Annotated in this window: 41 protein-coding genes; 32 read left to right on the top strand and 9 right to left on the bottom strand. The window is 53.1% G+C overall.

The genetic code is table 11. From position 1 onward, the window contains the following. Nucleotides 1-69 precede the first annotated feature (69 nt). From HMPREF3201_RS08875 to tatA, 3 genes are all read right to left on the bottom strand, one after another. Complete coding sequence (locus HMPREF3201_RS08875) at nucleotides 70-840, bottom strand: alpha/beta hydrolase (RefSeq protein ID WP_062412715.1); 771 nt, start codon at nucleotides 838-840, stop codon at nucleotides 70-72. Between the two features lie 102 nt (nucleotides 841-942). Further along, nucleotides 943-1,647 (bottom strand): twin-arginine translocase subunit TatC, encoded by a 705-nt coding sequence (gene tatC / locus HMPREF3201_RS08870; RefSeq protein ID WP_062412714.1) that lies wholly within the window; start codon nucleotides 1,645-1,647, stop codon nucleotides 943-945. Continuing rightward, on the bottom strand, nucleotides 1,637-1,852 hold the full coding sequence (gene tatA / locus HMPREF3201_RS08865; protein ID WP_044503511.1) for a twin-arginine translocase TatA/TatE family subunit: 216 nt from the start codon (nucleotides 1,850-1,852) through the stop codon (nucleotides 1,637-1,639). The genes tatC and tatA overlap by 11 nt, the downstream gene beginning before the upstream one ends. A 186-nt stretch (nucleotides 1,853-2,038) precedes the next feature. On the opposite strand from tatA, the gene HMPREF3201_RS08860 reads away from it, so the two are divergent. The 5 genes from HMPREF3201_RS08860 (at nucleotide 2,039) to HMPREF3201_RS08840 (ending at nucleotide 8,137) form a co-directional block, all read left to right on the top strand. Beyond that, nucleotides 2,039-3,196, top strand: coding sequence for a twin-arginine translocation signal domain-containing protein (locus HMPREF3201_RS08860; RefSeq protein ID WP_062412713.1), 1,158 nt, complete (start codon nucleotides 2,039-2,041; stop codon nucleotides 3,194-3,196). 98 nt (nucleotides 3,197-3,294) lie between these two features. Further along, the gene (gene brnQ, locus HMPREF3201_RS08855) at nucleotides 3,295-4,626 is read left to right on the top strand and encodes a branched-chain amino acid transport system II carrier protein (RefSeq protein ID WP_062412712.1); all 1,332 of its coding nucleotides are present in this window, start codon (nucleotides 3,295-3,297) and stop codon (nucleotides 4,624-4,626) included. A 355-nt stretch (nucleotides 4,627-4,981) separates the two neighbouring features. Continuing rightward, on the top strand, nucleotides 4,982-5,773 hold the full coding sequence (locus tag HMPREF3201_RS08850; protein ID WP_227163163.1) for a ZIP family metal transporter: 792 nt from the start codon (nucleotides 4,982-4,984) through the stop codon (nucleotides 5,771-5,773). 29 nt (nucleotides 5,774-5,802) lie between these two features. Beyond that, the gene (locus HMPREF3201_RS08845) at nucleotides 5,803-6,873 is read left to right on the top strand and encodes a CdaR family transcriptional regulator (RefSeq protein ID WP_062412711.1); all 1,071 of its coding nucleotides are present in this window, start codon (nucleotides 5,803-5,805) and stop codon (nucleotides 6,871-6,873) included. A 118-nt stretch (nucleotides 6,874-6,991) separates the two neighbouring features. Continuing rightward, on the top strand, nucleotides 6,992-8,137 hold the full coding sequence (locus HMPREF3201_RS08840) for a glycerate kinase family protein (RefSeq protein WP_062412710.1): 1,146 nt from the start codon (nucleotides 6,992-6,994) through the stop codon (nucleotides 8,135-8,137). A 5-nt stretch (nucleotides 8,138-8,142) separates the two neighbouring features. On the opposite strand, the gene rnhA is transcribed toward HMPREF3201_RS08840, so the two are convergent. After that, a complete protein-coding gene (gene rnhA / locus HMPREF3201_RS08835) occupies nucleotides 8,143-8,820 on the bottom strand; it encodes a ribonuclease HI (protein ID WP_062412709.1) in 678 nt (225 codons plus the stop codon). A gap of 148 nt (nucleotides 8,821-8,968) precedes the next feature. Between rnhA and HMPREF3201_RS08830 the strand changes: the two genes are divergently transcribed. The 3 genes from HMPREF3201_RS08830 to HMPREF3201_RS08820 all read left to right on the top strand — a co-directional run bounded on the left by HMPREF3201_RS08830 (nucleotide 8,969) and on the right by HMPREF3201_RS08820 (nucleotide 11,983). Then, nucleotides 8,969-9,793 (top strand): 4Fe-4S binding protein, encoded by an 825-nt coding sequence (locus HMPREF3201_RS08830; RefSeq protein ID WP_062412708.1) that lies wholly within the window; start codon nucleotides 8,969-8,971, stop codon nucleotides 9,791-9,793. 71 nt (nucleotides 9,794-9,864) lie between these two features. Further along, nucleotides 9,865-10,896 (top strand): alpha-hydroxy-acid oxidizing protein, encoded by a 1,032-nt coding sequence (locus HMPREF3201_RS08825; protein ID WP_062412707.1) that lies wholly within the window; start codon nucleotides 9,865-9,867, stop codon nucleotides 10,894-10,896. A gap of 85 nt (nucleotides 10,897-10,981) precedes the next feature. Beyond that, nucleotides 10,982-11,983: a VirK/YbjX family protein gene (locus HMPREF3201_RS08820; protein WP_062412706.1), complete on the top strand. Its 1,002-nt coding sequence runs from the start codon at nucleotides 10,982-10,984 to the stop codon at nucleotides 11,981-11,983. 248 nt (nucleotides 11,984-12,231) lie between these two features. Here the strand turns inward: HMPREF3201_RS08820 and HMPREF3201_RS08815 are convergent, their stop codons facing one another. Together HMPREF3201_RS08815 and HMPREF3201_RS08810 are read right to left on the bottom strand one after the other, a co-directional pair. Next, on the bottom strand, nucleotides 12,232-13,875 hold the full coding sequence (locus HMPREF3201_RS08815; protein WP_062412705.1) for an ABC transporter ATP-binding protein: 1,644 nt from the start codon (nucleotides 13,873-13,875) through the stop codon (nucleotides 12,232-12,234). Further along, nucleotides 13,868-15,616: an ABC transporter ATP-binding protein gene (locus HMPREF3201_RS08810; protein WP_227166399.1), complete on the bottom strand. Its 1,749-nt coding sequence runs from the start codon at nucleotides 15,614-15,616 to the stop codon at nucleotides 13,868-13,870. The genes HMPREF3201_RS08815 and HMPREF3201_RS08810 overlap by 8 nt, the downstream gene beginning before the upstream one ends. Nucleotides 15,617-15,810: 194 nt before the next feature. Here HMPREF3201_RS08810 and HMPREF3201_RS08805 point away from each other — a divergent pair, with 194 nt between their 5' ends. The 20 genes from HMPREF3201_RS08805 to mutM all read left to right on the top strand — a co-directional run bounded on the left by HMPREF3201_RS08805 (nucleotide 15,811) and on the right by mutM (nucleotide 39,937). Continuing rightward, a complete protein-coding gene (locus tag HMPREF3201_RS08805) occupies nucleotides 15,811-16,266 on the top strand; it encodes a CtsR family transcriptional regulator (protein ID WP_062412703.1) in 456 nt (151 codons plus the stop codon). Between the two features lie 22 nt (nucleotides 16,267-16,288). Next, complete coding sequence (locus tag HMPREF3201_RS08800) at nucleotides 16,289-16,804, top strand: UvrB/UvrC motif-containing protein (protein WP_062412702.1); 516 nt, start codon at nucleotides 16,289-16,291, stop codon at nucleotides 16,802-16,804. 3 nt (nucleotides 16,805-16,807) lie between these two features. Further along, nucleotides 16,808-17,872, top strand: a complete 1,065-nt coding sequence (locus HMPREF3201_RS08795; protein ID WP_062412701.1) for an ATP--guanido phosphotransferase — start codon at nucleotides 16,808-16,810, stop codon at nucleotides 17,870-17,872. Nucleotides 17,873-17,878: 6 nt separating this feature from the next. Then, a complete protein-coding gene (locus tag HMPREF3201_RS08790; RefSeq protein WP_062412700.1) occupies nucleotides 17,879-20,311 on the top strand; it encodes an ATP-dependent Clp protease ATP-binding subunit in 2,433 nt (810 codons plus the stop codon). Between the two features lie 84 nt (nucleotides 20,312-20,395). Further along, nucleotides 20,396-21,775 carry a DNA repair protein RadA gene (gene radA / locus HMPREF3201_RS08785; protein WP_062412699.1) on the top strand — a complete coding sequence of 460 codons (1,380 nt, stop codon included), beginning with the start codon at nucleotides 20,396-20,398 and terminating at the stop codon, nucleotides 21,773-21,775. 104 nt (nucleotides 21,776-21,879) lie between these two features. Continuing rightward, nucleotides 21,880-22,278, top strand: coding sequence for a (deoxy)nucleoside triphosphate pyrophosphohydrolase (locus HMPREF3201_RS08780; protein ID WP_072272074.1), 399 nt, complete (start codon nucleotides 21,880-21,882; stop codon nucleotides 22,276-22,278). Nucleotides 22,279-22,287: 9 nt separating this feature from the next. Further along, the gene (locus HMPREF3201_RS08775) at nucleotides 22,288-25,164 is read left to right on the top strand and encodes a DEAD/DEAH box helicase (protein WP_062412698.1); all 2,877 of its coding nucleotides are present in this window, start codon (nucleotides 22,288-22,290) and stop codon (nucleotides 25,162-25,164) included. 210 nt (nucleotides 25,165-25,374) lie between these two features. Beyond that, nucleotides 25,375-26,550, top strand: a complete 1,176-nt coding sequence (locus tag HMPREF3201_RS08770; protein ID WP_062412697.1) for a PIN/TRAM domain-containing protein — start codon at nucleotides 25,375-25,377, stop codon at nucleotides 26,548-26,550. Between the two features lie 9 nt (nucleotides 26,551-26,559). Further along, nucleotides 26,560-27,729, top strand: coding sequence for a 2-C-methyl-D-erythritol 4-phosphate cytidylyltransferase (gene ispD / locus HMPREF3201_RS08765; protein ID WP_062412696.1), 1,170 nt, complete (start codon nucleotides 26,560-26,562; stop codon nucleotides 27,727-27,729). 24 nt (nucleotides 27,730-27,753) lie between these two features. Continuing rightward, nucleotides 27,754-29,211: a glutamate--tRNA ligase gene (gltX, locus tag HMPREF3201_RS08760; RefSeq protein ID WP_062412695.1), complete on the top strand. Its 1,458-nt coding sequence runs from the start codon at nucleotides 27,754-27,756 to the stop codon at nucleotides 29,209-29,211. A gap of 350 nt (nucleotides 29,212-29,561) precedes the next feature. Beyond that, complete coding sequence (gene cysS, locus HMPREF3201_RS08755; protein ID WP_062412694.1) at nucleotides 29,562-31,007, top strand: cysteine--tRNA ligase; 1,446 nt, start codon at nucleotides 29,562-29,564, stop codon at nucleotides 31,005-31,007. After that, on the top strand, nucleotides 31,004-31,489 hold the full coding sequence (locus HMPREF3201_RS08750; protein WP_062412718.1) for a Mini-ribonuclease 3: 486 nt from the start codon (nucleotides 31,004-31,006) through the stop codon (nucleotides 31,487-31,489). The genes cysS and HMPREF3201_RS08750 overlap by 4 nt, the downstream gene beginning before the upstream one ends. Next, entirely contained in the window at nucleotides 31,486-32,238 is a 753-nt protein-coding gene (rlmB, locus tag HMPREF3201_RS08745; protein WP_062412693.1) for a 23S rRNA (guanosine(2251)-2'-O)-methyltransferase RlmB, read from the top strand. The genes HMPREF3201_RS08750 and rlmB overlap by 4 nt, the downstream gene beginning before the upstream one ends. A 14-nt stretch (nucleotides 32,239-32,252) precedes the next feature. Then, nucleotides 32,253-32,963: an RNA polymerase sporulation sigma factor SigH gene (sigH, locus tag HMPREF3201_RS08740; RefSeq protein ID WP_062412692.1), complete on the top strand. Its 711-nt coding sequence runs from the start codon at nucleotides 32,253-32,255 to the stop codon at nucleotides 32,961-32,963. Between the two features lie 44 nt (nucleotides 32,964-33,007). Next, the gene (gene secG / locus HMPREF3201_RS08735) at nucleotides 33,008-33,244 is read left to right on the top strand and encodes a preprotein translocase subunit SecG (protein ID WP_044503532.1); all 237 of its coding nucleotides are present in this window, start codon (nucleotides 33,008-33,010) and stop codon (nucleotides 33,242-33,244) included. Between the two features lie 69 nt (nucleotides 33,245-33,313). Continuing rightward, nucleotides 33,314-35,659: a ribonuclease R gene (gene rnr, locus HMPREF3201_RS08730; RefSeq protein ID WP_062412691.1), complete on the top strand. Its 2,346-nt coding sequence runs from the start codon at nucleotides 33,314-33,316 to the stop codon at nucleotides 35,657-35,659. Between the two features lie 11 nt (nucleotides 35,660-35,670). After that, the gene (smpB, locus tag HMPREF3201_RS08725) at nucleotides 35,671-36,144 is read left to right on the top strand and encodes an SsrA-binding protein SmpB (protein WP_062412690.1); all 474 of its coding nucleotides are present in this window, start codon (nucleotides 35,671-35,673) and stop codon (nucleotides 36,142-36,144) included. Nucleotides 36,145-36,160: 16 nt separating this feature from the next. Next, on the top strand, nucleotides 36,161-36,490 hold the full coding sequence (locus HMPREF3201_RS08720; protein WP_062412689.1) for a hypothetical protein: 330 nt from the start codon (nucleotides 36,161-36,163) through the stop codon (nucleotides 36,488-36,490). Between the two features lie 31 nt (nucleotides 36,491-36,521). Then, a complete protein-coding gene (gene polA / locus HMPREF3201_RS08715) occupies nucleotides 36,522-39,104 on the top strand; it encodes a DNA polymerase I (RefSeq protein ID WP_062412688.1) in 2,583 nt (860 codons plus the stop codon). An 8-nt stretch (nucleotides 39,105-39,112) separates the two neighbouring features. Continuing rightward, nucleotides 39,113-39,937 carry a bifunctional DNA-formamidopyrimidine glycosylase/DNA-(apurinic or apyrimidinic site) lyase gene (gene mutM / locus HMPREF3201_RS08710; RefSeq protein WP_062412687.1) on the top strand — a complete coding sequence of 275 codons (825 nt, stop codon included), beginning with the start codon at nucleotides 39,113-39,115 and terminating at the stop codon, nucleotides 39,935-39,937. A 236-nt stretch (nucleotides 39,938-40,173) separates the two neighbouring features. Here the strand turns inward: mutM and HMPREF3201_RS08705 are convergent, their stop codons facing one another. Then, a complete protein-coding gene (locus HMPREF3201_RS08705) occupies nucleotides 40,174-40,446 on the bottom strand; it encodes a hypothetical protein (RefSeq protein ID WP_062412686.1) in 273 nt (90 codons plus the stop codon). A 166-nt stretch (nucleotides 40,447-40,612) separates the two neighbouring features. Here HMPREF3201_RS08705 and HMPREF3201_RS08700 point away from each other — a divergent pair, with 166 nt between their 5' ends. Both HMPREF3201_RS08700 and HMPREF3201_RS08695 read left to right on the top strand, forming a co-directional pair. Continuing rightward, complete coding sequence (locus HMPREF3201_RS08700) at nucleotides 40,613-42,202, top strand: hypothetical protein (protein ID WP_062412685.1); 1,590 nt, start codon at nucleotides 40,613-40,615, stop codon at nucleotides 42,200-42,202. Between the two features lie 313 nt (nucleotides 42,203-42,515). Next, nucleotides 42,516-43,349: an alpha/beta hydrolase gene (locus HMPREF3201_RS08695; protein WP_062412684.1), complete on the top strand. Its 834-nt coding sequence runs from the start codon at nucleotides 42,516-42,518 to the stop codon at nucleotides 43,347-43,349. Nucleotides 43,350-43,527: 178 nt separating this feature from the next. Here HMPREF3201_RS08695 and HMPREF3201_RS08690 read toward each other — a convergent pair whose 3' ends face one another. Further along, on the bottom strand, nucleotides 43,528-45,204 hold the full coding sequence (locus HMPREF3201_RS08690) for a glycosyltransferase family 39 protein (protein WP_062412683.1): 1,677 nt from the start codon (nucleotides 45,202-45,204) through the stop codon (nucleotides 43,528-43,530). 93 nt (nucleotides 45,205-45,297) lie between these two features. Beyond that, nucleotides 45,298-46,182, bottom strand: a complete 885-nt coding sequence (locus HMPREF3201_RS08685) for a LysR family transcriptional regulator (protein ID WP_197408286.1) — start codon at nucleotides 46,180-46,182, stop codon at nucleotides 45,298-45,300. Nucleotides 46,183-46,398: 216 nt separating this feature from the next. On the opposite strand from HMPREF3201_RS08685, the gene HMPREF3201_RS08680 reads away from it, so the two are divergent. After that, nucleotides 46,399-47,244, top strand: a complete 846-nt coding sequence (locus HMPREF3201_RS08680) for an SDR family oxidoreductase (protein WP_062412681.1) — start codon at nucleotides 46,399-46,401, stop codon at nucleotides 47,242-47,244. 74 nt (nucleotides 47,245-47,318) lie between these two features. Next, nucleotides 47,319-48,296, top strand: a 978-nt coding sequence (locus HMPREF3201_RS08675) for an iron-containing alcohol dehydrogenase (RefSeq protein WP_062412680.1), incomplete at its 3' end; no start/stop codon positions are given.

The following is a 48,296-nucleotide window of genomic DNA, read 5'->3' as shown; positions in this document are numbered from 1 at the left end:
TCGAGTGTCTACTTGACGGGTAGCAGTTCAGACGGTCGTGACAGGGATTTTTTGATGCCGAAGGGCGAATCAGGATTCGGGTCGGAAGAATTCGATGATCTTATGGATGGCCAGGGCCATGTGATTGGGGTTCTGGAAGGGGTGATTGGCATCTTCGACGGGATAGAATTCGATGACGTTGTTTTCGGCAAATTGTCTGGATAAGGCGATGGGGATCATTTCATCCTTCGTGCCGTGAATGATGAGGATGTCGTCGGCGACGTCGAAGTATTCGTGGTCATTGACGTCAAAACTCTTTAGATCGTCCATGAAGGTCTGGTCGATTTTCATTTTCCGTTCGAAGCCGACCTGGATTTCCTTGCCTTTCTTGAGTTTGGCATAGCCTTCTTCGGCGATGTGGTTGCTCATGCTGTCATACATGTTGACGCCGGGGCTGCGCAGGGCGATCTTTTGGAAGGGATTTCCGACTTCGAGGATGTAGCGCAGGGTGATATAGGCGCCGAAGCTGGTGGAATAATTATAAAGGGCTTTGGCTCCTAACGTGTCTTTGGCGTAGTCTGTGACCAACGTCAGATAGGTCATGCATTCGGGAATGGCCAGCTTTTTACGAGCATCTTCGCCGTGGCAGGGCCAGTCGAAGGCGATGACGGCGAAATCTTTGTACTTTGAAGTCAGCTGTTCGGCAAAGTGGGCTGTGCCGGCCGTGTCTTTGCTGCTGCCGAAACCGTGGGTGACGATGGCTACGTGGTCGAAATGGCGCTCGTTTTTATGGCTGTCATGAACGAAGAACCGGCAGCGGACGCTGTAGCCTTCTTCGTTGATATCAAAATGTTTTTCCATAGGGATGCCTCTTTTATAGGGATTCGTCGGTAAGACGTTCGCTCTTAGTATACCATAAAAAAAGACTGCCGCGTAAGGGCAGTCCGGAGTGTTGCCTTGGTGTCAGCTGCGCAGGCCGTATTTGATGATGATCCGGCTTATTTCTAAGAGGACGATCATCGGCATGGCCAAGAGGCACTGGGATAAGATGTCCGTCGTCGGCGTGATGACCGCTGCAGCGATGAAGGACAGGAGAATGATGTACTTTCGCTTTTGGGCCAGCATGCTCGATGTGATGAGGCCGAGTTTTGCCAGGACGATGAGCACCAGGGGCAGGTTGAAGATGAGGCCGAAGGGCAGGACCAGCATGAAGACAAAATTCAGGTAACTTTCCATAGAGAGCAGGGGCTGGACGGAATCGGACGAAAAGTTGAGGAAAAACTGAAGTCCCCGAGGGAGGACGATGAACCACGAGAAGGCGATGCCCGACAGGAAGAGGGTCAGCGACGTCGGTACCAGGAAGAAGAGCAGCCGCTTTTCGTGGGTCGTAAAGGCGGGAACCAAAAAGGCCCAGAATTCGTAAAAAAGAACCGGCGCGGTGATGATGGCGCCGGCAGTTAACATGACTTTGAAATAGATGAAAAAGGCTTCGGCCGGTTTCATAAAATAGAGCTTTCCTGCCGGCGCTGACAGAAAGGCCATGATTTCATCGAGCCAAAAGTTGCTGAGAATCATGCCGACGGCCAGCATGGCGATGGAAATGATGAGGCGGCGGCGCAGTTCCGACAGATGCCCCGTAAGGGGCATGACGGCTTCTTTACTTTCCATGATTTTCAGTCGATGCCGGCGATACGGCTTCGGACACGGTTTCTTTGATGTCTTCTTTGGCAGCTGCCGGTTCGTGGACGGCTTCTTTGAATTCTTTCAGGCTCTTGCCCAGGGCATTGCCGATACTGGGCAGTTTACCCGGTCCGAAGATGACCAGACCGATGACTAAAATGAGGACTAATTCAGGAACACCTAAACCAAACATGAGAAAAACCTCCTTGCTTTTTTTATCAGTATAGGTAAAAAATGTGGGCTTTGGGTAAAGAAAGAATCGCTTTTTTGTAAAATTATCCCATCTTGTTTATTTTTTCTTTATCTTTTCTCAGCATATACATTTTTTATACAAAATTGACTTATACTGTCACTAGTTTTTACTTTAGGAGGGATTACCATGGAACAACATAATTTTTCACGACGGACATTTTTGAAGATGGCTGCAGGTACGGCGATTGGTGCGGCCTTATTCTCGATGCCTGACCTTTCTGCTGCCAAAGAGAGCGGAAGCCACCTTTCCAAACAAGACTTGACGCCCGTATCTTTTGGCCAGCTGCCGAAAGACGCCGAAGTCTGTGCCAAAGCATCCAAATTAGTTTCCCGTAATTATTCGTACATCTTGGAACAGGCTCGTCAACTGAAAGACGGCTGGCTGCGCGATACGGTCACGACCATGATCCAGCATCCGACGCCGATGTTCATGCAGCAGTACACGTCGGCCTCGGCCATCAGCATGCTCTATTCGAAGCTGTCGGCGGCTGGTCTCATCGACACCGGCAAGATCGACGTCCAGCACTTGCTGCCGCCTTTCACGGGCAAGGTACAGCCTTTCATGACGGCTCCCGGCAGCGGCTACGGCAGCCACCATCCCTATCCGGGAGGACTGGCTACCCACGTCAGCGCCAACGTTCATATTACGGAAAGCATCGTCAATACCTATGAAGAAGTGTTCTGCTACAGCGTCAATTCCGACATCGCGCTGGCCGGTCAGCTCCTTCACGATATCATGAAGCCCTTCGTCTTCCAGTGGCAGCCCGACGGCTCATCCTTAAAGGAATACACCATTGCCGGCCAGGGCGCCCATCACGTCTTGTCCATCGCTGAATCGATGTACCGCAGCCTGCCGGCCGAAGAAATCGTCGCTCAGGCCTGTGCCCACGGCGCTCCCAGCGATGCCAAAGGCGAAGCCGACGTCGTATCGTGGATCAAAGCCGCCGCCATCGTCGCTCAAAAAGACCCCATTGCCTACGGCGTCCTCAATAAGATGGGCGACGGTCTTCCGGCACCGCATCGTCAGGAAGGCTACATCGTCCACCTCGGCGACCACGACTGGGTCCTCAGCTCTCCGGCCGCTCAGAAAACATCACCCCTCTTAAAGAAAATTGCCGTTCAGCAATACGGCATGAGCGACAGCGACAGCAACGGCGCAGCCTTCAATTACTTTAAAAACTATGCGGAAGCACAGTTGTCCTGCATGTACCTCAACATGCTTCAGTCCCAGCCTAATGGGGAACAGCTCGTGGCGCAGGCTGTGGGCAATGTAATCCTGAAATAACAAGCGTCTTATGATGCATACTTTATAATTGACAGCGCCAGCTTTAAACTTTAAAATAGACGGAGGTAATGTCTACTCAGAAAGGAGTTATCCCGTTTATGTTCAAAAATGGAGCACAAGTTGGATTGTTATTATTCGGTATGTTCTTTGGTGCCGGGAACCTTATTTTCCCGCCGTCCTTAGGCTTTCAGGCCGGTCAGGCTTTTACGCCGGCCATCCTCGGTTTTCTCTTATCCGGCATCGGCATGCCCGTCGTCGCCGTCATCATGGGGACCTTTAATCCCGGAGGATTCCGAGCCGAAATGAATCGTAAGATTTCGCCCTTATTTTCGCTCATCATCTTGACCCTCATGTATTTGGCCATTGGACCGTTGATGGCCATTCCCAGAACGGCAGCGACGTCTTTTTCCATCGGCATCCTGCCCATTACCGGTGACGGCATGATACCTCTGGCTATCTTTACAGCCCTCTATTTTGCCTGCGGCTGGTGGCTGTCCATTACACCGTCGAAGCTCCTCGACCGCGTCGGCAAGGTCTTGACGCCAATCTTTGTGGTCATGATCATTCTGATCATCATCGTCGGCATGATTGCCTATACGACGCCGTCGGAAGCGGCTCCCATGGGGAAATTCGCCGCTTCGGCCTTCGGCAACGGCTTTATCGAAGGCTACAACACCGTCGATACCCTGGCTTCCTTTGCCTTCTGCATCATCGCCATCGGGGCCTTGAAGCGGATCGAATTCACGTCGAAAAAGGAACACATCGCCAGTGTCTGGATGGCAGGGGCCGCTGTGGCCGTCCTCATGGGCTGCTTATACCTGGGTCTGGCCTTATTGGGCAATCATTTTCCCATTCCCCAGTCGGTCTATTCCGACCCCAGTGTCAACCTCGGCGCTTACGTCCTGTCTCAGACGTCGTTCCAGATCTTCGGTACCGTCGGCATGGCCTTTTTGGCCGTCATGGTCACCTTGACCTGCTTTACGACGACGGTCGGCCTCATCGCCGCCGTTTCGACCTTCTTTGCCGAAGAATTTACGGTCCTGTCCTATAAGCAGTACGTCACCCTCATCTGCGTCGTCAGCTTCCTGTTAGCCAACTTGGGACTGAACCAGATCATTCAGGTCACCCTGCCGCTGCTGTTGTTCGTCTATCCCATTGCCATCGTCGTCGTCATGCTGACTATCCTCAATAAATTCGTCAGCCTGTCGAAACTCGGCATGCGCTGCACGGCGGCGGCTGCCGGCATGGTATCGGCCATCGACATCGCCTACCAGTTCTTTGGCGTCCAGGCGGCGGGCACGTTGATCCAGGGACTTCCCTTAGGGGACAGCGGCTTAGGCTGGCTGGTACCGGCTTTGGTCTGCATGGCCCTGTCGTTGGTCCTTCCCGGCAAGATTACCGGGGACAGTGCCTTAGCCAGTGAAGAGTAACTTAAATCCAAGCTTTCGAATAAAACCATGGCTTCCCACGAGGGATATTAGGCCTATGAGACGAAGTGTTCAAGCCCCTTGTCCATAGCGATTTGCATCCTTGGTGAAACTTGGGTTTTTACAACGTAATACAATCGATGTCAGGAAAGACTATCCGTTATGGTGACACCCGTTACCATGACGATAGTCTTTTTTGCCGTAATCAGGGAGGTCGTCTCTTCGTCGGGGGAGGCGAAGTCAGAAACGCGGAAAATTGAGGATTAATCCCATTTTCAAGACCTTTAAGGTCATTGACAGGAGGGCTTCGGATGGGTAAAATGAAAGGAAAAATATAGGAAATGAAAGGGGTTTTACTATGGACAGTACGATGAACAGTGCCATTCTTGGCATTTTGATTCCCTTTGCCGGGACATCCTTAGGGGCGGCCTGTGTCTATGCCATGAGGGGGGAATTGAACCATCAGGTTCAGCGTGGGTTGACGGGCTTTGCTTCAGGCGTCATGATTGCCGCCTCGATTTGGAGCCTCCTCATTCCGGCTATGGAAGAATCGGCCCATTTAGGGAAGTTTGGCTTCGTCCCGGCCGTCGTCGGCTTTTGGCTGGGCATCTTCCTGCTCCTGGCGTTGGACCGTCTCGTCCCGCATCTTCATATGTACAGCGAACAGGCCGAAGGCCCGCACAGTCATCTGCAGCGGACGACGATGCTGGTCTTGGCCGTAACCTTGCACAACATTCCGGAAGGGATGGCTGTCGGCGTCGTCTACGCCGGCCTTTTGGCCGACCAGACCGGCATCAGTGCTGCCGGGGCTTTGGCCTTGTCCTTAGGGATTGCCCTTCAGAATATGCCGGAAGGGGCCATTATTTCCATGCCCTTGAAGTCGGCTGGTATGGGGACCCATAAGGCCTTTATCGGCGGTGTCCTGTCAGGGATTGTCGAACCCATCGGGGCTGTCGTCACCGTTGCCTTGACGGCCTTTATCCTGCCCGTGCTGCCGTATCTCCTCAGTTTAGCTGCCGGTGCCATGTGCTACGTCGTCGTCGAAGAACTGATTCCGGAAATGTCGGCCGGCGAACACTCGGATATCGGCGTCTTGTCCTTTGCCTTGGGCTTTACGGTCATGATGGCCATGGACGTTGCCCTGTCCTGATCAATCGTATCGGAAGAAGGTGAGAGGCCTTGAAAGTCCGTATTACCGATGAATTAGCCCAACAAATCGTCGATTCGGCCAAGGCCGTCATCGGCTGGAATATCAATTTTATCGATCGTCATGGCCGCATCATGGCCAGTACCGATGAGAAACGGATCGGTACCTATCACAAAGTCGGGGCCACGGCGGCCAGGCTGCGTCAGGTTCAGACCGTCCATGAGAACCGACCGGAAGACGGCGTCAGTAAGGGCGTCAACTACCCGATCATCATGGATCAGCAGGTCCTCGGCGTCATCGGCATTACAGGCGAACCGGATGTGGTCAGTCAGTACGGGTTTCTATTGACCAAAATCTGCGAGGTCTTCCTCAAAGAATACGGCCTCAATGAAGAGGCCTTCAGCGAACAGGAGTACCGCAGCCGTCAGGTCATGGCCCTCATTTACCATGACCGGGATACGATGCAGCAGATGGCCGACGAACGGCCGGAACTGACGGAACATCTTTACGTCGCTGCCGTCTTTCGTGGGTACGATGGGGACGGACGGGCCGACGCTTTTCGCAAGACCATGACCGCGGCCTGCGGAGACCTCGGTATCTCCCTGTTTACCTATATCTATCCCGACAGCTTCGTACTCATCATACCTCGCGGCGCCTATCCTCAGTGGGATAAGCAGCTGTCCCGGTGGAAGGGGCAGTTTTATCCGTCGGTCCGCGTCGGGATCGGGACCGAAGAACCGTTTCACCGTGTCTATGAATCGTATCGCTTTGCCAAACTGGCCCTTCAGGCCGCTGCCGACCGAGACGTCTTCAGCGTCCATGCCGACGACATGAAACTGACCTTTCTGCTGCAGAGTCTGAGCGCTCCGCTGCGGCGCCGGTATCGGCAGGATGTCTGTAAGGACCTTACGGAGCGTGACATTCACCTTCTACAGGTCTATTACCGGCAAAACCTTTCCATTCAGAAGACGGCCGACATCCTCTCGATCCATAAGAATACCCTTCAGTACCGGCTGAAAAAAATCGCCGAGACGACGGGCCTTGACCCGCGGTCCTTCGACGATGCCGTAACCCTTTATATTGCCACGCTGCCATGGTTCTAAGAACTAAAAATGGCAGCGTTTCTTGTTATGTATACCATAGAAATAAAAAAGCTCCTTTGCTACACTAGAGTCACAATGAATATGTATATAACTCATAGCGCATAAAGGAGTGGACGATATGAAAATTGTCATTGCCATCGATTCATTAAAAAACAGCCTGACGTCTGTCGAAGCAGGAAGAGCCGTCGAAGCCGGCGTTCGCAAAGCCTATGGCAGCCAGCCCGTACAGATCGTCGTCAAACCCTTGGCCGACGGCGGGGAAGGGACCGTCGAAGCCCTGGTCGAAGGGATGAATGGGAAGCTTTGCCATGCCGTCGTAAAAGGACCGCTTGGAGAACCCGTTTCCTGTTCCTACGGCTATCTCCCCGATACGGCGACGGCGGTTATTGAAATGGCCGGAGCGGCCGGCTTGGGATTGGTGCCGGAAGATCGGCGCAACCCCCTCTACACGACGACTTACGGTGTCGGCCAGGTCATGGCCAAAGCCATCGAAGGGGGCATCCGCCACTTCATCATCGGCCTCGGCGGCAGCGCTACCAGCGACTGCGGCGTCGGCATGCTTCAAGCCTTGGGCTACGTCTTTCGCGATGCAGAAGGGCACGTCGTCGGGACCGGCGGCCTTGCCGTAGGCGACATCGCCTCTGTCGACGACAGTCAGGTCCTGCCGGCTTTGAAGGAATGCACCTTTGACGTCGCCTGTGACGTCACCAATCCCTTATACGGCACCTTAGGGGCTGCCGCCGTCTTTGGGCCTCAGAAAGGGGCGTCGCCGGCCGACGTCAAACGCCTTGACGACGCCAGTCGTTCCTTTGCGGCTGTCACTAAGGCTTATAAGGGCCAAGACTACAGCCAGGCTTCCGGTGCCGGAGCGGCCGGCGGCCTGGGCTTTGCCTTCCTGGCTTATCTCCAAGGGCGCCTTCGTTCGGGTATCCAAATCGTTCTCGATTCCATTAAATTGGCCGACGTCGTAGCCGATGCCGATTACGTCATCACCGGAGAAGGCCGCCTCGATGCCCAGACGGCCATGGGCAAGGCACCCATTGGCGTCGCCAAGCTTGCCAAACAGTATGGGGCCAAGGTCATCGCCCTGGCCGGCTGCACGACAGAAGATGCCGGGGAATGCAACCGTCAGGGCATCGATGCCTTCTTTTCCATCGTCGACAAGGCCATGCCCTTACAGGAAGCCATGGACCGCGATACGGCGATTGGCAACATGACCCGTACGGCCCAGCAGGTCTTTAACCTCATCCGTGCCGTAAGCTAAGGCGATCAGCGATACTTTGATGCTTCGGCTTTCGCCAATTGGTCACAGCGTTCGTTTAAGGCGACGCCGACGTGCCCTTTGACCCAGTGGAAGGTGACCGTGTGGGATCCGTAGAGCTTATCGAGCTCTATCCACTGCTCTTGGTTTAAGACGGGCTGGCCGTCGGCCTTCTTCCAGCCGCGGCGCTTCCAGTTGGTCATCCACTTGGTGATGCCGTTTTTCAGGTACTGACTGTCGGTATACAAGGCGACCTTGGTACCTTCCGGGGCAAAGCGCAGGGCCATGATGGCCGCCTGGAGCTCCATGCGATTATTAGTCGTCGACGGATGGCCGTCGGATAGTTCCGTGATCTCGCCGGTGGCGACGTTGCGGGCTACGGCAGCCCAACCGCCGGGGCCGTCAGGGTTGCGCAGGCACGAGCCGTCGGTGTAGATCACAAAATCCTGATCTTCATCGGCAGGAAGCGCTGCTTCGGCTGCCATCGGTTTTCGAGTTCGCGTTTTTGGCGTCGGCCGGCCAGGGGTACTTTCTATACCGCTGAGCCATTTCATGGCTTCCGTGGCATCGGTGAAGCTTTTATAGCGGGCTCCCGGGAAGGCGTCGACTTGTTTTTTACAGTCTGCCCAAGAAGTAAAGAGCCCCGTTTGGCGGCCTTTTCGTACCGCATATATTTTCTTTTGCATAAGACACCTCATTCTTTCGTCGTCAATCACGGATTTGATTGTACCACAAAAAATAAAAAGAAAACAGGCGCAGTCAGTGACTTTAGCGCCTGTTTTTTATATAATGAAGGTATACAACTTATCGTTCCTCGTGTTGGGAGGGATTTATTTGAACATTCAGCAAGTCTATGCCGTTTATTTCAGCCCTACCGGTCATACGAAAAATCTCGTCTGCCGCCTGGCTGCGGACCTTGCCAAAGCGCTTCAGGTACCGCTTAAGACGGTATCCTTCGACTTACCGGCTGAGCGGGAAGGGGAGAATCGCTTTTCCGCAAGCGACCTGGTCGTCGTCGGCGGACCGACCTATGCCGGAAAGCTTCCCAATAAAATCATGCCGACCTACCGGGAGGCCTTATTCGGAGCGGGGACGCCGGCCGTCGCCTTGGTGACTTACGGCAACCGTTCTTTCGACAACGCCTTGGCCGAACTCAGCGCCATTCTGGAAGCAAAGGATTTTAACCTCGTCGCTGCCGGGGCCTTCGTCGCCAATCACGCCTTTTCTAACATCTTGGCCGCCGGCCGTCCCGATGAAGCGGACCTGGCCGACGTGGAGGGCCTTTCCCGACAGGTCGTACAAGCCCTTCAAGGGGAAGACTGTCCTACGGGACCTTTGGCCGTCGACGGCGACGCCGAAGCGCCCTATTACATTCCCCAAGGGGAAGACGGAAAGCCGGCCAAATTCTTGAAGGCCGTCCCCAAGACGGATATGGAAAAATGTACGTCCTGCGGCCTCTGTGCCCAAAAGTGTCCCATGGGTTCCATCGATTTCGATCAGCCGTCGGTCGTGACCGGCATCTGCATCAAGTGCCAGCGCTGCGTCACCGACTGTCCCTATGGGGCTAAGTATTTTGACGATCCGGCATTTTTATCTCACGTCCGGATGCTGGAAGCGCATTATACGGATCGGGCTCCTAATAAAATCTTTACCCGTTAAGCTGCCGATTTATTTTGCTTATCATTATTTAAAGTTTTTATATATTTTATAAATTTAAGGAGGTTTTTTCTATGGATTTACAAGAAGCTCGCGAACTGGCTCGCAAAAAGATGAAAGGCTGTTACGTCTGTCCCGAATGCGACGGCAAGGCTTGTAAGGGTATGATTCCCGGCTTTGGCGGCCTGCGGACGGCAAAATCTTTCCTGCGCAACGTAGAAGCCCTGGCCGAATATGGTTTGGTCATGCGCAGCATGGACAGTGAACTGGATCCCAATCCGGCGGTCACGATTTTCGGCAAAGAAATCAGCATGCCGGTCCTCGTCGCTCCTGTCGGTGGCGTCATCCTCAATTCCAAGGTCCCCGGCGATCCGGCTACGGTAGAAATGGACTATAACGAATCCGTTACGAAGGGCGCCTTCGATGCCGGAACCCTGTGCTTTACCGGTGATGGCGGCATGGAATACATGTTTGAATCGGGCATCGTCGCTTCGAAAAAGCGGGAAGAAACGGTCATTCCGACGATCAAACCGCGCAGCAACGACCAGATCATTGAAAAGATTAAAATCGCTGAACAGGCTCATGCTTTTGCCGTTGCCAGTGATATCGATGCGGCAACCCTGATCAATATGCATATCTTTGGCCAGCCCGTCGGACCTAAGAGCGCCAGTGACATTGCAGAACTCGTCAAAGCGACGTCCCTGCCCTTTATCGTAAAAGGCATCATGTCTCCGGAAGAAGCCATTGCCTGTGCCGATGCCGGTGCTAAAGGCATCGTCGTCAGCAACCACGGCGGCCGCATCCTCGACGGTATGGTCGGCACGGCCGACGTCCTGCCGGAAATCGCCAAAGCCGTAAAAGGTCGGCTGACGATCTTCGTTGACGGCGGTGTCCGTCACGGTGAAGACGTCCTCAAGATGCTGGCCCTCGGTGCCGATGCCGTCCTCATTGGCCGTCCCATCGCCATCGCCGCTATCGGCGGCCAGGCTGAAGCCGTCAAGCTCTTGTTAGACGCCTTGAAACGGGAACTCATGGATGCCATGATGATTACCGGCGTCCACGATTTGTCCAACGTATCGCCGGATATCTTAAGACGGTTAAAATAAGGTATTCCCACAGCTAAATAATTGACAGCCCGCTGGCCTGCCCGTATAATGGTCCTATTGGATTGTACTTGATAGGAGGAATTTCATGCACAGTATTTCCCATTTTTGGCACTTGTCGCGAATCATATACGGACCTCGGAACTTTCAAGAGAACAAGCGGGCTGTCGTTTTTTTTGCCAGAGCCGTCTCCAATCGGGCCTTGTTTGAAGAACTGTACGATTTCTTTGACCATTATGAACCGATGCAGGGCTTTTTTGAGCAGCACGACCCGGACTTCCAGGAAGTCATGACCCGCGTCTTCTTGTTCAAGAATTCGACCATGCGCCAACGACTCGACGCCTTGAAGCATCATTTCACGATTTTGCGGACTTTCTTTTCCGATGACGTCATCCGCGAAATCTATTGGGGAAAGGGCTATACGCTCTGGACGTCTGACGACCCGTCCATGCCGCTTGAAGTGCGGCTCATCTTTGATACGGGCCAGCGAAAAGAAGGGTTCCTGTCGCTCTACCTCTATCATGAAGGCCAGATGACCTACCATTTCAACTTCCGCTTCGATTACAACAGCGACGGCACGCCATCCATGTATATCGGTACCATCCAGGGCTCGAAGCACGGCTTGGAAACGACCAAGATCCTGACCAAGAAGCTCTTTGGCTACCGGCCTAAGAACTTCATCCTCTATTTGATGCGTATCTTCGTCCAGACCCTGGGCATTCGCGATATGTACGTCATCACTGACGACGGTTTCTATACCAACAGCCATCTCCTGCGCGGCAACCGTTCTAAGAAGACCAATTTCAATGACTTCTGGATCGGCGAAGGGGCTGTACCCGATAAAGGCGAACAATGGTATTTCCGCCTGCCCATCGAAGAAAAGCGCCGCAAGTACGACGACATCAAGTCCCAGAAGCGAAACCTCTTCCGCAAGCGCTATCTCCTCATGGATGCTATCGTCCCGCCTTACATCGAAGCCATTCGCAAGCTGTTCCGCGACGACTTTGCCCCGACGCCGTCGGCCGTCGATGAAGCAGCTATTGTCGATAAGCCGGCCGATTACGATCCCATCGAGGCGCCGAAGGGGTGACTGACCGTCTTTAATCAGTAGTGATAATGCGATAAGTCCTCCTTGTTGAGGATACAATTTAGCCAGTTCCCGCATGGGCATACGACCAGGGAACTGGCTTTTTTGCATGCTGGCTTAACATGTATGATAAAGCGTCCGTCGTGAATCGCCGCTGCTGCTTTGGCACATCAGATAACGTCGGACATAAAAAGAGGACCTCTCGAGAAGTGATCATTTCCCGAAAGGTCCTCTTGGCGTATGCACTGGGGTTAGGAGGGTGAGCCATGTTTTGCCGTGCCCATGATGACCATCCGTCCGCCCTGGGCTTCGTAGAGGCGGTGTGAAATGGACAGGACGGTGCGGTTTTGAGAGGCAGCCTGAAGGGCTGTCAGTACCTGCTGTTCCGTCAGAGCGTCGAGGTTGGCCGTGATTTCATCGAGGAGGAGGATTCGCGGATTCATGACGACGGCCCGGGCGATGGACAGGAGCTGGAGTTGGCCCCGGGAGAAAAATTCTTGCCGGAACGGGGTTTCAAGTCCTTCGGGCAGGGCGCTGCAAAGGTCCCACAGGCCGACCAGGCGCAGGGCTTTTTCGACGGCTTCCTCCGAGACCCGTGGGTCTTTGAGGGTCACTTGGTCGCCGACGGTTCCGGCTACGTCATGGAACTGCTGTTCGACGTAGCCGAAGACTTGGCGGCGCAGGGCCGGGGAAAGGTCGGCAGGCTTACAGCCGAAGACGCGGATCGTGCCTTCTTTGGGGGCGTAGAGACCGAGAATGAGTTTAAAGAGGGTACTCTTGCCGGCTCCGGTGCGTCCCGTTATGGTGACGATTTCCCCCGTTTTGACGGATAACGACAGGTGGCGGAAGATCGATTCACTGCCGTAGCTAAAGGCGGCATCGTCGATGACCAGGGGCGGCGCGGTAAGGGTCAGGTCGTCGGTGGCGCCCTGGTCTTCTACGGGATGGGCAAAAAATTCTTTCAAACGGCTGATGCCGGCGATGGCCGACTGGATGTTTTGGATTTCCATGCCGATGCTTTCAATCGGGGAAAAGATAAGGCGGACATAGGCGATGAGGGCGACGACGGTGCCGACGGTCATGCCGAAGAAATCCTGCAGGAAGGAGCTGCTAACCGATAAGGCCATCATGACGCAGATGATGAGCGTCGAGAGGGTGATGACGATGGGCGAGTAGATGGCGTCGCAGAAATTGCTGCGCTCCATGGCTGAAAAACTGTCCCGTATCGTCTGTCCGTAGCGGTGGCGCAGGTGGCTTTCCTGCTGGCAGGTGTGGATGGTGCGGATGTTGTGCACCGTTTCCGGGATGAGTTCGTTGGTCCGGCCAATGGCGATACGGTTGTCCCGCTGGGCCTTGAGCATGCGCTTTTGGAAGTAGCGGGTCAGGAGAAACAAGAGGGGCAGGGCGATGCACAGTAAGATGCCCAGGCCGGCACTGAGGTGGAAGACGACGGCCAGGATACTGAAGATGGTCAACACGTCGGCGATCATGCTGACGACGCCGGAGTCGAAGAGGTCTTCCAGGGTATCGACGTCGTTGACGAAGAGCGACGTGACGGCTCCCGATTCATGGCTGACGAAGTAAGGCGCCGGCAGGATGCTGAGCCGGTCGCACATGGCCGAACGCAGGCCATGGGTGATCTTTTGGCCGAAGATGGTGATCAACGTCTCTTTGACGGCGTCGACGAGGCCGCTGCCGGCATTGACGGCAAAGAAGATGATGCCTGCCGTCAGTAAGGGCATGATCGTAAAATGGCCGCTGGCCAGACTGTCAACGATATACTGCAAGATGAGGGGCGGTGCGACGTTGACGCCGATGGAAGCGGCAATGGAAAGGACCAGGCCGATGATGAGCCGGACGTTAGCTTGTAAGGTCTGGAGGAATATCTTAGTCATGGCGGTCACCTCGCTGGGCTTGCTGCATCTTGTAGAGTCGTTGATACTCTTCGTGGGTTTCATATAAGGATGAATGGTCTGCCGTCATGGTCGTACCGTCATGGCTGATCCAAATGACCTGGTCGAGTTCAGAAAAGAGGGACAGGCGGTGCGAAATGAGTAAGATGATACAGTCGCTGTAAGACTCGCGCAGCTGTTTGAAGATCTTTCGTTCTGTCGCCATGTCGACGGCGGCAAAGGGATCGTCGAGAATGAGCAGGGGCCGGCGGTGAAATAGGGTCCGGGCCAGGGCGATGCGGGCCTGCTGACCGCCGGAGAGGCGCTGGCCACCTTCGCCAATCGGCGTCTGGATACCTAAGGGGAAGGACGCACAGTCTTCATCCATACAGACTTCGCGGATGACTTTTGTGACATCGCCAGGAAGGCCGAAACGGATGTTTTCTTCAATCGTTGCCGAGAATAATTCACTGTCGTGGCCGCAGTAGCCGACGATGCCTTCCGCGCCGGTCTGGCCGTTTCCCAAGGACTGGGCGCCGAAGCGGATTTCGCCACCGTGGGGTTTTTCGCCGAGGAAGGTCAGGCCCAGTGTCGATTTGCCGCAGGCGACGGGACCGGTGATGCCGATGATGTCGCCGGGCTTGGCGGAAAAGGACAGGCCTTGATAGACCGGCTTATCATCCGGCGCATAGGAAAAGGACAGGTTACGGACCGTAAGGGCTGCCGGCGGAAAGGCCGGTACCGGTTCCGGCAGGGGATGGGAGGCAGCGAGACGGGGCTGGATGCGGTCCCACGATACCTGGGCCTTCTGGACGGCATTGAACAGGCGGGCGGCATGGGACGTCTTGATGGACATCTTGACGAAGCACGACAGGTACGTCGAAAAGGCGGCGATGTCCCAGATCTGCCAGCCGTCGCCGAGGACGTTGCGGCCGCCGAGCCAGACGACGAGGATGGTGCCGGTCATGGCGATGATCTTATAGATGGGCTGCATCGTATTTTCCCACAGGTTGGCTAAAATCATCTTCCGTTCGTAGTCTTTCAGATACGTTTCATATTGGGCGTTTTGGACGGCTTCTTCGCCGTAGACGCGGTAAGTCAGGGCGTTGCTGATGCGGTCCAGGGTGATGCCCGACAAGGCGCCGCTGCTTTCTTTACTGCGGGCCGCCGTTTCGGCGACCAGGCGTCGCAGGCGATTGGCCAGGAGATAGGCCAGGGGCGGGAAGGCCAGGACACAGAGGGTCAGTTTCCAGTCGTAGACCAGGAGCATGACCAGGTAGGTCACCATGACGACGCCCGTATCGAAGACTTCTGTCGTGAATTTGCGCATCCCTTCGACACAAGTGTCGATGTCGGAAATGACTTTAGTCATCAAGGTTCCCGTGTGTTCGCGTTCCATGGCTGCCGTCGGCGTCTGTACCAGCTGTTGATAGAGGAGGTCCTTCATAGTCAGGCTGACGTTGTTGGCAAACTTTCGAACGTAGAGCCGCTTCACGTAGCGCAGACTCTGAACGGCGATGATGACCAGAGCATACATCAGGCAGAGGGCGTACATGTCCGAGGCCTCTTTGGTGCCGCCGAACATGTCGTAGAGGTACTGGGCCAGCTGGCCGTCAAACCAGGGGCCGGCAATCATGCCGACGTTGTAGAAGAGGCCGCTGAGGGTGATGATCAGGAGTAATTTCTTTTCTTTTAAAAAGTAGTAATAAACGGAACCGGGTCCCCGTTGTTTCAATGGTAACACCTCGCTTTTATAGTTCATCTATCATACACCATATGGTCGGGTTTGGCGAGGGAAAAAAGCCTGATTTTTATTAATTTGAGAACTCTTTACATTCTTACCTCTTGCGTAAAGTCAAAAAGACGAATATAATATACCTATACGAAAGTCAAAAAGAAAAATTAACCCCGTCGATTTTTTTTAAGAGGTGATTTACGATGAGTGTATTAGCTGATAAAATCGAACAGTTTATCTTACATAAATTATTAGAAGAAGACAATTCAGATATCGTATTGCGCCGCAATGAACTGGCTGACGAACTGCAGTGTGCACCGTCGCAGATCAGCTACGTGCTGAGTACGCGGTTTTCTAACGACCGGGGCTATCTGGTCGAATCGCGGCGCGGATCCGGCGGCTTCGTCCGTATCATCAAACTGACGCCGAAGAAGGAGGATCGGACGCCGGTCCTGCTCCACGAACGCCTGCCGGCGGTCAGCATTTCCATGGAGGACCTCGACGCCTTACTGTATGAACTGCTCAAGCGCCGCAGCCTCACCAACAACGAGGCCGTCATCCTCCATTTAACCTTTGAATCACTCTATCGCCGCATCGATGATGAGGCTTCGCGCTTACTCGTCATCAGCGACATTTTGAAAAATCTGAACCTTCATTGAAGATAGAAAGGACGTGAGGGCCATGCTCTGTGATGCCTGTAAAAAACGCGAGGCTGTTGTCCATATCGTCAAAATTGAAGACGGGCAGCGCACCGATGTCCACCTGTGTGCCACCTGTGCCAAGAGACAGTCAAACTTCTCAAATATGCGAGATGTCAATATTATCGATAATGATTTTTTCCGCAAGATGGCTTATCCCGATTATCAGGGAGATCGCGGCGATGAACCGCGCTGTGCCAGCTGCGGCATGACCTACGGGGAATTTAACCATGTGGGGAAATTCGGCTGCCCCGATTGTTATGAAGCTTTCAAGGAAGAAATTCCGCCGCTGCTGCGCCGCATCCACGGTCACAGTAAGCACGTCGGCAAGGTGCCGAACCGCGGGACCGGTGTCTTCCGGACGGCCACGCAGGTCAAGCGCCTGCGCCAGCACCTGCAGAAGCTCGTTCAGGAAGAACGCTATGAAGAAGCAGCCAAGGTCCGCGACGAAATCCGGGCGCTCCAGCGCCAACTTCCGGCCGATGGAAAGGGGGAATAAGCCATGGTTCTCGATATGCTCATGGCGCCGCTCTGCCCCTGGCAGGACGGGACCGGTGAGTTCTGTGATATCGTCCTTGACAGCCGGGTTCGATTGAACCGGAATTTAAAGAAATACGTATTTCCCGATAAAGCCTCGGATACGGAATTGTCGGCCGTCCTCGACGAAGCCAAGGGCCAGCTCGGCACGCTGAATACGTTGGGCCAAGGCCATTACCGCTTCATTTCCTTTGAAGACCTGACGCCCCTTGAACGGGAAGTACTGGCCGTCAAGCATTTGTCGTCGGCCGGCCATATTGAACGGCCTCAACACCGGGGCATCCTCCTTCGCGAAGACGGCGCCGTATCGATCATGGTCAATGAAGACGACCACTTCTGTATCCAGGTTGCCGCCCCTGGCTTTGACCTGCGGCGCGTTTGGGATCAGGCCGCCCAGATCGACGATGCTCTGGAAAGCCATTTGGACTTTGCCTTCCGCGATGACTTTGGCTACCTGACGGCCAGCCCGTCTCTTACCGGCACGGGCCTCACCGTCGGCGTGACCCTTCACGTCCCGGCCCTGGTCCTGATGAAGCGCTTTAACCGCATCGTCCAAGGGACGACGAAATTTGGATTTACCGTCTCCGGTATCTATGGGGAACGGAACGACTCGATCGGCCATATTTTCCAGATCACCAACCAGATTACCCTCGGCGTGACTGAAGCCGATACGATGGAACAACTGCGAAAAATTGTAACCCAAATCGTGCAGGAAGAACAGAACTGCCGCGCCTTGGTTTGGGATCATAATAAGAATACCTTAAAAGATAAATGGCTGCGCACGTGGGGCACCCTCGGTCAGGCCTGGCTCCTCGATGACCGGGAAACGCTGAACTTTGCCAGCGATCTTCGCTTCGGCATCGACATGGGCGTCATCCCCGTGCAGCCCTTGGCTTATGAAGCCATCATGGCCGCTTCGGATCCTGCCTGGCTCCAACTTCAGGCAGGCTCGGAATTAAGCGGCGAAGACTTAGAGCACCGACGCGCACAAGCGGTGCAGCAAGTGCTCCGTGAGTACAGAAGGAAGTGATTTCCCATGGCTAACAATAGATTTACCAATGATGCCAAAGCCGTGCTTCAGTTTGCACAGGATACGGCACAGAAATTTCATCATGATTACGTCGGAACAGAGCATATCCTGCTCGGTCTCGTTTTAAATAAAGACGGCATTGCCGGCCTGATTCTCTCCCAGTTGGGCCTGACGTCGGAAAATGTTACCCGTGCCATTGAACAGCAGGTCGGTTGGGGAACCGATACGAGCGGCAAGCTGCGCCTGACGCCGCGGACGAAACGGGTCATGGAAATGGCCGTCCGTGAAGCCAATCGGCTGGAACAGAACTACGTCGGCACGGAACACCTGTTGTTCGGTATCCTGGCCGAAGGAACGGGCATGGCCGTCCAGATCCTCGAAGACATGGACATCGACCCGGATCTTGTATCCCAGCGCCTGAGCGAACTCATGAACGACAGCGACGCCGCCGGCAGTGAAGCTGGCGGAGAAAAGAAAGGCGGTGACTTGTCCCAATTCGGCCGCGACCTCAATGAATGGGCCAAGAAAGACAAGGTCGATCCGGTCATCGGCCGGGAACAAGAAATCAGCCGGGTCATTCAGATCCTGAGCCGGCGGACAAAGAACAATCCGGTCCTCATCGGCGCTCCCGGCGTCGGTAAGACGGCCATTGCCGAAGGGCTGGCCCAGCGCATCATTACCGGCAACGTCCCCGACAGTTTGCAAAACAAGCGCGTCTTTTCCCTGGATTTAGCCAGCATCGTCGCCGGTACCAAGTACCGCGGTGAATTCGAAGAACGGATCAAACGCATCTTGGACACCATTTCCCGCGACGATACGATCATCCTCTTTATCGATGAAATTCACCAACTCATCGGTGCCGGTGCCGTTGAAGGCGCTATGGATGCGGCCAATATCTTAAAGCCGGCCCTGGCCCGCGGCGATTTGCAGTGCATCGGGGCGACGACGGCTGACGAATATAAGAAGCACTTTGAAAAAGATGCGGCCTTAGCCCGGCGCTTCCAGCCCGTCCAGGTCGGCGAACCGAATGAAGAAGACGCCGTATCCATCCTGTTCGGCCTGCGCGATCGCTACGAAGCCTTCCACAAGGCCCGCATCACCGACGAAGCCGTACGGGCTGCCGTCAAATTGTCGGCCCGTTATATTTCCGACCGCTACCTGCCCGATAAGGCCATCGACGTCATGGACGAAGCGACGGCCCGGGTCCGCATGAAGGTCTATGCACCGTCCCACGAACTGCAGATCCTCGAACAGAAGCTAGCTGACATCAAGAAAGAAAAAGAAGCCGCCCTCGATGGGGAAGACTTTGAAAAATGCGCGTCCCTGCGCGATGCCGGCAAGAAGATCGCTTCGGAAATTTCGGCCCTGCAGAAGGAAAAGAAACAGCATGACGATGAAAAACTCGTCGTGACCGAACACGACATTGCCGACGTCGTTTCCATGTGGACCGGCGTGCCCGTCCAGCAGATTACGGAAACGGAATCGCAGCGCCTGCTCCACTTGGAAGAAGAACTGCATAAACGGGTCATCAGTCAGGACGACGCCGTTACGGCTGTGGCGAAAGCCGTCCGCCGTGCCCGGGCTGGACTGAAGGATGCCAACCGTCCCATCGGTTCCTTCCTGTTCCTCGGCCCGTCCGGTGTCGGCAAGACGGAACTCGCCCGTACCTTGGCGGCCCAGCTCTTCGATAGCCCGGACAACATGATCCGCATCGACATGAGCGAATTCATGGAAAAATACAGCGTTTCCCGCCTGGTCGGCGCCCCTCCGGGCTACGTCGGCTATGAAGAAGGGGGCGAGCTGACCGATGCCGTCCGGGAAAAACCGTACAGCGTCATCCTCTTCGACGAAGTCGAAAAGGCCAGCAGCGACTTCTTCAACCTCTTGCTGCAGGTCCTCGACGAAGGCCGCTTGACTGACTCCAAGGGCAGGACCGTCGACTTCCGCAATACGGTCATCATCATGACCAGTAACCTCGGGGCTTCTCATCTCCGTCCGTCGGGCCCGGTCATGGGCTTTGCCACCGGCAGCGACGGTGCCGGCAGTGAAGAAAAGGCCTTCAAGGAAGCGCGCAAGGAAATCCTCGATGAAGTGAAACGCTTCTTCCGTCCGGAATTCCTGAACCGTATCGATGAAATGATCGTCTTCAAGCCCTTGGCGCAGTCTGATCTTCGCCAGATCGTCGACATCATGCTCAAAGAGCTGACAAGCCGCCTCGGTGAAAAAGGCATAGGCCTCAATTGGACGACGGCTGCCGATGACGTCCTCGTGCAGGACGGGACCGACTTTGCTTACGGTGCCCGGCCACTGAAACGGGCCATCCAGAAATTGGTCGAAGACCCAATTTCGGAAATGCTCTTAAGCGGTGACGTCAAAGACGGCAATACGATTCACGTCGACAGTTTAGATAAAAAGAAGCTCGTCTTTACGACAGAATAATGAAGGGGCTTCGCATGAAGGCTGTGCTCGTCATGCGAAGCCTTTTTTATAACTGGCGCTAAAACACAGCGCAAAGGAGTAGGTATGGCAAAAGCAAAAATTCGTTACGTTTGTACCAGCTGCGGCAGCGTCTCCAGCCGCTGGCTTGGCCGCTGTCCCCAGTGCGGCGAGTGGAATACGATGGCAGAAGAGACCGTGACGCCCGAAGCGCCTAAGGCGGCTCAGAGCATGGCCCGCAGCGGTCCTTCGTCTCAGGCCACGTCGTTATCGGACATCGCCTTAGAGGACATGACCCGCGTGGAAACGGGCATCGGTGAATTGGACCGGGTCCTCGGCGGCGGCATCGTTCCCGGGGCCCTCATCCTTTTGAGCGGCGATCCGGGAATCGGTAAATCGACGCTGGTCCTTCAGCTGGCAGCCGCCGTCTGCGCCAAGAATGGCGCCGTCCTTTACGGCTCGGGCGAAGAATCGGCCGGCCAGATTAAGCTGCGGGCCCAGCGCTTAGGAATCGCTGCGCCCAACCTCGTCATTCAGGCCGATACGTCTCTGGACAACATCTTAAGTGAAGCACACAAGCGGCGGCCGGCCCTGGTCATCGTCGACTCCATTCAGACTATGTACAGCCAGTCCGTCGAAGGGACGCCGGGCAGTTTATCCCAAATCCGCGAAGGGACGAGCCGCCTCATGACCTTTGCCAAGAGCGAGGCCATTCCGGTCATCGTCATCGGCCACGTCACCAAAGACGGGGCCATTGCCGGGCCGCGGATGATGGAGCATATGGTCGACGTCGTCCTCTACTTTGAAGGCGAGCGCAATTACCAGTTCCGCATCCTCCGGGGCATCAAGAACCGCTTTGGTTCGACCAATGAATCGGGCCTGTTCACCATGACCAGCGGCGGCCTGTCAGAACTGGAAAATCCGTCGCAGCTGCTCTTGGCCGAACGGGCCGCCAATCAGGCCGGTTCGGCCGTCGCCGCCGTCCTCGACGGCATGCGCCCCATGCTGGGGGAAATACAGGCCCTGACGGCCCATTCGGTCTTTGCCGTTCCCCGGCGGACGGCGTCGGGCATGGATTATAACCGACTCATCATTCTCCTGGCCGTCCTTGAAAAGCGCCTCGGCGCCGCTCTTGGCAGTCAGGACGTCTATATCAACGTCGTCGGCGGCCTGCGCCTCACGGAGACGGCGGCCGACCTGCCGGTGCTATTGGCGGTCTATTCCAGCCTGCGCGATATCTCCATGGACAGCCGGACCGTCGTCATGGGAGAAGTCGGCCTGACCGGCGATGTCCGCCGCGTGCCCCAGGCCCTGCGGCGCGTAAAAGAAGCGGCGAAAATGGGGTTCCGTACCTTTATTATGCCCAAGGGAAACCTCGAAGACGTCGACCCCGCGGCCTTTCCGGCGGACTGCCGCTTCGTCGGCGTAGCGACCCTTCGCGAGGCCATTGAAAAAGCTTTTTCCTGATTTGTACGGCCGGGTTCAGATTGTGGTGGGAAATAGCGGCTTTCAGTAGGCAAAAGGGCTTTACCATGGTAAAATAGGGAAAAACGAGGAAAGAAGGCAGCGTGATGAAGCATTTAGAAGTGGTGGCAGCGATTTTAGAATATGACGGAAAGATTCTCTGTATGGAACGGGGACAGGGGAAATTCGAGTACGTCAGCTTTAAGTATGAATTCCCGGGCGGGAAAATCGAACCCGGCGAAAAAAAGCACGAAGCGATTGAACGAGAACTGCGGGAAGAGATGGACGTCCACGTTTCGGTCCGGGAAGAAGACCTGTATATGACCGTCCATCACGACTATCCCGACTTTTCCATCAGCCTCCATGCCTTTCGCTGTCGTTTGGATAAACCCGATTTTATCCGCAAGGAACACGTCGATGCCAAGTGGATGGCGCCAGCCGATTTGCCGACCTTGGATTGGGCCCCGGCTGACGTGCCGATCATGCAGAAACTGGCCGGAAAGTAGGCGAATGTCATGGCTGAATACGGAGCCCTGGAACAGTGCCTGCGCGAAGGCTTTATCGACTATACCATCGAAGCCGACCAGCGCTATGTACCGAAAATCCTGACCAATAATCAGGAAAAGAAGCGCAAAGTCCTCGATACTATCTTGTCTCAGCTCTACGTCTGCGACTCTTTTCTGTTTTCTGTGGCCTTTCTGACCAAGAGCGGCATTGCCTGCCTAAAGGATGCCCTCATCGAAAATCGACAGGCTGTGGGCAAGATCCTGGCCTCGCAGTACCTGAATTTTACCGAGCCCGATGCCTTGCGGGAGCTCTTGAAATTTCCCAATGTAGAACTGCGGATGGTGACCGAAGAACGGGCCTTTCATGCTAAAGGATACCTTTTTCATCGTGCCCAGGCCGGCCCCGAAAACTATACCATGGTCATCGGCAGCAGCAATATGACGGCCAACGCCTTGACCCACAATCAGGAGTGGAACGTCTTTTTTACGTCCGCTGAAAATGGAGCCCTCATCCGTCAGACCCAGGAAGAGTTCCAAGCCTTGTGGGATGCGGCGGAAGTTGTTGACGAAGCCTGGATCGATGCCTACCAGGCCATCTACAAACGTCAGAATTCGAGGAAGCAGGGGCTCTATCTGCCCTTCCATAAGATTCAGCCCAACGCCATGCAAAAGGCGGCCCTGGCAGGCATTCAAGGCCTGCGCGATCGAGGAGAAGACCGGGGGCTCTTGATTTCGGCGACCGGGACCGGTAAGACCTACTTATCGGCCTTCGATGTCATGAAATTGCGGCCCAGGCGCTTCCTCTTTGTCGTCCACCGCGAGCTCATCGTCAAAAGCGCCCGCGACAGCTACGTCAAAGTCGGCGTCAACCCGGCCGATACGGGTCTTCTGACGGGCCACGCCAAAGACGTCGACAAACCCTATCTGTTTGCGACCATACAGACCTTGGCCCGCGATGAAATCCTCCATTCCTTTGCGCCCGATGCCTTTGACTACATCGTCATGGATGAAGTCCATCATGGAGGCGCGGCGACGTATCAGAAGGTCCTCGATTACTTTACGCCCCAGTTCCTGCTGGGCATGACGGCGACGCCGGAACGGTCCGACGATTTCGATATCTATGCCTTATTTCACCACCAGATTGCCTATGAAATAAGGCTCCACGACGCCTTAGCCGAAAACATGCTGGTGCCTTTTCACTACCACGGCGTCTGTGAAATCACGGTCAATGGAGAAGTCCTCGATGACAACAGTGATTTTTCGGCTTTGACCTGTGAAGAGCGGGTACGGCATATTCTCTATTATGCCGACCTCTATGGGAGCGACACGGACCGCGTCAAGGGCCTCGTCTTTTGCCGCAGTGTCGACGAAGCGAGAACCCTAGCCGCTGCCTTTAGAGCGCACGGCCGCCGGGCTCTGGCCTTGACGGGTGCGTCGAGTGAAGGGGAGCGGCAGGCAGCCATCGATCATTTGGAAGCCGATGCCGATCAGGACCGGGACTATTTGGATTATATCTTTACTTGCGACATCTTTAATGAAGGCGTCGATATTCCGCAGGTCAATCAGGTCATCATGCTGCGCCCGACGACGTCGGCCATCGTCTTTGTCCAGCAGTTGGGGAGGGGCCTTCGCAAATATCCTTATAAGCGCTATTTGGAAGTCCTCGACTTCATTGGCAACTATGAAAATAACTTTCTCCTGCCCATCGCCCTCTTTGGCGACCGGACCTACGATAAGGATTTTGTCCGCACGTTGATGCAGACCAATTTTCTGCCGGGACCGACGTCGGTTCACTTCGACGATATCGCCAAGGAGCGAATCTATGCAGCCATCGATAAAAAGCGGTCTCTTGCCGATTTAGACGACTTAAAGAACGCCTATCGCGATATGGCCTGCCGCCTGGGACGGCAGCCGATGATGATGGATTTCGTCCGTTTTGGCGATAAAGATCCGATGCTGTTCATTGCCAAGAAGGACTCCTTTTATGCCTTTTCCCAGTATATGGAACCGAGTCCGTCGACGCTGAATGACGCTCATCGGGCCGTGCTGAAGATGATGAGTCTTGAACTTGCCAATGGAAAACGCATTGAAGAAATCTTGATTCTTCGCCATTTGCTGGCTGAACCGTCGTGGTCGACGGCGGACCTTGCGGCAGAGACGGAGCGGTTGTACGGCTTTTTGCCCTCGACAGAAACCATGAACCATGCTGCCCGGCTGTTGACCTTGCAATTCTTTGTGAAAACGGCGCAGCAGAAATACGGCGGTATGCCCCTCATTTCTTTTGAACAGCACACCTACGCGACGACGCCGTATTTTGAAGCCCTGAAAGAAAATGCCGAATTTACGGCCTATGTCGACGATATCCTCGATTACGGGACCTATCGCTTTGAAACCCTCTATGTCCAAGACCATCCCGAAATCGTCGGCGGCTTCGTCCGCTACGGACGCTATTCTCGAAAAGACGTATCGCGGATCCTCAATTATGAAACGAACCGCGAAGGGACGCTGAACGGCTATCAAATCGTCGGGGATACTTGTCCCATTTTTGTTACCTATGAAAAGGCTGACGATATTTCGGCGAATACGATGTATGAAGACCAATTCATATCACCTCAGGAATTCAGTTGGATGACCCGGTCCCGCGTGCGCCTGTCGTCACCCCAAATCCCGGCCATTCAGGACCGTCATCGTCGCAAGTTGCTGTTCGTGAAAAAGAGCGATGCTGAAGGGTCTAATTTCTACTATATCGGCGATTTAAAGGTCCTCGGCGATCCTGTCGAGACGACCATCGCCAACGATGCCGGCGTACAGCTTCCCATCGTCAACTTTCGATTTATCATCGATAAGCCTGTCGAAGAAAAACTCTACGCCTATCTTTGTGAATAATTGTCTTGCTGCTGAAAATGTCATGAACCGATCGTCATGGCATTTTTCGCATTACCTTTTAACCTTTTGGGGAGGGGGGAACGACCGAAGCAGGTACGGCCTGCCTTCAGAACCAAAAACTTTATGGGGCAATTGTGGTACATTGTCCGGAAATGTGGTAAACTAGTGTAGTTACAGTTGAGATGTGGAGAGAGAGGTGTCTTTTTACGTATGGAAGATAAAACGGGTTCAGACTATAAAGCACGGAAACCGAAGAAGTTTAACGCCCGCATTGTAGCTGATAATATCATGAAGGGCGTCATTGTCCTGATCATGATGGTTATTTTCGTCATGATTGCCGACCAGCTCATCGGGACGCCTTTTATCAGTGCGGAAATTGAAGGCGAATTTTTCCACGGCAGTATTTTTGGGACGACGATCATGGCTGTCGTCACCTATATTGTCGGCATCATTTTAGGGGCCCTCGTCGGCTACGGCATTTCGCCCTTTGCCCTGCGCCTTATTTGGGCAGCCATTCATCGCCTTGAATTAGGACTCAATGATTTTGAAAGCCAGGATATCATCGTCGGGACGTTAGGTTTGCTTTTTGGACTTATTATTGCAAATTTAATTGGATTGGCCTTCGCCCGACTGCCTATCATTGGCGCTTACGGACCGATTGTATTCAACATCGTCTTTGGCTATGCCGGCATGAGCATTGCCGTTCGTAAGAAGAGTGAAATCATCGCCCTCGTCGGCAACCTGCGTCTGGGGCGGCCGAACAAGGAACACAAGCGGAAGGAACTAGAATTTTCCGGGAAACTCCTCGATACCAGTGCCATCATCGACGGCCGCATCGCCGAGATTTGCAGCACGGGATTTCTCGAAGGACCGCTTTTGGTGCCAGTCTTCGTCTTAGAAGAACTCCAGCTCATTGCCGATTCGTCGGATTTATTGAAGCGCAACAAAGGCCGCCGCGGCCTCGATATCTTAAAGCAGATGCAGGAAGACAATTACGTCGAAGTCCGCATCATCAATGATGATTTTGACGACGTCCAGGGCGTCGACTCCAAACTCGTCCGCCTGGGCCGCAAAATCAATGCCAAAGTCGTCACCAACGACTACAACCTGAATAAGGTTGCTGGTCTCCAAGGCGTAGCCGTCCTCAACATCAACGATTTGGCCAATGCTTTAAAACCGGCCCGCGTTCCTGGGGAACAGATGAATGTCCTCATCGTCAAGGCTGGCAAGGAAGAAAATCAAGGCGTTGCCTACCTCGACGACGGAACGATGATCGTCGTCGAAGACGGCCAGAAATATATCGGCTCCAATATGCCGGTTACGGTGACGTCGGTCCTTCAGACGTCTGCCGGACGCATGATATTCGTAAAAATCGCAAATGAGTAGGTGAAATGTGTGAAAGTATCTGTCATCGTGGTAGCGGCCGGCACAGGGAGCCGCTTCGGTTACGAGCGGAATAAGCTCTTTTATCCGCTGTGCGGCGAACCGGTCCTGACCCATACCCTGCGGAACATCTTTGCAGCCCGCTCGGTCCATGAAGTGGTCATCGTCCATTCCCGCATCGATACCAAGGAGATCCGCCGCATTGTCGACGATCTCCATCCCGTTCAGCCCGTCCGCTATACCCTGGGCGGGGCGGAACGAGAGGATTCGGTGTATAATGGACTCTTGGCCGTCAGCCCCGATATGGACGTCGTCATGGTTCACGACGGGGCCCGTCCCTTTGCCACTCCTGATTGGTATGATCAGGGCGCGGTCATGATGGAGACGGCTCGGGCAGCCATCTACGGCATTCCCTTAAAGGACACCGTGAAAGTTCGCGGTGACGACGGTCGGCTGCATACGCTGAACCGCAGCCGCCTGGTAGCCGCCCAGACGCCGCAGATCTTCCATCGGGACTTATTGATGGAAGCCCATAAACAGGCGCGGCTGAAGGGGTTGAAGGCGACGGACGATGCGTCCCTCGTCGAAGCCATGGGCGTGCCCGTCGTCATCCTCGAAGGCAGCGATAAGAACCGCAAGGTGACGACCCGCGACGACATTCCCATCCTGTCCTTGTATCTGAAGGGGCGGGAAGTCCAGCGCATTGGCACCGGCTACGATGTCCACCGCCTGGTCGAAGGGCGGCCGCTCATTCTCGGCGGCGTTGAGGTTCCCTTTGATCGGGGCCTTGACGGCCACTCCGATGCCGACGTCCTCATTCACGCCGTCATGGATGCCTTATTGGGCGCGGCGGGACTGCGCGATATCGGGACTTATTTTCCTGACAATGATGAGAACTTTAAAGACATCTCCAGCCTGGTGCTGCTCGCTAAGGTTCGCCATCTCTTGCAGGAAAAATGCTGCCGCATCGTCAATTTAGACGTAACGCTGCTGGCACAGCAGCCTAAAATCAAACCCTTTGTGCCGCAGATGATTGAAAATATTGCCGAGGCCCTGCGGATTTCTAAGTCGGCCGTCTCCGTCAAAGCGACGACGACCGAAAAATTAGGATTCGTCGGCCGGGAAGAGGGCATGGCAGCGCAAGCGGCGGCCATGATCCTAAGCTATCAATCGTACCTATAAGTATGTATTTAGGAGGAATTTTTTATGTCACAGGAAGTACGCGTTCGTTTTGCTCCGAGCCCGACGGGACCGTTCCATATCGGCGGCGCCCGCTCGGCACTGTTCAACTACCTTGTCGCCAAACACACGGGCGGCAAGTTCGTCGTCCGCATCGAAGATACGGACCGCAAACGTTCGACGTCCGAATCGGAAGAAAATATTAAAGAAGCTTTGAAATGGCTGGGCATTACCTGGGATGAAGGTATCGATGTCGGCGGATCCGACGGCCCGTATCGCCAGACCGAACGCCTGGACATTTATCAGAAATATACGGATAAACTCTTGGCCGAAGGAAAAGCCTACTACTGTTTCTGCACGCCGGAAGAATTGGAAGCTGAAAAGAATGCCCAACTGGCCAAAGGCGAAACGCCGGTATACTCGGGGAAATGCGCCGACCTTCCGAAAGAAACGGTCGAACAGTATTTAAAAGAAGGCCGTCCTCATGTCATCCGCATCAAGACGCCGAAAAATGAAACGATTGAACTCGACGACCTGGTCCGGGGCCACGTATCCTTCGACTCCAATAACGTCGGCGACTTCGTCATCGTCAAATCCGACGGCATTCCGGTCTACAACTACTGCGTCGTCCTCGACGATGCCTTGATGCACATCACCCACGTCATCCGTGCCGAAGAACATCTGTCCAATACGCCGCGCCAGCTGGTCATCTACAAGGCCCTTGGCTTTGATGCCCCGCAGTTCGCCCACGTATCGTTGATCCTCGGTGCCGACAAGAAGAAGATGAGTAAGCGCCATGGCGCTACTTCTGTTCAGCAGTACCGCGACATGGGCTACCTTCCCGATGCCCTGGTAAACTTCCTGGCCCTTCTGGGCTGGACGCCGGACAGCGATCAGGAAATCTTCAGCCGCGACGAATTGAACGAACAGTTCTCCTTAAGCCGCGTCGCTAAGAACCCGGCCGTCTTCGATATCGAAAAATTGAACTGGATCAACTTCCATTACATGAAAGAACTCGATGAAGATCAGCTCTATACCCTGTGCCTGCCGCACCTCCAACAGGCCGGCTATGCCAGTGAAAATCCGGATCAAGCCGAAGCAGCTTGGCTGAAAGCCGTCTGCGCCGCCATGCGTGAACACGTCCAGTACGGCGCCCAGATCGTCGATGCCGCCAAAGTCTTCTTTACCGAAGACTATGCGCCGGAAAATGAAGAAACGGCAGCTGTCCTGGCTGAAGAAACGGCACCGGCTGTCCTGGCTATGTTCCGCGATGAACTGACGGCCCTCGACGAAGTCACGCCCGACACGGTACAGCCCTTGTTCAAAAAGATTCAAAAGGGCTTGAAGGTAAAGGGAAAATTCGTCTACATGCCGATCCGTGTAGCCATTACCGGCGTCATGCACGGTCCCGATTTGAACGTCATCGTCGCCCTCATGGGCCGCGAAAAAGTTTTGGATCGCCTGAACGCCAGCCTTAATAAATAATAATGATTATATCTTGACAGATAAGTGATTATTGGGTACTATATACGTACATATTAATTAATAACATGTATCAAATAGTATGTTTGAATACGCATCTGCGATGAGCAAAATGAGTTGCAGTGGCATCCGCCAGAGAGAAAAAGCCGTGGCTGAGAGCTTTTTCAGGTCATAAGACTGCAATGCTGCCTTTGTGAGCAGGCCGGGTGAATGGAGTAATCCGGTCCGGGTGCGCCCGTTACTGCGCAGTAAAGATTACGGCTGTGCCGTAAAAACAGAGTGGAACCGCGGGCCACCGTCTCTGTCATAAGGGATGGTGGCTTTTTTGGTTTAATTTTCAGGGGGGTAACAGTATGAGAGAACTGAAAGTATACAATACGCTGACTCGTAAAAAGGAGACCTTCGTTCCCGTCACGCCGGGCCAGGTCAAAATGTATGTCTGTGGCATTACGCCGTATAACCATTCCCACATGGGGAATGCCCGTCCTTTCGTAACCTGGGACGTCATCCAGCGCTATCTGGAACACCTCGGCTATGAAGTCACGCATATCCAGAACTTCACCGACGTCGACGACAAGATCATCAATGCCGCCAATGGGGAAGGCGTCAGCTGGGATACGATTTCCAACCGCTACATTGCGGCTTACTTCGACGTCATGGATAAGCTCCATATCCGTCGGGCTGACCGTTATCCCCGCGTCTCGGAACACATGGATGACATCATCGAAATGGTACAGGGCCTCGTCGATAAGGGCGATGCCTACGTCATCGACAACGACGTCTATTACAGCGTTGAAAAATTTGACGACTACGGTGAACTGAGCGGCCGCAGCCTCGACGACATGGAAGCCGGCGCCCGCATCGAAGTTGACGACCGTAAACACAATCCCATGGACTTTGCCCTCTGGAAGGGTGCTAAACCGGGCGAACCGGCATGGGACAGCCCCTGGGGCAAAGGCCGTCCGGGCTGGCACATCGAATGCTCGGCCATGAGCCATAAGTACCTCGGCGATACCTTTGACTTCCACGGCGGCGGCAGTGACCTCATTTTCCCGCATCATGAAAATGAAATCGCCCAGTCCGAAGCCTTTACGGGCAAAAAGCCGATGGTTAAATACTGGCTGCACAACGGGTTCATTACGATCAACTCCGAAAAGATGAGTAAGTCCTTGAACAACTTCTTCCTGGTCAAAGACGTCCTGGCTCATTACAGCCCTGACGCCCTGCGCTTCTTCCTCATTTCCAACCACTATCGCAGCCCCTTGGACTTCAGCGATGAACGTTTGGACGAAATGACGCGCAGCCTGGAACGCTTGGGAACGGCTATCGATAACGTCCTGGAACTGATGGAAATGCCGGCTGGCAGCAAGTCTCCCGAAGCCGAACAGCTCCTGGCTGCGGCTAAGAAAGACGAAGACGATTTTGAAACGGCTATGTGCGACGATTTCAACACGGCCTTGGCCAGTGCCGCCATGTTCGATCTTGCGAAAAACGTCAATATCTATAAAAATGCCGTCGTCACCAACGACGTTCCCGTCGACTCGGCCATCATGTCGGAAGTAAAACGAATCTTCAAGACCTTTACGGACATCCTCGGCATCCTGGAAGAACGCTGGGAAGGCCAGAAGGCCAATGCCAGCAGCAAGGACTACGACGATTTGATGCAGGTCATCCTCGACATCCGTCAGGAATGCCGCGTCCAGAAACAGTTTGCCCTGGCTGACGCCATCCGCAATAAACTGGCAGCTCTCGGCATCACCATCGAAGATTCTCCTCAGGGAGCACGTTGGAAAAAGTGAAATTCAAACAACTCCAAGCCTTAAAAAAACGGGCCTATCAGGCCTTTGCCGAAGGCAAGCGCCTCGATGTCCCTGAAAGCGATGCCGCCCGTCTCGATTCCATCAACCTGGCCTTTGTCGGCGATGCCTATTATGCCCTGACCCTTCGCAAACGCCTGGTGGAAACGGGCATTCCCCAGGTACAGGTCCTCCACGGCCTGGCAGCGGAGTTCGTGTCGGCCAAGGCCCAGGCCTGGGTCTACCGACGCCTTCGCGATAGCCTTACGGAAGAAGAAAAAAGGGTCTGTCAAAGGGCGCGCAATGCCCATTCCATGGCCCCTAAAAGTGCGACCGTTGCCGAATACCACGACAGTACGGCGCTTGAAGCCTTGGTCGGCTTTTTGGTCATGGCCGGACAGGGGGACCGGCTGGCCGAGATCATGGAACAGATTTATGAAGAAACAAAGGCTTACTGCAGCCAAACCAGAGGAGGTACGGAATGAGCGCGGATACACTTATCATCGGCCGCAACAGCGTCACCGAAGCCTTGAAGGCCGGTCGGTCCATCACCAAGATATACGTCGCCTCGGGCAATGAAACGAAGCCTCTGCAGCGGATTCGTGACTTGGCAGCGAAGGAGGACATCCTCGTCGAAGAGACGCCCTTAAAGGTCCTCAACCGCCTGGCACCGGACAACCGGCACCAAGGCGTCGTGGCCTTTGCCAAAGCCGTCGAATATGCCGACCTCACGGACGTCCTCATCGCCGCCGATGAAAAGGGCAAGGTTCCCTTTTTGGTTCTCCTCGACGGCCTGGAAGACGTCCACAACGTAGGGGCCATTATCCGGACGGCGGAATGTGCCGGTGCCGATGCCGTGCTCCTGCCGAAGCGCCGGTCAGCACCGATCAATGAAACGGTCGGTAAGACGTCGGCTGGTGCCATTGAATACCTGCCTTTGGTGCAGATCGGGAATATTTCCCAGACGCTGAAGCAACTCAAAAAACGGGGGTTTTGGGTGATCGGCGCCGATATGGAGGGGGAAACAGATTACTTCCACAGCTCTTTGACCGATCCCGTCGTTCTCGTCATCGGAAGCGAAGGACGAGGGATTTCCCATTTGGTCAAGGAGACTTGCGACGTCTTGGTCCAGATTCCCATGTTTGGCCACGTCAATTCTCTCAACGCCTCCGTAGCAGCGGCACTGCTCATGTATGAAGTCGTGCGCCAGCGCCAGGCGAATACCATTAAGTAAGCGAGGTGACGATAATGCAGGCAGCGTCTCATGTACCGGAAAAAAATGACCGCTTTGCAGGCATGACCGATGAAGAAATCGTCAGTATTGCCCAGTCCGAAAAGGACGGGCAGGCTACCGATTATATCGTTCACAAGTACCGTAACTTTGTAAAATCAAAGGCTCGCGCCTATTTTCTCGTCGGTGCCGATCGGGATGACATCATCCAGGAAGGCATGATCGGCCTGTATAAGGCGACGCGGGATTTTCGCGGTGATAAATTGTCGTCCTTCCGGGCCTTTGCCGAACTGTGCATCACCCGGCAGATCATTACGGCCATCAAGACGGCTACACGGCAGAAACACATACCCCTCAACTCGTACGTATCCCTCAATAAACCGATTTATGAAGAAGATTCCGACCGGACCCTGCAGGATATCTTGTCGGGCATCCGCGTCAGCGATCCGGAAGAACTCATCATCGGGCGGGAAGAATTCAACGATATCGAACTGAAGATGAATGAAATCCTCAGTGATTTGGAATGGAACGTCTTGACGGCTTATTTAGACGGCAAGTCCTATAATGAAATGTCACGGGAGCTCCATCGTCACGTAAAGTCCATCGATAATGCCCTCCAGCGGGTCAAACGAAAACTGGAACACTATCTGGAAACACGCAATGAAGAGGAAGGAACAGAAAAGATTGAGAAAGAGCCGAAATCAACTATTGATAGAAAGGCTAAATAAGTGTACAATAATACTGTTAGCGTCATTGTGTGAGGAGGATTAACGTGATCACAGCATTAGAAATCATCGTTGTCATTTTGGCACTGCTCATCATCGGTGTTGTCGTAGCACAGAAGAGCAAGACCCAGGGGATGGGTGCGGGCTTTGGCGGCGGTGCCGACGACCTGTTTGGCAGTCGTGCCCGCGGCATGGATGCCTTGCTTTCCAAAATGACTATCATCTTATCGGTATTGTTTGCCGTCTGTACCTTCGTGTTGGGCAGATTGATGCATACCTTTTAATGAAACTAATGAGGGCTGTCGCATATGCGGCGGCTCTTTTTTATCATCTGTTCTGTCGGGAGGAGCACTATGGATTTACAGCTGGCTCATGATATAATAAATATATGCAGTGCCATGGCCCCGGAAGGGGCGACCGTCGAAGACTGTGCCGAAAAGCTCGGCATTGCCGGTGCCAGACTGGCTGACGTATTTGAGACATTTGATGAATTGGTGAGGAGTGAAAAGCTCATGAGAATTACAGGAGATCGATATATTGCTGCCAAAACGCCGCAGGAAATTACCGGTATCTATAAAGGATATACGCCGACCTTTGGGTTCGTCATCAGCGAAGATCTGACGGAGGACGTCTACATTTCCGAGCAGAACCGCAATACAGCCATGAATAACGATAAGGTCACGGTCCGTATCATCCATGCCGGAAACGGCCGCCATAAGCAGGAAGGGGAAATCGTTTCCATCGTCGAACGAGCGAACCAGACCTTAGTCGGGACCTTTCAACTTGAAAAACACAGCGCTTTTGTAAAGCCCGATGATGAACGAATCCGTGAAGATATCTACATTCCTCTCGATAAAACAGGCAATGCCCGCAGCAGTGCCCGCGTCTTGGTGACCATTACCAAATGGCCGACACGGAACCGCAAGGCCGAAGGGGAAGTGACGGAAGTCCTCGGCTATAACGGCGACCGCGACCTCGATATCAAGGTCATCATGGCCCGCCACGGCCTGCCCTTTGCCTTCCCGGAAGAGGTAACGGCCGAAGCCGAAGCCATCGACCAGACCGTCGTCATGGAAGACGGCCGCCGCGATTACCGCGACCGCCAGCTCATCACCATCGACAGTGAAGATGCCAAGGACCTCGATGATGCCATCGACGTCGAAAAACTCCCCAACGGTCATTTTCGACTGGGCGTCTATATTGCCGACGTCAGTTACTACGTCCGGCCTCGCTCAGCCATCGATGAAGAAGCCTATAACCGGGGCACCAGTGTCTACCTCGTCGACCGGGTCATCCCCATGCTGCCGGAAGTATTGTCCAACGGCATCTGCAGCCTCAATGCCGGAGAAGACCGCTATTCCATGACCTGTGTCATGGAAATCGATACCCATGGGAAGGTCGTTAAATCCGACATCGGCCCGGCCGTCATCCGCGTCAAACGCCGCTGCAACTACGTCGAAGTCCGAAAAGCCCTCGTCGACGGCATCATCCCCGACGATTTGCAGCCCTTCATGCCCATGCTCCGGGATTTGCAGGAACTGTCGACGATTTTGAAGAACATGCGCCTTCGCCGCGGGGCCATCGACTTTGACTTCCCCGAATACAAGGTCATCCTCGACCCCGAAGGAGTTCCCTTGCGCTTAGAAAAACGGGAACGGACCCTGGCCGAGCAGATCGTTGAAGAAAGCATGCTTATCGCCAACGAAACCGTGTCCTGTTATCTCCGCGACAGCGACAACCCGTCGGTGTACCGTATCCATGAAATTCCCGAACCGGAACGACTGGACATGATGCGCACCGTCCTGTCCAGCTTCAACCTGCCCGTGCCCGATTCGGAACACGTCAAACCGGCTGATTTCCAAAAACTTCTGGAAACTACCAAGGGTACCGATGAAGCGGCCGTCGTTCAGACCATCGCCCTGCGCTCTATGCAGCAGGCCCGGTATGCAACGGCCAACGCCGGTCATTTCGGCCTGGCTTCGGAATGCTATACACACTTTACGTCGCCGATCCGCCGCTACCCGGACCTCTTGGTCCACCGCCTGATCCGCCAGTATCAGCGTCGGGGCAAACTGCGGGAAGAAGAAGCCCAGCAGTCCTTGTCGTTCCATACCATGGCCGCCAATCAGGCAAGCTCGCGGGAACGCATTGCCGTCGAAGCCGAACGGGAAACGGACGACCTCAAGAAATGCCAGTACATGCTGCCCTTCATTGGCCAGCCTTTCGAAGCTCACGTCACGGGAATCACCTCCTTTGGTCTCTTTGTCGGCCTCGAAAACGGCATCGAAGGCTTGATCCATATTTCCCTGTTGACCGACGATACCTACGAATTTGACGAAACGTCTTATACCCTGCGGGGCCAGTTCGGCGGAAAGGTTTACCGCCTCGGCGACGCCATGGAAGTCACCTTGGCTCAGGTCAACGTGGAAAAAGGTGAAATCGACTTCGTTCCCGGCCGCTATGAATCTCTGGAAGACGTCCAAAAGTTGATGGCCGCTAGCAGTGAACGGCGCCATAAACGAAAGGGCAGCGACAACAAGGAAGAAAAGAACAAGCGCAATTGGTTTTCTGGCGCAGGCGGCGCGAAGAAGGATAAAAAGAAAGACAAGAAAATCCGCAAGGATAAGAAGAACAGCCGCAAAAACGACCGCAAAGGTAAGAATACCAAAGTGCGCCGCAATAAAAAGAGTAAGAAGTAGGAGGTTTTAGAGTGGCAACATCACCGACTAAAGGTGTGAAATATATTTCGGATAACCGCAAGGCCCGTCACGATTATTTTATTCATGAAACGTATGAAGCCGGCATCGCCCTGACCGGTACAGAAGTCAAATCCCTGCGTCAGGGCAAGGTCAATTTGAAAGACAGCTTCTGCCGCATTGAAAACGGCGAAGTCCTGCTCTTAGGGATGCATATCAGCCCTTACGAACAGGGAAACCGCTTTAATCACGACCCGCTGCGGACGCGCAAGCTCTTGCTCCATAAGTATGAAATCATCAAACTGTTGGGCAAGATTCAGGAAAAAGGCTATACCCTCATTCCCCTCAACCTGTATTTCAAGAAGGGCAAAGTCAAGGTGACCGTCGCCCTGGCAACAGGGAAGAAACTGTATGATAAACGGCAGGCCTTGGCTGAAAAAGAAGCGAAGCGCGATATTGAACGCCGTATGAAAAATAGAAATTACTAAAGATAGGAGTAACCTTATGAATTCAGAAGATCCCAAAATTCTCTCGGATCGCGAGCGAGATAACTTCAGCGGACCGACCATCGACGAAGACGGTACGGTCCATGACCAGCAGTCCCTCTATGAAGAGCGGATGCGGGAACAGCAGGACGCCCGGCAGCAGCAAATCCATATCGTGACCAGTGGCCTGTCGTGGCGCGTCAAATTAGCTATCGGCGTCATCGTCTTCTGCGTCGTCGCCGTCATCATCGGTGCCCTGGGGCTCATCGTCATGGCCATGCCGTATTTGCTGGGCATCTTTGTCATCTACTGCCTGTACAGCATCCTGAGCTCCATCTTGCATCGCTAGACTATATATTAAAGAAAGGGCCAATTAGAGTATGAAAGAGAACATCGTCATCATCGACGGCAGCAGCCTGCTCTATCGGGCTTTTTTTGCCATTCCTCATCTGAGTGATCCCCAGGGACGGCCGACCAATGCCGTCTATGGTTTTTTGAATATGTTATTGAAGCTCTACAGCGAGCTCAACCCGCAGTACGTTGCCGTCGCCTTCGACAAGGGAAAGTATACCTTCCGCAACGACTTGTACGACGGCTATAAGGCCACCCGTAAGGAGGCCCCCGACGATCTGCGGCCTCAATTCGCCTTGATTCGCGAAGTCCTCGACTGCCTGGGCATCTCGGTCCTCGAACAGGAAGGCTATGAAGGGGACGATATCATCGGTACCCTGGCGAAAAACATGGCTGCCGAAGGCTATGCCGTCGACGTCGTCACCGGTGACCGCGATGCCCTGCAGCTCGTAACGAACGACGTTACGGTCTATCTGACTAAAAAGGGCATCACCCAGATGCTGGCTGTCACACCGGCCGTCATGGAAGAAGAATACGGCTATACGCCGGCCCAGGTCATCGAAATGAAAGCTCTCATGGGCGATACGGCCGACAACATTCCCGGCGTTCCCGGCGTCGGTGAAAAGACGGCCTTGAAACTCATTTCCCAATTCGGCAGCGTCACCGGCGTCTATGAACACCTGGCGGACGTGAAAGGGAAAAAGCTTCAGGAAAAATTGGCCGACAACAAGGATAAGGCCCTCTTATCCAAGGATTTGGCGACCATTCGCTGCGACCTGGACCTGACTTATACCATCGACCAGTTCCAGCCCCAGCCGCGCCAGGCTGACGTAGCGGAACTCTTTAAGAGCCTGGGCTTCCGTAATCTCTTGGAACGCTTTGCCGCCTTCGACCGCTTTGCTCATCTCGAAAGCGGTGCTGATGCAGCCGCAGCCCCGGTGGTGGAAGCCATCGAAGCGCCGCTGGCGGACAGCCTGAAAGACCAAATCGTCGCCGTGGCTGCCGAATTTGACGATCACCAGCCCATTCCGGCTCTTACGGGACTTTCTATGGCTACGGAAAAAGGCGCTTTTACAGTACCTCCGGAAGGCTATGGGGACTACCTGTCGGTGCTGCCGCAGGCAAAAGCCGTTATTACGGCTGACGGCAAGAATCTCACTAAGGCCGTTTCCGCCGTCGCTTCCGGCCGCCTGCCTTTAAAGGATATCATCCTGGCGGCCTATCTCTTAGACCCGACGCGGACGTCGTACGGCCTGACGTATATCTCGGAAACCTTCGACGTCAACCTTCAGGAACCGGCCGATGACGAAGCTAAAAGACTGGTCAGTGATGCCGCCTTTGCCCTTTCCGTTTGGCCTAAGGTCGAAGAAAAGATGGGAGAAGCGTCTTTGACCGACCTCTATGCGTCCATCGAAGAACCCTTGGTCCGGACCTTAGCTGTCATGGAAATGAACGGCTTTACCGTCGATACGGAGCGGCTCATGGCCATGAAGAGTGAATTGTCGACCCAGGCCGACGCCTTGGAAGAAGCCATTTACGACGACGCTGGCGAAACCTTCAACATCAGTTCGCCGAAACAGCTGGGCGTCATCCTCTTTGAAAAATTGAAACTGCCGGTCATTAAAAAGACCAAGACCGGCTATTCGACGGACAGCTCCGTCCTCGATGCCCTCATGGATCAGCACCCGATGATCGACAAGATCCTGCGCTTCCGGGCCTTGAAGAAACTCATTTCGACCTATCTCGACGGCTTGGAACCCCTCATTTCACCGGAAACGGGCCGCATCCATACCCATTTCAACCAAATGGTTACCTCGACGGGCCGCCTCAGCAGCTCCGACCCCAACTTGCAGAATATTCCGATCCGGACCGAACAGGGCCGCAAAATACGGTCCATCTTCATTCCCGGTGATGGCTACGACTACATCGTATCCGGCGACTATTCGCAGATCGAACTGCGCCTCTTGGCCCATCTGTCCCAGGACCCGACCATGATCGATGGCTTCCAAAAAGGTCAGGATATCCATCGCCGGACGGCGTCGGAAGTCTTCGGCATCCCTTGGGACGAAGTTACGCCGGAAGCACGGTCTCACGCGAAAGCCGTCAACTTCGGCATCATCTACGGCATCAGTGATTTTGGCCTGGCCCGCAACATCTCCATTTCTCGTCAAAAGGCCAAGGAATATATCGAGTCCTATTTTGCCCGTTACAGCACGATCCACGACTATATGAACGGCCTCATCGAATCGGCCAAACAGAGCGGCATGGCTGTCACCATGTTCGGCCGTCGTCGGACCTTGCCGGACATCAACAGTAAAAACTTTACGCGCCGCTCCTTTGCTGAACGGACGGCTATGAATACGCCCATTCAAGGCAGCGCGGCCGACATCATTAAGTTGGCCATGAATGCCGTTCAGGAAGAAATCGAAAAGCGTCAGCTGAAAAGCCGCCTCTTAGTCCAAGTACATGACGAACTGGTCTTAGAAGTGCCGGCTGGCGAAAAAGAAGAAATCGAAAAACTGTTGAAAGATACGATGGAACATATCGTCGATCTTTCCGTTCCCCTCGTCGTAGACATCCACAGCGGCGCCAACTGGGAAGAAGCAAAGTAGGTGAGACCATGCCTGAATTGCCGGAAGTAGAAACGATACGGTCTTTCATCGAAAAAAGGGTGCAGCATAAGGTCATCACCGCCATCGACGTATCCCTGCCGCGGCTCATCCGCAATACGACGGCGGAAAATTTCGTATCGGTCCTGACCGGAACGACCATAGAAGGTGTCAGCCGCCGCGGTAAATACCTCTTTCTCCACTGCAGCGGTCCGTCGTCGGTCTTGGTGCACCTGCGCATGACGGGAAGCCTCCTCTATGAGGATCAGCCCGGAGCCTTTTCCGGTCGGGCCGTCCACGTCGTCTTTTCCCTGACTGAAGGGCGCCTCTTGTACCGCGATATCCGCACCCTGGGCTGCTTATGGTTGGTGCCGTCGGAAGGGCCGACGGGCATCAAGGGCTATGACAACCTCGGCCCCGACGCTATCAGTCCGGCCTTTACGGCAGAAGGATTATACCGTCTTTTAAAAGAAACGAGCCGGCCGGTCAAGACGGTCCTTCTCGACCAAACGAAGGTGGCCGGTATCGGCAACATCTACGTCGACGAAGCCCTGTTCCGCGCCGGTATCCGGCCCCTGCGCCGGGCCCATAGGGTCACCAAGAAAGAAGCGGCGAAGCTCCACGAAGCCATTACGGACGTCCTCCACGAAGGCCTCGAACACGGCGGGACGACGATACGGAACTTCATTAGCGGCAACGGGAAAGAAGGGCAAAACCAGGAAAACCTCCGCGTCTATGGGAGGGAAGGGACGCCGTGCACGGTCTGCGGCACGACCATTGAATACGTGAAACTCAACGGCCGCGGCACCCATTACTGCCCGAAATGCCAAAAGTAGACGTATTGTAAAAAAATATAGCGACAACCCCCAGTCTGTTCTAGGCTTAGCGCAGACTGGGGGTTATGTATTACAAGAATTGAGTTTTATTGAGTGTTAATACCTTTAGTGGTCTCGTTCATCTCCAATATTACAGGTGAAAATAAAATCTTAATAGTTTATGTTATAATAAACATAAGTGTTTCTCTAATTTAATAAGTATTTTTGGAGTAATTTACTTCTTAAAATATGCATTACTATAAAGAAAGACTGGGAAAAAAATGGTCACGAGCAGCATCAATTAGGCGTTCCAATTCTTGCAAACATTCTTCATCCGACAGCTTATTTACCTCCCACATTAAAACGGTAAAGTGAGCCATTTTAGTTGCCTTATCACGGTATAATCGCGGGCGATATTTGAATTTATTGGGAATAGGCTCCATCTCAAGATAACCGGTTAGTCCTTTCCTTTCAATTATTTCTTTTGCTTTTTGGATAATCCATTTATTTCTTTTCTCTAATGGTCCCATAGAAATCAACTCCTTTAATTAAAACCTTCCTTGATAGCAATATTATAACGGCCTTTAAGATACTTGTCAGAGGGGGAGCTTGCATTTATAGCTTACCCGTTGTTAATAGATGACATTGTACTGACAGGCTCGTGTTTTTAGAATATAATGAAAGGTTGTGAATTTAATGAAAGTACTTGATAAAAAAAAGATGGAAGTTCAAATACAGCATGAGCATCTATATTTACTCACAAAAGAAGAATTAAAGAGAAAAATATGTGCTCCATGGGGAGATTTTTATTATTTTACTCGTTTTACAGACGGTAGAGAAACTAGAAAAAAAGTTTTCGCTAAAATTCAAAAAAAACGTGCCGAATATTTTCGGAAGTTATTTCCTGATTATAAATGTGAGACTGTTCAAACTCTGATACCTTTTAAAAAAATTAAGTCTGCTGGTAAATTCACTAAGAAATATATCGATAAAGCTGATGAACGCTCTAATAAGGATGAATTTAAATATGAGGATCCATTGGCGACTCATGGAGGCACGGTATATGATTCCATGAAGATTTTAGAATATATTTTACAGTACTACTTTGATATAAAAAGTGGGAAAGAGAAGAGAACGAATCATAAAGAAAAATCGCTTTTAAATCAACCTAAAGACCTCAACTTTCTTGAAGATAATACTCTAAATGGAAGATATGAAACACTTCATCTGTTGGCACTGCAATGTTATAGCCGCGAAGAAGTTCAAGAAGCGCTTGCTTTTGATTCATTGGAATTAGTGGATAAATGGGTAGAAGAAAACAATATTCCTAAATTGCTCAATAGAAATATGGATGATTATTATATTTGGGAAGAAGACCTTTTAGACCGAAATTCCCTGCCGCCCAATGCGACTATAAGATTAAAATATAAAGTACCCAAATATTGCTATAGTCGCGAAGAGCTAAAAAAGATTCTTAACCTAGCGACATTAGAAGAGGTTGACAAGTGGGTAGAAGACCATAACTGTTCCAAAATGTTCGCTAGGGGGACCGGAGAATACTATGTTTTAAGAGGAGATTTATTGAATTACATCGATAAAGAAAAATTGATGATGGATAACGTCTTCCAGAATAGACCATGTACAGGGTGGTTGAAATTTCAAAAATATGGCTATGCAGAATTAACTCTTTTAATTTTGGAATATAAAATTAAAAATTTGGAGTACCTTACTAGTCATGATTTTCGGCGAAAATATGTAGATTATCAGCCTGAAATGGAGGATAAGATTGCAAGAGATGTAAAACTATTCGATGATATAATGACAGACCTTAATCCAAGAATGTATATATCCAGGTTATACGGTCTTGAAGATACCGAGAGTATTCTTTTGCTTTTATACAAGGAGAGGCGTCTTGAAAAACGAATTCGAAAAGAGATAGGTCATATGAAAGAAAGTCTTTTTTTAAAATTACGTAAGGAATATAAGGCGAATCTTTCTAGCGAGAATGTTTTTATAAAAGATGAATATGGAGTGAAGGGAAAATATCCTGATGATTTTGCACATTTGGATATGCTTTTTAAAGGTTTTTTATGGGATGCAGACCCCTTACCTCAAGGTACAGTTAGTATCGATTTCCTTTCGCGCTTTTTTTATGATGAAATTACTGATGAGAATGAGGTTCCTTTTAAAGAGGCTCTCGAGTTAAGTATATTGAGGCAAAAGATATTATTCTGTAAGTTAAAATATAATAGATGGGTACATCTTCGAAAAAAGGGAAACCCTTGACCTTTCGTGAGCAATGATTCTATAAAATATTTTGAGAATTATTAAAGGACAGAGCCAGTTTATGAAGATGGTGACTACAGATGATGCCTTTTTACTGTGTTTGAAAGGGGATATTTCTTGTTTTACCTTACATAATAGAATGAATAAGTCGAGTAGACCATTTTTTATATTCTTTCATCCTATAGATCAGACAATCCAGATACCACAGCTATAATTAAAATAGTTGAATATGTAAATATTGACATGATTGACAAGGGGCGTTACAATGGAAATACAGCATCAGACTGTATTTCTCGCCTTTGGAGGTTTTGCTATGAGAACATTTAAACGAATCTTGGGCCTTTCTTTACTGACCTTGGGGCTCTTCACCATGGGAGCCGGCATGGGGGCGGCTCAGTCGCAGGAAGTCGCCATTGACGGGGACCACGGCAAACTGTCGGCCGTCATCCAGCGTCCAGCAGGGAAGACGGAATATCCCTTGGTCATCATCATGCATGGTTTTATGGCCAATAAGGAACGGCCGCTTTTGACGAAACTGGCCGATGATTTAGAAAAAGACGGCATTGCGTCTATTCGCTTTGATTTTAACGGACAAGGACAGAGCGAAGGGCGGTTCCAAGACATGACCGTCGTCAATGAAATTGAAGATGCCAAGGCCGTCTATGCTTATGCACGGAAGCTTCCCGGCGTGACCAGCATCGCCCTGGCCGGTCATTCGCAAGGTGGTGTCGTAGCCAGTATGACAGCCGGTGAATTGGGCACACAGAAGGTCAAGGCCTTGGTTCTCATGGCACCGGCCGCCGTCCTTCGGGAAGACGCCATCCGCGGTCAAATTTTTGGCGTTCACTATGATCCCCTCAATCCGCCGGAAATCATTGACGTCCGCGACCACAAAGTCGGTGCGGCCTACGTAAAGACGGCACAGACCCTGCCGATTTACGAAACGGCGTCCCAATACCAGGGGCCGGCCTACATGATTCACGGTACGGGCGATGTCATTGCCCCTTATACGTACAGCCTTCGGTATCAGCGCATCTACTTTAACGGTAAGGTCCATCTCATCGACGGCGAAGATCACACCTTCAGTCATGATACCGATGGAGCAGCCAAAGATGCCGCCGATTTTTTCAAAGAAATCTTAAAATAACTCCTTCCTCATGAAGGGCGTAGAAGTTGTGGAGACATCGAACTTTCCCAACAGAGAGCATGTAAAAAAAGCCAGCAGCTTTTGACGATGGATATTGCCAAAGGCTGCTGGCTTTTTCTATGCTTTTTTAGAGAATCATCTAGATTGTCGATGCCGTCATAATGACGGGCTGTCGATGTTATTGAGCTGCATCGCGGGCGGCAGGACCGTTTAAGAGGACTGTATAGTCTTCGTCCGTAATTCGCCGCGCCGGAGCCGTTCCGATGACGCGCAGGGCTTCTTCTAAATATTTCTTTTCGACGACGATGACGGCCGGTTTATCGCTGTGCCAGAGGTCGTACAATTCCTGGTCGCTGTAGTACATCCCCGTCCGATCGGTATGTTGGAGACCGAATTCCAATTCGCCGGTGAAGTTGCCGGCGGCGATGGGACGGTCTAAATAATAGACCAGGCCCGGAATGAAGTAGTCGTACATGATGATGGGCGTACTGTCCGGGATGTTCAGCTTTTTAATATCTTGACTGACCGTGTAGGCCGTCTGGTGATCGTGAATCTGGCCTTGAATTTGATGAGCGCCGAGGCCAAAGCCGTAAGCCATGACGGTGAGGATGATGAACACCGTAAGGAAGCTGCGCCGCTTATGCCAGCACCAGGCAGCAGCCGCCGTTCCGATGAGGAGGGAGGCGATGAGCAGGCCGCCGTGGCTGAAAAAGTCGGCAATCGTCAGAAAATCGGTGTTCATGAGGTAGACGACGCCGGCTGCCGTAAACAGGAGGCAGAGCAGGGAGTTGATGAGAAAACTGTGGCCCAGCCAGGATTTTTCGCGGCGGCACCGTTCCAAAGAGGCGGCGATCAGGACCGATAAGGGCAGCCAGCAGGGCAGGATATACGTCGGTAGTTTTGAATCGGAGATGCTGTAAAAGACGTAGATCAGGCCGGCCCACAAGGAGAGGAGGATGATATCTTGCTTGTGGCGCAGCGTGCCCGGCGCACGGAAGATCCCCTTCTTACTGAAAAAGGTGGCCAGAAAACCCGTCCAGGGCATGAGACCGGCAATGAGGACCGGGACGAAGTAGTACCAGGGATGGAAGCGCTCGTGCATCTTGGTGGCAAAGCGCAGGAAGTGTTCGCGGATAAAGAAGAAATAAAAGAAGTCCGGGTTGGCTTGAGACACGAGGTAATACCAGGGGACGGAAATAGCCAGAAACAGCAAGATCCCGGGCACGTAGAAGAGTTTCAGGAAGAGTTTTGGCCGCCGGGTAAGCATGGCGTACCAAAAGAGGATGCCTACGGGAAAGGCGATGGCGATGAGCCCTTTGGTCAGCATGCCAAGGCCCATGGCGGTATAAAAGAGGAGAAGATACTTCTTCTCTTCCGTCCGCTCAAAGAGGTAAAAGGTGACCAGGCAGGCGTCGACAAAGAAGGTCAGGGCCATATCGAGGACGCCAATGGAAGCGACGATCAGCTGCAGGGCCGACGTAGCCAGGATGATGGCTGCCATGAGGCCCGTTCGACCGTTGTACATCGACCGGCCCAGGACGTAGGCTAAGAGGACGTTGCCAAAACCGGTCAGAGCCGGCAGGACGCGGCCCGTAAATTCCTTGAAGCCAAAGATCTTCATGGCCAGGGCCGTGACCCAGTATTGTAAAATGGGTTTTTCAAAGTAAGGCATGTAGTCGAAATGGGGCGTCAGGTAATCGCCGGACAGGACCATTTCCATGGGAATGCGATGGTAGCGGCCTTCATCGAGTTCGATGAGATGGTATGAGCCGATGTGGGCCAAGTAGAGAAAGGCGGCGGCCAGTAAGAAAAAGGCGAGTACCAGACGCCGGTGGTGCCGTAAGGCAGAAAGCATAAGATCCCTCCTATTTGTAATGATACTTTATCGTACACGGACGGCCTAAATAAAGGTTAAATAGAACGACAACTTTCTGTATATCTTGGTGATTTACCCGTTTTTGTATTCATTGATCCGGTCGTGGAGCAGGCGGGAAAATTCTTCGACGTAGTACGTACTGTTGTCCTTGTGCCAAAAGAGGCAGTAGTGACGCATCATGGGCTGACTGCCTTGATAGAGGGGCAGACAGCAGGTGGCCGTGCCTGACGGTGGTGTCGGTGACAGATTTTCCAAGGGCAGATAGCCGCGGTTGCTGGCGACGAGGAGACGGGCTTCTTCAATTGTCCGGGCAAAGATGAAGTTGTCGGCAAACCCTAAGGTATCGGTGTAATACGCCGCTTCGGATTGCTCGTGACTTTCTGCCGTGACCAGGATGCAGGGGAAGCGTTTCAAATCTTCCAAGGCGAGAAATTCCTGCTGACTCCGAGGATTTTGACGTGAGATTTCGGCATAGACCGTGCCCGTCGTGAGGATGTCGTTTTCGTATAAGTCAGAAAAGGCGCGGCGCTGGTCGCTGAGAATCAAGTCGGCCTTCCGCGTACGCAGTTCCTGGTAGAGGGATTCGTGGGTCCCGTTAAAGATCTGAATCGTGACTTCCGGGTAATAAGCGGAAAAGGAGGCAATCGTTTCATAGAGTTCACTGCCGACGTAGTTGTTCAGATAGCCGATGGAAAGCTGCAGCTCTTTATCTTCGCCTTGGCGCTGTGTTTCTCGCTTAAAGTCTTCGAGTTCCTGAATCAGTTCCTTGCCGTGGCGGTAAAAATACTCGCCGGCCGGGGTCAGGGCGAATCTCCGGTTGTGCCGGATCAATAAGGGTACGCCCAGATCTTCTTCCAGGACCTTGATTTGCTGTGATACGGCAGACTGCGAAATTTCTAAAGCATACGAGGCTTCGGTAAAGCTCTTGGCTTCGACGACGGCGATAAAATACTTCATTTGGCGAAACAGCATGGAATCACTCCTTCCGTTAGGGCGATGTATACCGTTATTATACCGTGAGTTTTGACATAAGTAAAACTAATGAGAAGCCTTTGAAATTCGAATTGTTATAAATGGATGATTTCGGTACAATATGGTTGTCAACAGGAACAAGAAGCCTGACAGAATCCATTGTATATCACCGGTACGGTTCATATATAGGAGGTAATTCCCATGAATGCAAATGAAAAGGACGTCGTCGTATTAATCGGTTCCGGCCAGATCGGCCAGGCCATTGCCCGCCGCGTCGGAAGCGGCCGTCACATCGTCTTGGCCGATTTGAAACAGGAACATGCCGACCAGGCAGCCCGGGTCCTGGAAAATACGGGATTTACAACGAGCACCCTGGCCGTCGATATTTCCTCGCGTTCGTCCATTTTGGGCCTCATCGATCACGCCCAACAGTTCGGCGCTATTAAATACCTCATCAACGCTGCCGGCGTGTCGCCGTCTCAGGCCTCGGTCGAAACGATCTTGAACGTCGACCTTTACGGTACGGCCGTCTTATTGGAAGAATTTGGCAAAGTCATTGAAGCTGACGGTTCGGGCATCATCATTTCGTCCCAGTCCGGTCATCGCTTGGGAGCCCTGCCGCAGGAAGAAACGGATCAGCTGGCCATGACGCCGACGGAAGAGCTGCTGGACCTTCCCTTTCTCAAAGCCATCAACGATACTTTGAAGGCCTATCAGTATTCAAAACGCTGCAACGTCCTGCGGGTCATGGCCGAAGCCAATAACTGGGGAAAGCGGGGCGCGACGGTCAATTCCATCAGCCCGGGCATCGTCATTACGCCCCTGGCCAATGACGAACTCAATGGTCCCCGGAAGGAAGGATACCGTAAGATGTTGTCCCTCTGTCCGGCCGGTCGTGCCGGTACACCCGATGAAATCGGCGACCTGGCTGAATTTCTCATGAGCCATAAAGGTCGTTTCATCTCCGGCAGTGACATCCTCATCGACGGCGGTACGACGGCATCGTATTGGTTCGGTGATCTCCAGTATTTAAAACAGACCCACTAATTAAGAGAAAAACGGTGTCGACTTTCCTGTCGCGCCTTATCCATAAATTCCTCAACTCAGAAAGGAGTTTTATCATGAACGATTTCGTATTTCAGAACACTACAAAAATTTATTTTGGTAAAGATCAATTAGCTCACCTCGGAGAAGAAGCGGCGGCTTTGGGTAAAAAAGTCCTCCTCGTCTATGGCGGCGGCTCGATTAAACGAAGCGGCCTCTATGACAAGGTCGTCGACATCCTGAAAAACGCCGGCATGACCATTTCCGAACTGGGCGGTGTCGAACCGAATCCGCACCACACGACGGTCAATAAGGGTGTCCAAATTTGCCGGGAAGAAGGCATTGACGTCATCCTGGCTGTCGGCGGCGGCTCGACTATCGACGCTTCCAAGGTCATGGCTGCCACGGTCGTATCCGATACGGACGATTGCTGGGACCTCATCATGAATAAGACGACCAGCCCCGGAGCTCTTCCGATCATGACCGTCCTGACCATTGCCGCTACGGGCTCTGAAATGGATGCCGGCGCCGTCATCAGCAACGTCGATACCCAGGAAAAACTGCCTTATGTGTCGCCGGCCGTACTGCCGACGGTATCCTTCCTGGATCCGACCAATACCTTTACCGTACCGGCTTATCAGACGGCAGCCGGCAGTGCCGATATGATCGCTCATATCTTTGACGTCGTCTATTTCTCGAAACAGCCGCGGATGGATATGCTTTACCGCATTCAGGACGAACTCTTGAAGACCGTCGTTACCTTTGCGCCCATTGCCCTTAAGGAACCGGATAACTATGAAGCCCGGGCTAACCTCATGTGGACTTCGACGTGGGCCCTCAACGGCTTCATCTTCGGCGGCGTAGAACAGATGACGCCGTGCCATATGATGGAACACGAATTGTCCGCCGTCTATAACATTACCCACGGTCACGGCCTAGCTATCCTCATGCCGCGTTGGCTCAAATATACCTTGAACGACGACAATGCTTGGCAGATCAAACGCCTGGGGACGAATGTCTTCGGCATCGACGCCAGCCTGTCCGATCGGGAAGGG

It is taken from the genome of Megasphaera sp. MJR8396C, assembly GCF_001546855.1.
Taxonomy (GTDB): Bacteria; Bacillota; Negativicutes; order Veillonellales; family Megasphaeraceae; genus Megasphaera.
This window is presented reverse-complemented; position numbering and strand designations above follow the sequence as displayed.

Bases quoted from the DNA above. Each gene is read 5' to 3' on its own strand.
- HMPREF3201_RS08875 (WP_062412715.1), bottom strand. From the start codon at position 840: ATGGAAAAACATTTTGATATCAACGAAGAAGGCTACAGCGTCCGCTGC.
- tatC (WP_062412714.1), bottom strand. From the start codon at position 1,647: ATGGAAAGTAAAGAAGCCGTCATGCCCCTTACGGGGCATCTGTCGGAA.
- tatA (WP_044503511.1), bottom strand. From the start codon at position 1,852: ATGTTTGGTTTAGGTGTTCCTGAATTAGTCCTCATTTTAGTCATCGGT.
- HMPREF3201_RS08860 (WP_062412713.1), top strand. From the start codon at position 2,039: ATGGAACAACATAATTTTTCACGACGGACATTTTTGAAGATGGCTGCA.
- brnQ (WP_062412712.1), top strand. From the start codon at position 3,295: ATGTTCAAAAATGGAGCACAAGTTGGATTGTTATTATTCGGTATGTTC.
- HMPREF3201_RS08850 (WP_227163163.1), top strand. From the start codon at position 4,982: ATGGACAGTACGATGAACAGTGCCATTCTTGGCATTTTGATTCCCTTT.
- HMPREF3201_RS08840 (WP_062412710.1), top strand. From the start codon at position 6,992: ATGAAAATTGTCATTGCCATCGATTCATTAAAAAACAGCCTGACGTCT.
- rnhA (WP_062412709.1), bottom strand. From the start codon at position 8,820: ATGCAAAAGAAAATATATGCGGTACGAAAAGGCCGCCAAACGGGGCTC.
- HMPREF3201_RS08825 (WP_062412707.1), top strand. From the start codon at position 9,865: ATGGATTTACAAGAAGCTCGCGAACTGGCTCGCAAAAAGATGAAAGGC.
- HMPREF3201_RS08820 (WP_062412706.1), top strand. From the start codon at position 10,982: ATGCACAGTATTTCCCATTTTTGGCACTTGTCGCGAATCATATACGGA.
- HMPREF3201_RS08815 (WP_062412705.1), bottom strand. From the start codon at position 13,875: ATGACTAAGATATTCCTCCAGACCTTACAAGCTAACGTCCGGCTCATC.
- HMPREF3201_RS08805 (WP_062412703.1), top strand. From the start codon at position 15,811: ATGAGTGTATTAGCTGATAAAATCGAACAGTTTATCTTACATAAATTA.
- HMPREF3201_RS08800 (WP_062412702.1), top strand. From the start codon at position 16,289: ATGCTCTGTGATGCCTGTAAAAAACGCGAGGCTGTTGTCCATATCGTC.
- HMPREF3201_RS08795 (WP_062412701.1), top strand. From the start codon at position 16,808: ATGGTTCTCGATATGCTCATGGCGCCGCTCTGCCCCTGGCAGGACGGG.
- HMPREF3201_RS08790 (WP_062412700.1), top strand. From the start codon at position 17,879: ATGGCTAACAATAGATTTACCAATGATGCCAAAGCCGTGCTTCAGTTT.
- radA (WP_062412699.1), top strand. From the start codon at position 20,396: ATGGCAAAAGCAAAAATTCGTTACGTTTGTACCAGCTGCGGCAGCGTC.
- HMPREF3201_RS08780 (WP_072272074.1), top strand. From the start codon at position 21,880: ATGAAGCATTTAGAAGTGGTGGCAGCGATTTTAGAATATGACGGAAAG.
- HMPREF3201_RS08775 (WP_062412698.1), top strand. From the start codon at position 22,288: ATGGCTGAATACGGAGCCCTGGAACAGTGCCTGCGCGAAGGCTTTATC.
- HMPREF3201_RS08770 (WP_062412697.1), top strand. From the start codon at position 25,375: ATGGAAGATAAAACGGGTTCAGACTATAAAGCACGGAAACCGAAGAAG.
- gltX (WP_062412695.1), top strand. From the start codon at position 27,754: ATGTCACAGGAAGTACGCGTTCGTTTTGCTCCGAGCCCGACGGGACCG.
- cysS (WP_062412694.1), top strand. From the start codon at position 29,562: ATGAGAGAACTGAAAGTATACAATACGCTGACTCGTAAAAAGGAGACC.
- rlmB (WP_062412693.1), top strand. From the start codon at position 31,486: ATGAGCGCGGATACACTTATCATCGGCCGCAACAGCGTCACCGAAGCC.
- sigH (WP_062412692.1), top strand. From the start codon at position 32,253: ATGCAGGCAGCGTCTCATGTACCGGAAAAAAATGACCGCTTTGCAGGC.
- rnr (WP_062412691.1), top strand. From the start codon at position 33,314: ATGGATTTACAGCTGGCTCATGATATAATAAATATATGCAGTGCCATG.
- HMPREF3201_RS08720 (WP_062412689.1), top strand. From the start codon at position 36,161: ATGAATTCAGAAGATCCCAAAATTCTCTCGGATCGCGAGCGAGATAAC.
- polA (WP_062412688.1), top strand. From the start codon at position 36,522: ATGAAAGAGAACATCGTCATCATCGACGGCAGCAGCCTGCTCTATCGG.
- mutM (WP_062412687.1), top strand. From the start codon at position 39,113: ATGCCTGAATTGCCGGAAGTAGAAACGATACGGTCTTTCATCGAAAAA.
- HMPREF3201_RS08705 (WP_062412686.1), bottom strand. From the start codon at position 40,446: ATGGGACCATTAGAGAAAAGAAATAAATGGATTATCCAAAAAGCAAAA.
- HMPREF3201_RS08700 (WP_062412685.1), top strand. From the start codon at position 40,613: ATGAAAGTACTTGATAAAAAAAAGATGGAAGTTCAAATACAGCATGAG.
- HMPREF3201_RS08695 (WP_062412684.1), top strand. From the start codon at position 42,516: ATGAGAACATTTAAACGAATCTTGGGCCTTTCTTTACTGACCTTGGGG.
- HMPREF3201_RS08690 (WP_062412683.1), bottom strand. From the start codon at position 45,204: ATGCTTTCTGCCTTACGGCACCACCGGCGTCTGGTACTCGCCTTTTTC.
- HMPREF3201_RS08685 (WP_197408286.1), bottom strand. From the start codon at position 46,182: ATGAAGTATTTTATCGCCGTCGTCGAAGCCAAGAGCTTTACCGAAGCC.
- HMPREF3201_RS08680 (WP_062412681.1), top strand. From the start codon at position 46,399: ATGAATGCAAATGAAAAGGACGTCGTCGTATTAATCGGTTCCGGCCAG.